57 protein-coding genes and 1 pseudogene (2 of these 58 only partly in view) are annotated in these 55,479 nt (G+C 67.4%); 30 read left to right on the plus strand and 28 right to left on the minus strand.

Translation table 11 applies throughout. The features are described from left to right. Both D3H54_RS06660 and lpqV read right to left on the minus strand, forming a co-directional pair. Positions 1-461, minus strand: partial view of a zinc-binding alcohol dehydrogenase family protein gene (locus D3H54_RS06660; RefSeq protein ID WP_168214799.1) — the start only. The gene continues 538 nt to the left of window position 1, outside the view; only the first 461 of its 999 coding nucleotides appear in the window; the start codon lies at positions 459-461; its stop codon lies off the left edge, out of view. Between the two features lie 111 nt (positions 462-572). Beyond that, the gene (gene lpqV / locus D3H54_RS06665; RefSeq protein ID WP_149378374.1) at positions 573-1,016 is read right to left on the minus strand and encodes a lipoprotein LpqV; all 444 of its coding nucleotides are present in this window, start codon (positions 1,014-1,016) and stop codon (positions 573-575) included. Positions 1,017-1,131: 115 nt separating this feature from the next. Here lpqV and D3H54_RS06670 point away from each other — a divergent pair, with 115 nt between their 5' ends. Next, entirely contained in the window at positions 1,132-1,692 is a 561-nt protein-coding gene (locus tag D3H54_RS06670; RefSeq protein WP_149378375.1) for a cysteine dioxygenase, read from the plus strand. Between the two features lie 4 nt (positions 1,693-1,696). Continuing rightward, positions 1,697-2,098 (plus strand): rhodanese-like domain-containing protein, encoded by a 402-nt coding sequence (locus tag D3H54_RS06675; protein WP_149378376.1) that lies wholly within the window; start codon positions 1,697-1,699, stop codon positions 2,096-2,098. On the opposite strand, the pseudogene D3H54_RS06680 reads toward D3H54_RS06675, so the two are convergent. From D3H54_RS06680 to D3H54_RS06690, 3 genes and pseudogenes are all read right to left on the minus strand, one after another. Further along, positions 2,082-3,775: pseudogene (locus tag D3H54_RS06680) on the minus strand (alpha/beta hydrolase). The gene D3H54_RS06675 and the pseudogene D3H54_RS06680 overlap by 17 nt on opposite strands. Positions 3,776-3,784: 9 nt before the next feature. Further along, positions 3,785-4,570, minus strand: coding sequence for an enoyl-CoA hydratase (locus tag D3H54_RS06685; protein ID WP_149378377.1), 786 nt, complete (start codon positions 4,568-4,570; stop codon positions 3,785-3,787). Further along, complete coding sequence (locus D3H54_RS06690) at positions 4,567-5,616, minus strand: enoyl-CoA hydratase/isomerase family protein (protein WP_149378378.1); 1,050 nt, start codon at positions 5,614-5,616, stop codon at positions 4,567-4,569. Before D3H54_RS06690 ends, D3H54_RS06685 begins: the two co-directional genes overlap by 4 nt. A 227-nt stretch (positions 5,617-5,843) precedes the next feature. Here D3H54_RS06690 and D3H54_RS06695 point away from each other — a divergent pair, with 227 nt between their 5' ends. Then, the gene (locus tag D3H54_RS06695; protein ID WP_149378379.1) at positions 5,844-6,692 is read left to right on the plus strand and encodes a Bax inhibitor-1/YccA family protein; all 849 of its coding nucleotides are present in this window, start codon (positions 5,844-5,846) and stop codon (positions 6,690-6,692) included. 174 nt (positions 6,693-6,866) lie between these two features. Further along, on the plus strand, positions 6,867-7,718 hold the full coding sequence (locus D3H54_RS06700; RefSeq protein WP_149378380.1) for a hypothetical protein: 852 nt from the start codon (positions 6,867-6,869) through the stop codon (positions 7,716-7,718). A 42-nt stretch (positions 7,719-7,760) separates the two neighbouring features. Here D3H54_RS06700 and D3H54_RS06705 read toward each other — a convergent pair whose 3' ends face one another. Then, complete coding sequence (locus D3H54_RS06705; RefSeq protein WP_149378381.1) at positions 7,761-8,978, minus strand: acetyl-CoA C-acetyltransferase; 1,218 nt, start codon at positions 8,976-8,978, stop codon at positions 7,761-7,763. 48 nt (positions 8,979-9,026) lie between these two features. Continuing rightward, on the minus strand, positions 9,027-9,992 hold the full coding sequence (locus D3H54_RS06710) for an SGNH/GDSL hydrolase family protein (RefSeq protein WP_149378382.1): 966 nt from the start codon (positions 9,990-9,992) through the stop codon (positions 9,027-9,029). Positions 9,993-10,183: 191 nt separating this feature from the next. Between D3H54_RS06710 and D3H54_RS06715 the strand changes: the two genes are divergently transcribed. The 5 genes from D3H54_RS06715 to D3H54_RS06735 all read left to right on the plus strand — a co-directional run bounded on the left by D3H54_RS06715 (position 10,184) and on the right by D3H54_RS06735 (position 15,272). Beyond that, the gene (locus D3H54_RS06715) at positions 10,184-11,233 is read left to right on the plus strand and encodes an alpha/beta hydrolase (RefSeq protein WP_149378383.1); all 1,050 of its coding nucleotides are present in this window, start codon (positions 10,184-10,186) and stop codon (positions 11,231-11,233) included. A 33-nt stretch (positions 11,234-11,266) separates the two neighbouring features. Continuing rightward, entirely contained in the window at positions 11,267-12,661 is a 1,395-nt protein-coding gene (locus D3H54_RS06720) for a cystathionine beta-synthase (RefSeq protein WP_149378384.1), read from the plus strand. A gap of 136 nt (positions 12,662-12,797) precedes the next feature. Then, on the plus strand, positions 12,798-13,469 hold the full coding sequence (locus tag D3H54_RS06725) for an RDD family protein (RefSeq protein ID WP_149378385.1): 672 nt from the start codon (positions 12,798-12,800) through the stop codon (positions 13,467-13,469). Positions 13,470-13,484: 15 nt separating this feature from the next. Continuing rightward, on the plus strand, positions 13,485-14,072 hold the full coding sequence (locus D3H54_RS06730; protein WP_149378386.1) for an RDD family protein: 588 nt from the start codon (positions 13,485-13,487) through the stop codon (positions 14,070-14,072). Positions 14,073-14,099: 27 nt separating this feature from the next. Further along, positions 14,100-15,272 (plus strand): cystathionine gamma-synthase, encoded by a 1,173-nt coding sequence (locus D3H54_RS06735; RefSeq protein ID WP_149378387.1) that lies wholly within the window; start codon positions 14,100-14,102, stop codon positions 15,270-15,272. On the opposite strand, the gene D3H54_RS06740 is transcribed toward D3H54_RS06735, so the two are convergent. The 3 genes from D3H54_RS06740 to D3H54_RS06750 form a co-directional block, all read right to left on the minus strand. Next, positions 15,264-15,923, minus strand: coding sequence for a GPP34 family phosphoprotein (locus D3H54_RS06740; protein WP_149378388.1), 660 nt, complete (start codon positions 15,921-15,923; stop codon positions 15,264-15,266). The genes D3H54_RS06735 and D3H54_RS06740 overlap by 9 nt on opposite strands. A 12-nt stretch (positions 15,924-15,935) precedes the next feature. After that, on the minus strand, positions 15,936-16,430 hold the full coding sequence (gene greA / locus D3H54_RS06745; RefSeq protein WP_071950063.1) for a transcription elongation factor GreA: 495 nt from the start codon (positions 16,428-16,430) through the stop codon (positions 15,936-15,938). 231 nt (positions 16,431-16,661) lie between these two features. Further along, positions 16,662-17,096, minus strand: coding sequence for a DUF4307 domain-containing protein (locus tag D3H54_RS06750; protein WP_149378389.1), 435 nt, complete (start codon positions 17,094-17,096; stop codon positions 16,662-16,664). Positions 17,097-17,237: 141 nt separating this feature from the next. Between D3H54_RS06750 and mca the strand changes: the two genes are divergently transcribed. The 4 genes from mca to D3H54_RS06770 are packed head-to-tail and all read left to right on the plus strand — an operon-like array spanning position 17,238 to position 20,749. Continuing rightward, complete coding sequence (gene mca, locus D3H54_RS06755) at positions 17,238-18,110, plus strand: mycothiol conjugate amidase Mca (RefSeq protein WP_149378390.1); 873 nt, start codon at positions 17,238-17,240, stop codon at positions 18,108-18,110. Then, positions 18,107-18,388 (plus strand): hypothetical protein, encoded by a 282-nt coding sequence (locus tag D3H54_RS06760; protein WP_149378391.1) that lies wholly within the window; start codon positions 18,107-18,109, stop codon positions 18,386-18,388. Before mca ends, D3H54_RS06760 begins: the two co-directional genes overlap by 4 nt. Next, positions 18,372-20,372 (plus strand): thioredoxin domain-containing protein, encoded by a 2,001-nt coding sequence (locus D3H54_RS06765; RefSeq protein WP_149378392.1) that lies wholly within the window; start codon positions 18,372-18,374, stop codon positions 20,370-20,372. Before D3H54_RS06760 ends, D3H54_RS06765 begins: the two co-directional genes overlap by 17 nt. An 11-nt stretch (positions 20,373-20,383) precedes the next feature. Beyond that, positions 20,384-20,749 carry a nuclear transport factor 2 family protein gene (locus D3H54_RS06770; RefSeq protein WP_149378393.1) on the plus strand — a complete coding sequence of 122 codons (366 nt, stop codon included), beginning with the start codon at positions 20,384-20,386 and terminating at the stop codon, positions 20,747-20,749. Positions 20,750-20,759: 10 nt separating this feature from the next. On the opposite strand, the gene trhA is transcribed toward D3H54_RS06770, so the two are convergent. Further along, a complete protein-coding gene (trhA, locus tag D3H54_RS06775; protein ID WP_149378394.1) occupies positions 20,760-21,494 on the minus strand; it encodes a PAQR family membrane homeostasis protein TrhA in 735 nt (244 codons plus the stop codon). A 52-nt stretch (positions 21,495-21,546) separates the two neighbouring features. On the opposite strand from trhA, the gene D3H54_RS06780 reads away from it, so the two are divergent. The 5 genes from D3H54_RS06780 (at position 21,547) to D3H54_RS06800 (ending at position 25,065) form a co-directional block, all read left to right on the plus strand. Continuing rightward, positions 21,547-22,344, plus strand: coding sequence for a (2Z,6E)-farnesyl diphosphate synthase (locus tag D3H54_RS06780; protein ID WP_149378395.1), 798 nt, complete (start codon positions 21,547-21,549; stop codon positions 22,342-22,344). Then, positions 22,344-23,714: a hypothetical protein gene (locus D3H54_RS06785; RefSeq protein ID WP_149378396.1), complete on the plus strand. Its 1,371-nt coding sequence runs from the start codon at positions 22,344-22,346 to the stop codon at positions 23,712-23,714. Before D3H54_RS06780 ends, D3H54_RS06785 begins: the two co-directional genes overlap by 1 nt. Positions 23,715-23,783: 69 nt before the next feature. Beyond that, positions 23,784-24,206, plus strand: coding sequence for a hypothetical protein (locus tag D3H54_RS06790; RefSeq protein WP_149378397.1), 423 nt, complete (start codon positions 23,784-23,786; stop codon positions 24,204-24,206). Next, the gene (locus D3H54_RS06795) at positions 24,203-24,601 is read left to right on the plus strand and encodes a hypothetical protein (protein ID WP_149378398.1); all 399 of its coding nucleotides are present in this window, start codon (positions 24,203-24,205) and stop codon (positions 24,599-24,601) included. Before D3H54_RS06790 ends, D3H54_RS06795 begins: the two co-directional genes overlap by 4 nt. Positions 24,602-24,642: 41 nt before the next feature. Beyond that, positions 24,643-25,065 carry a hypothetical protein gene (locus D3H54_RS06800; protein ID WP_149378399.1) on the plus strand — a complete coding sequence of 141 codons (423 nt, stop codon included), beginning with the start codon at positions 24,643-24,645 and terminating at the stop codon, positions 25,063-25,065. Positions 25,066-25,073: 8 nt separating this feature from the next. Here D3H54_RS06800 and coaA read toward each other — a convergent pair whose 3' ends face one another. Next, positions 25,074-26,012 carry a type I pantothenate kinase gene (coaA, locus tag D3H54_RS06805; protein ID WP_149378400.1) on the minus strand — a complete coding sequence of 313 codons (939 nt, stop codon included), beginning with the start codon at positions 26,010-26,012 and terminating at the stop codon, positions 25,074-25,076. A 30-nt stretch (positions 26,013-26,042) separates the two neighbouring features. Here coaA and D3H54_RS06810 point away from each other — a divergent pair, with 30 nt between their 5' ends. From D3H54_RS06810 to D3H54_RS06835, 6 genes are all read left to right on the plus strand, one after another. Continuing rightward, entirely contained in the window at positions 26,043-27,260 is a 1,218-nt protein-coding gene (locus D3H54_RS06810; RefSeq protein WP_149378401.1) for a DUF885 domain-containing protein, read from the plus strand. Positions 27,261-27,283: 23 nt separating this feature from the next. Continuing rightward, entirely contained in the window at positions 27,284-28,750 is a 1,467-nt protein-coding gene (locus tag D3H54_RS06815; protein WP_149378402.1) for a glycine hydroxymethyltransferase, read from the plus strand. Between the two features lie 69 nt (positions 28,751-28,819). After that, positions 28,820-29,647 carry an acyl-ACP desaturase gene (locus tag D3H54_RS06820; RefSeq protein ID WP_149378403.1) on the plus strand — a complete coding sequence of 276 codons (828 nt, stop codon included), beginning with the start codon at positions 28,820-28,822 and terminating at the stop codon, positions 29,645-29,647. A gap of 185 nt (positions 29,648-29,832) precedes the next feature. After that, positions 29,833-31,152: an RNA 5'-3' helicase PhoH2 gene (gene phoH2 / locus D3H54_RS06825; protein WP_149378404.1), complete on the plus strand. Its 1,320-nt coding sequence runs from the start codon at positions 29,833-29,835 to the stop codon at positions 31,150-31,152. 21 nt (positions 31,153-31,173) lie between these two features. Then, on the plus strand, positions 31,174-32,055 hold the full coding sequence (locus D3H54_RS06830; protein ID WP_149378405.1) for a polysaccharide deacetylase family protein: 882 nt from the start codon (positions 31,174-31,176) through the stop codon (positions 32,053-32,055). An 11-nt stretch (positions 32,056-32,066) separates the two neighbouring features. Continuing rightward, a complete protein-coding gene (locus tag D3H54_RS06835; protein ID WP_149378406.1) occupies positions 32,067-33,260 on the plus strand; it encodes a cation:proton antiporter in 1,194 nt (397 codons plus the stop codon). Between the two features lies 1 nt (position 33,261). Here D3H54_RS06835 and D3H54_RS06840 read toward each other — a convergent pair whose 3' ends face one another. The 3 genes from D3H54_RS06840 to glpX form a co-directional block, all read right to left on the minus strand. Beyond that, the gene (locus D3H54_RS06840; RefSeq protein WP_149378407.1) at positions 33,262-34,656 is read right to left on the minus strand and encodes a hypothetical protein; all 1,395 of its coding nucleotides are present in this window, start codon (positions 34,654-34,656) and stop codon (positions 33,262-33,264) included. A gap of 406 nt (positions 34,657-35,062) precedes the next feature. After that, the gene (locus D3H54_RS06845) at positions 35,063-36,475 is read right to left on the minus strand and encodes a class II fumarate hydratase (protein WP_083120736.1); all 1,413 of its coding nucleotides are present in this window, start codon (positions 36,473-36,475) and stop codon (positions 35,063-35,065) included. Between the two features lie 12 nt (positions 36,476-36,487). Further along, complete coding sequence (gene glpX, locus D3H54_RS06850) at positions 36,488-37,519, minus strand: class II fructose-bisphosphatase (RefSeq protein WP_149378408.1); 1,032 nt, start codon at positions 37,517-37,519, stop codon at positions 36,488-36,490. Here glpX and D3H54_RS06855 point away from each other — a divergent pair. Further along, positions 37,518-38,213: a DUF4245 domain-containing protein gene (locus D3H54_RS06855; protein WP_149378409.1), complete on the plus strand. Its 696-nt coding sequence runs from the start codon at positions 37,518-37,520 to the stop codon at positions 38,211-38,213. The genes glpX and D3H54_RS06855 overlap by 2 nt on opposite strands. Positions 38,214-38,226: 13 nt before the next feature. Continuing rightward, complete coding sequence (locus tag D3H54_RS06860) at positions 38,227-39,024, plus strand: dienelactone hydrolase family protein (protein ID WP_149378410.1); 798 nt, start codon at positions 38,227-38,229, stop codon at positions 39,022-39,024. A 3-nt stretch (positions 39,025-39,027) separates the two neighbouring features. On the opposite strand, the gene D3H54_RS06865 is transcribed toward D3H54_RS06860, so the two are convergent. Both D3H54_RS06865 and D3H54_RS06870 read right to left on the minus strand, forming a co-directional pair. After that, complete coding sequence (locus D3H54_RS06865) at positions 39,028-39,483, minus strand: pyridoxamine 5'-phosphate oxidase family protein (protein WP_149378411.1); 456 nt, start codon at positions 39,481-39,483, stop codon at positions 39,028-39,030. 56 nt (positions 39,484-39,539) lie between these two features. Further along, positions 39,540-40,757 carry an IS110 family RNA-guided transposase gene (locus tag D3H54_RS06870; RefSeq protein WP_149378412.1) on the minus strand — a complete coding sequence of 406 codons (1,218 nt, stop codon included), beginning with the start codon at positions 40,755-40,757 and terminating at the stop codon, positions 39,540-39,542. 291 nt (positions 40,758-41,048) lie between these two features. On the opposite strand from D3H54_RS06870, the gene D3H54_RS06875 reads away from it, so the two are divergent. Next, positions 41,049-42,509 carry an HNH endonuclease signature motif containing protein gene (locus tag D3H54_RS06875; RefSeq protein ID WP_149378413.1) on the plus strand — a complete coding sequence of 487 codons (1,461 nt, stop codon included), beginning with the start codon at positions 41,049-41,051 and terminating at the stop codon, positions 42,507-42,509. A 136-nt stretch (positions 42,510-42,645) separates the two neighbouring features. After that, positions 42,646-43,467 carry a DUF4436 domain-containing protein gene (locus D3H54_RS06880; protein WP_286199151.1) on the plus strand — a complete coding sequence of 274 codons (822 nt, stop codon included), beginning with the start codon at positions 42,646-42,648 and terminating at the stop codon, positions 43,465-43,467. On the opposite strand, the gene D3H54_RS06885 is transcribed toward D3H54_RS06880, so the two are convergent. From D3H54_RS06885 to D3H54_RS06910, 6 genes are read right to left on the minus strand one after another with little or no spacing between them, the layout of a single operon-like run. Further along, positions 43,464-44,627 (minus strand): AI-2E family transporter, encoded by a 1,164-nt coding sequence (locus tag D3H54_RS06885; RefSeq protein ID WP_149378414.1) that lies wholly within the window; start codon positions 44,625-44,627, stop codon positions 43,464-43,466. The genes D3H54_RS06880 and D3H54_RS06885 overlap by 4 nt on opposite strands. 4 nt (positions 44,628-44,631) lie before the next feature. Further along, a complete protein-coding gene (locus D3H54_RS06890; RefSeq protein ID WP_149378415.1) occupies positions 44,632-45,405 on the minus strand; it encodes an SDR family NAD(P)-dependent oxidoreductase in 774 nt (257 codons plus the stop codon). Then, on the minus strand, positions 45,402-46,469 hold the full coding sequence (locus D3H54_RS06895; RefSeq protein ID WP_149378416.1) for an NAD-dependent epimerase/dehydratase family protein: 1,068 nt from the start codon (positions 46,467-46,469) through the stop codon (positions 45,402-45,404). Before D3H54_RS06895 ends, D3H54_RS06890 begins: the two co-directional genes overlap by 4 nt. 57 nt (positions 46,470-46,526) lie before the next feature. After that, positions 46,527-47,345 (minus strand): formylglycine-generating enzyme family protein, encoded by an 819-nt coding sequence (locus D3H54_RS06900; RefSeq protein ID WP_502707758.1) that lies wholly within the window; start codon positions 47,343-47,345, stop codon positions 46,527-46,529. Positions 47,346-47,379: 34 nt separating this feature from the next. Next, entirely contained in the window at positions 47,380-48,288 is a 909-nt protein-coding gene (locus D3H54_RS06905) for an HAD family hydrolase (RefSeq protein WP_149383389.1), read from the minus strand. Beyond that, complete coding sequence (locus tag D3H54_RS06910) at positions 48,285-49,829, minus strand: arylsulfatase (protein ID WP_149378418.1); 1,545 nt, start codon at positions 49,827-49,829, stop codon at positions 48,285-48,287. The genes D3H54_RS06905 and D3H54_RS06910 overlap by 4 nt, the downstream gene beginning before the upstream one ends. A gap of 84 nt (positions 49,830-49,913) precedes the next feature. Here D3H54_RS06910 and D3H54_RS06915 point away from each other — a divergent pair, with 84 nt between their 5' ends. Further along, the gene (locus D3H54_RS06915; protein ID WP_149378419.1) at positions 49,914-50,315 is read left to right on the plus strand and encodes a hypothetical protein; all 402 of its coding nucleotides are present in this window, start codon (positions 49,914-49,916) and stop codon (positions 50,313-50,315) included. Here the strand turns inward: D3H54_RS06915 and D3H54_RS06920 are convergent, their stop codons facing one another. Genes D3H54_RS06920 through D3H54_RS06935 form a run of 4 tightly spaced genes read right to left on the minus strand, consistent with a single transcriptional unit; the run spans position 50,316 to position 53,473 of the window. Continuing rightward, the gene (locus D3H54_RS06920) at positions 50,316-51,389 is read right to left on the minus strand and encodes a 3-beta-hydroxysteroid dehydrogenase (RefSeq protein ID WP_168215043.1); all 1,074 of its coding nucleotides are present in this window, start codon (positions 51,387-51,389) and stop codon (positions 50,316-50,318) included. 52 nt (positions 51,390-51,441) lie between these two features. Beyond that, entirely contained in the window at positions 51,442-51,672 is a 231-nt protein-coding gene (locus tag D3H54_RS06925; RefSeq protein WP_149378421.1) for an exodeoxyribonuclease VII small subunit, read from the minus strand. After that, a complete protein-coding gene (gene xseA, locus D3H54_RS06930; protein ID WP_149378422.1) occupies positions 51,669-52,907 on the minus strand; it encodes an exodeoxyribonuclease VII large subunit in 1,239 nt (412 codons plus the stop codon). The genes D3H54_RS06925 and xseA overlap by 4 nt, the downstream gene beginning before the upstream one ends. Further along, positions 52,904-53,473 (minus strand): lipid droplet-associated protein, encoded by a 570-nt coding sequence (locus D3H54_RS06935; protein WP_149378423.1) that lies wholly within the window; start codon positions 53,471-53,473, stop codon positions 52,904-52,906. The genes xseA and D3H54_RS06935 overlap by 4 nt, the downstream gene beginning before the upstream one ends. Before the next feature lie 54 nt (positions 53,474-53,527). Here D3H54_RS06935 and D3H54_RS06940 point away from each other — a divergent pair, with 54 nt between their 5' ends. Then, positions 53,528-54,529, plus strand: coding sequence for a 4-hydroxy-3-methylbut-2-enyl diphosphate reductase (locus D3H54_RS06940; protein WP_102809372.1), 1,002 nt, complete (start codon positions 53,528-53,530; stop codon positions 54,527-54,529). A 10-nt stretch (positions 54,530-54,539) separates the two neighbouring features. On the opposite strand, the gene D3H54_RS06945 is transcribed toward D3H54_RS06940, so the two are convergent. Further along, positions 54,540-55,479 carry the 3' portion of a DUF6542 domain-containing protein gene (locus D3H54_RS06945; protein ID WP_286199152.1) on the minus strand. Its footprint extends 173 nt past the window's final position, so 940 of the gene's 1,113 nt are visible here — the last part of the coding sequence; the start codon falls outside the window, past its right edge; it ends in the stop codon at positions 54,540-54,542.

The raw sequence follows: 55,479 nt of genomic DNA on the forward strand, positions 1-55,479 counted from the left end.
AGCACCAGCAGGTCGCCTGTCGACTGCGGCGTGAGGCCGAATCGGTCGAACAGCGATTCCCATGCGGTGATCGCCGTCAGCGGCAGGGCGGCGGCGTCGGCGAAGGACAGCGAGGACGGCTTGCGTGCGACGATGCGCTCGTCGACGGCCTGCAGCTCGGCGTTGCTGCCCGCGCGGGTGATGTCGCCTGCGTACCAGACCTCGTCGCCGACGGCGAGTGTCTCGACCGCCGGGCCGACCGCCTCGACGACGCCCGCCGCGTCGTACCCGAGGATCGCAGGTTCCGCCGACGGCGTCAGCCCGCGGCGCTGCTTCGTGTCGACTGGGTTGACCGACACGGCCTGCATGCGCACCAGCAGATCGCGGGGCCGCAGCTGCGGTACGGGGACGGTGACATCGCGCAGGCTGTCGTTCAGGTCGTCGGCGGCGAACGCGCCCACGGCGGCCATCGTTGCGGTCATGCCTTCTCCCAACTTCGCGGCACGATGGTTTCATCCCCGGCGTTGCATGGACCCGGACTGTGCTCAGCCCCGCCGACGACGCCTGAGTTTTGCTACCCGTGATCGAAAGGGTCAGCAGCCGCCCTCGGCGGCCGCCTTCACCGCGATGATGACCGCGGCCTGCTGCGCCGTCGACAACTGCCCCCAGGTGCTGTTGAACGTCGCCGGGCCCGGGGCCGCGTTGCTCTGCAATTCCTTCAGGAACGGTTCGACCAACGTCGACGGCTCACCGCCCTTGGCTTGCATCCACGTCTTCGTCGCCATGCAGGCCTGCGCATATTGTTCTTCGGTCGATTCGGCAGGCGCGTCAATGCGAGTGGTGACCCCACCCGGCGACGTGCCGACCGTGCCCGACGGCGCGGTCGCTTCCGTCGACTGCGCTCCGCCGTTCGACGGCGCCGGAGTCGTGGACGGGGACTTCCCGCCGCCGCCCGATGAGCATGCCGTCAGCACGGCGGCCACGCCCACGACACACGCCGCGGCGGCGGACAGGGAGCGACATCGGTAGGGGCGCATCGTTTCAATCTATGCAACACTGGCGGCCATGACGGAGCGGACCAGGTCCAGGGAGTGTTGTCGGTACTAGCCGACCCCCCGATCTGACCCTGCAACGTGCGGAAAGTTTCTCGTCATGCCGTATTCGGGCGCTGCCCTTTCGCTTGCCACATTCCCGTCCATCGCACCAGCCGTCTCCGCGCCCACCCGGCTGCGGTTGCCCGACCTGATGCACGCCACCGATCAGTACGCCGACGGCGTGCTGCGCGGCCAGTTCGACGCGCTGCTGCCCGCCGGTGGCCCACCCAGCGACGAACGCTGGTTCACCCGGCTGCACGCCGACGACGAGCTCGACGTCTGGCTGATCAGCTGGGTCGCCGGCCACACCACCGAGTTGCACGACCACGGCGGATCGCTGGGTGCGTTGACCGTACTCTCCGGCGCTCTGCACGAATATCGTTGGAACGGTGAGCGATTGCACCGCCGCCGGCTCGACGCCGGAGACCAGGCGGCCTTCCCGCTCGGGTGGGTGCACGACGTGGTCGGCGCACCGGCCGTATCCGCACCCGCCTCTGCCACACTGAGTGTGCACGCCTATTCGCCGCCGTTGACGGCGATGTCGTATTACGAAGTCACCGAGCGTAATACGTTGCGGCGCACACGCACCGAGCTGACCGACGCACCTGAGGGGAGCTGATCCGATGAGCAGCCGAATCGACCGCGTCCTGGCCGACGCCCGAGCGCGACTGCACCGGCTGACGGCGCAGGAGATCCCGGCGGCACTGCGACGAGGCGCCATCCTGGTCGACATTCGACCGGCCGCCCAACGCGCCGCCGAGGGCGAGACCCCGGCCGCGCTGGTGATCGAACGCAATGTGCTGGAGTGGCGCGCCGACCCGACCAGCGAGGCCCGGTTGCCCCAGGCCACCGACGATGACGTCGAGTGGGTGATCCTGTGCTCGCAGGGCTACACCTCGAGCCTGGCCGCGGCCGCGTTACAGGATCTCGGGCTGCACCGCGCCACCGATGTCGTCGGCGGCTATCAGGCGCTGGCCGCAGCCGACGTACTCGCCGAACTGAGCGAGCTCACTCCGGCGCAGTGACCATTCCGCGCAGGCGCTCGGTCTTCTCCGGTGTCCACCCCGGCGGCTGCAGGATCGCCGCCCACGCGTTGACGACGTCGCGCACATAACGGTGACCGTGCCCGTCGGGAACGTCGACGGCCACCGCCATGTCAGCCGACACCTGCAGGAACGTCACGATCGGAATCCAGTACATATCCGGCGATACGTCGTACCCGCGCGCCTCCCGTAACCAATCCGGTTCGGCGAACAGCAGATTCGGGTTCCACCAGCTGATCGGATCGGATGCGTGCTGGAGATAGACGATCCGCGGGTAGCCCCACGGCTTGTCGGGCCGGCCCAGATTGTCGGGACGTGCCGAGAACCGGATGTTCTGGCCTTCGTCGAAGATCGGCAGCCACATCGGGGATCCGGCGTCACGATTGACGGTGACGTCGTCCCACATCGTGTTGTTGAACGTCGGGCCGGAGAACAGTGCCCCATCGGTGCGGGCGATGATGTTGTTCGGGCTCAGGAACGGCGCCTCGCCGCCGAAGGATCCCAAGCTCTCGCCGAACACCACGATCTTGGGTCGCTGCGCCTCGGGCATCTCACGCAGCCGTGCGTCGACCGCCTCGAACAACGCCTGGCCTGCCTGCCGGGCGTTCTCCTTGTCCACCAGGAACGACAGCCAACTCGGCAGGAACGAGTACTGCATGCTGACGATCGCGGTGTCGCCGTTGTACATGTATTCCAGAGCGGAGGCTTCGGCCTCGTTGATCCAGCCCGTCCCCGTCGTGGTCGCGACGGCGATGACCTTGCGCTTGAATCCGCCGGCGCGCTCCAACTCTCGCGCCGCAAGCTCGGCGGACGCCTTGATTCCGTTGGCGGAGTTCTTGCCCGCGTAGGCCCGGATCGGTTCGACCGCGGGGTGCCGTTGAATTTGGTCAGCTCCTCGACCGACGGTCCACCGGCGACGAACGTACGGCCCTGATGGCCGACGGTGTCCCACGCGACCAGCGAGCCGGGGCCACCGGAGCGCAGTGGCGTCTTCGGGGCCGGGTTGTCCGGATCCATCTCGTCGTTCACTGAGGCGAAAGTGCTGTTCAGGAAGCTCATTCCGCCCCTGATCACCACGCCGTTGAGCACGGCGATCGTCAGGCTCAGCAGCAGCACCACCACAACCACGGCCGAAACACGCGGTGGCGCATACCGATTCAACAGGCGGACGAGATATCGGACGAGTCTGCCTACCAGCTGGCCGATTTCGACGAACAGGAACAGCACGACCACGCCGATGATCGCGGCTTGCGGGTAGTTGTACCACTGCAGTCGCGGCACACCCATCAGGTCACGAACGTGGTCCTGCCAGACGTGGAACCAGTAGATCGTCAGGACCAGCCAGACGACTCCGACGGCGACCAGCACCGGCCAGGACCACCGCGGCGGGCGCGGGCTGGCGGGCCGCGACAACATGAACCGCACCAGCCAGACGGCGAACACACCCAGCCCGTAGCCGACCGAGCCGGCCGCGCCGCTGACCAGGCCCTGGAACAGCGGTCCGCGCGGCAGCAGCGACGGGCTCAGGGACAGGCCCAGGAAGACCAGTCCGACGGCCGTCCCGGTGAACGTATAGCGGCGTTGCCACCAGTCCGGCTTGCTCTCCGGGGCAGGCGCCGCTTCGGCGGCCTCAGTCGGTTCCGACTCGGCGACGGTCACGTCAGCACCTTAGCGGTGCGTGAAGTTGGCAGGGCGCTTCTCGGTGAAGGCGGCCATCCCCTCGGTCTGGTCGTCGGTGGCGAACGCGGAGTGGAACAGCCGGCGCTCGTAGAGCAGGCCTTCGGTCAGTGTGGATTCGAAGGCCCGGTTGACTGCTTCCTTGGCCATCCGGGCGGCCGAGCGCGACATCTGCGAGATCGTCGTCGCGACGGCTTTGGCCTCGGTGAGCAGGTCGTCGGCCGGGACCACCCGCGACACCAGGCCGCTGCGCTCGGCCTCGGCGGCGTCGATCGTGCGGCCGGTCAGGATGAGGTCCATCGCCTTGGCCTTGCCGATGGCGCGGGTCAGCCGCTGCGAGCCGCCCATGCCGGGCAGGACGCCCAGTTTGATCTCGGGTTGGCCGAACTTGGCTGTGTCGGCGGCGATCAGCACGTCGCACATCATCGCCAGCTCGCAGCCGCCGCCCAGGGCGTAACCGGCGACCGCCGCGATGGTCGGGGTGCGGACGGCGGCCAGCTTGCCCCACGCCGCGAAGAAGTCCGCGTCGAAAACCTCGGAGAAGGAGAGTTCGGCCATCTCCTTGATGTCGGCACCGGCGGCGAACGCCTTCTCGTTGCCGGTGATGACGATGGCGCCGATACCCGGATCGTTGTCGAATTCGGCGGCGGCCGTGGTGACCTCGACCATCACCTGGCTGTTGAGGGCGTTGAGCGCCTTGGGCCGGTTGAGGGTGATGGTGCCGACCCGCTCATCGCGGTCGACCAGGATGGTCTCGAAGCTCGTTGTGGGGCTCACATGTCCTCCTCGAAGGTCAGGTCCGGGTCTGCCGGCGCGAAGTACTGTTCCACATCCTGCTCGGTCACCGCGGCCAGTGTCGGCGGGTTCCACGTCGGATTGCGGTCTTTGTCGATGATCTGCGCGCGGATCCCCTCGACGAAGTCATGGGAATCCAGCGACGCCGACGACACCCGGTATTCCTGCACCAGAACGTCTTCCAGGGTGTCGAGCTCGGCGGCACGCCGCACCGAGGCGAGCGCGACGGATGCCGCGATGGGGGAGCGGGACGCGATGAGGTCGCCGGCTTTCCTGGCGTCCTCGTCGTCGTGGCCGCGCAGGGCGGCGACGATGTCGGCGACGGTCTCGCCGGCATAGCATTCGTCAATCCAATGCTGTTGGGACAGAAGGTGACTGGCTGGCGGCTCGATGGCGAACGCCTGGACGGCGGCGTCCACACCGTCGGCGACGATCGCTTCGACGAACCCCTGCAGCTGTACATGCGGGACGTAGTGGTCGGCGAATCCGAGCGCGATGGCGTCGGCCCCGGAGAACGGAGCGCCGGACAGTGCGGCGTGCAGGCCGAGTTCACCGGGAGCCCGGGACAACAGATAGGTGCCGCCGACGTCGGGGACGAAGCCGATCCCGACCTCGGGCATGGCGACCTTGGAGGTGTCGGTCACCACGCGGACGCTGCCGTGCGCGGCGACGCCGACACCGCCGCCCATCACGATGCCGTCCATGATCGCCACGAAGGGCTTGGGGTAGCTGCCGATCCGGGCGTTGAGGCGGTACTCGTCGAGCCAGAACCGGCGAGCTTCGGAACCGTCGCCGCGGGCGCTGTGATAGATCGCCACCACGTCACCTCCGGCGCACAGGCCGCGTTCCCCCGCGCCGGCGAGGACCACCGCGCGCACGTCGTCGTCGTGCTCCCACTCGGTCAGCGCCCTGGCGATGATCTCGACCATGGTGTGGGTCAGCGAGTTGATGGCCTTCGGGCGGTTGAGTGTCAGGAAGCCGACACCCCCATCGACCCGGGTCAAGACTTCGTCGGATTCAGCCGTCACGGCGGTGCGGTCCTTCCGTCCCATCAAATTGGTTGGATGTCCTAGTATTTGGAAGGCAAAAGTACCAGTTGGCAAAAGATCGTCACCCGCCGGATGCCGCTCACAGGTAAGGTCAGGCTTTGTAGCGCCGGACACGCCGGGAAGAACGTTGTGGACTTCCTGGGAACTGGTTCCGGCAGCCGTTCGTTGACGGTGTGTTACGCGACTTCCAGGAGAGGATTCCGACGGTGCGGGAGACCAGCAACCCGGTATTTCGTTCACTGCCCAAGCAGCAGGGCGGATACGCACAATTTGGTACCGGTGTCGCCGGTGCCCAGCAGGTGGCTTACCAGACCGATCCCTACGCGGGTGCCTACCAGCCGCAGACCGGCGTCTCGCGGCCCATGACGATCGACGACGTCGTCACCAAGACCGGCATCACCCTCGGTGTGCTTTCCGTCGTCGCGGTCATCTCCTACTTCCTGGTCTCGGCCAACCTGGCCCTGGCCACGCCGTTCACCCTGATCGGTGGGCTCGGCGGGCTGGTCCTGGTGCTGATCGCGACCTTCGGCCGTAAGCAGGACAACCCGGCCATCGTTCTGAGCTACGCCGCACTCGAGGGCCTGTTCGTCGGCGCGGTGTCGTTCATCTTCGCCAACGTGGTGGTGTCCGGTGCCAACGCCGGTGTGCTGATCAGCCAGGCGGTGCTCGGCACCATCGGCGTGTTCTTCGGCATGCTCGTCGTCTACAAGACCGGCGCCATCCGGGTCACCCCGAAGTTCACCCGCATGATCGTCGCCGCGATGGTCGGCGTGCTGGTGCTGATGCTCGGCAACTTCGTGCTGGCGATGTTCGGTGTCGGCGGCGGCGAGGGCCTCGGCCTTCGCAGCGGTGGTCCGATCGCGATCATCTTCTCGCTGTTCGTGATCGCGCTGGCGGCCTTCAGCTTCCTGATCGACTTCGACGCCGCGGACCAGATGATCCGCGCCGGTGCGCCGGAGAAGGCGGCCTGGGGCGTGGCCCTCGGCCTGACCGTGACGCTCGTCTGGCTGTACATCGAGATCCTGCGGCTGTTGAGCTACTTCCAACAGCGCTAGCTGCTTCACCGTGCAAAGCCCCGGCCTGACGGCCGGGGCTTTGTCGTATGTGTGGTCGACCATCGAGGCAGACCTCACGGCTCTTCGCAGGGCCTTTTCGACGCACTCAGTTCTGACTCGATGGGCTGTGGATGGGTGCACACAGCAATGGCGGTTCACCGCAATCCTGTTCGAGTGCAGCGGGTGTTCATCGGAAGCGACGCGATAGCTGCGGGCGAGCTGACTCGGTACCAACTTCGGGCCCACTGCCGACGCATCTTTCCGGACGTGTACGCGTATGGGATTGGTGAGCTCTCGGTTCGTGACCGCGCGGCCGCGGCTGTCCTGTGGTCTCGGGGCCGGGCGGTCGTGACCGGTTTGGCGGCATCCGCAGTGCACGGAGCGAAGTGGATCGATCCATCGATACCGATCGAGCTCGCCTGTCCGAACAACAAGGCGCCGGCCGGGATCATCAGCCGCGCCGAGACGCTGTTCGATGACGAAGTGCACTCCATACCGGGTCTTCCGGTTACCACTTTGGCGCGCACCGCGTTCGACCTCGCGCGGCGCGGGACGGTGAGACAGGCGGTTACGCACGTCGATGCGCTCGCCAACGTCACCCGGCTGAACGTCGAGGACGTACTGGCACTGCTGCCACGTCATCGCAATGTGCGAGGGGTGCGCCGAGTGCCCGCCGTCCTCGACCTCGCCGACGCCGGATCGCAATCGCCGCGAGAGACCTGGTTGCGGCTGCTGCTGATGGCGGCTGGGTTTCCACGCCCCGAGACCCAGATCCCAGTGCTCAGAGATGACGGCCGTTCGCGCTACTTCCTGGATATGGGGTGGCGCGACGTGATGGTGGCTGTCGAGTACGACGGCGAGCAGCATCGCTTGGACCGCGGTATCTATCGCAACGATCGAACCCGATCGGAATTCATCGCCGACATGGGGTGGCGCCGGATTCGAGTGGTCGCCGGCGATCGAACTGCCGACATCATCGAACGGACCAGGCGCGCATGGACATCGAGTCAGACCCCAGGGCGATGAAGCGGCACCGATCGTCGCCCTGAGGTCTGACTCGATGACGAACTAGCTGAGGCGCTCGATCACCATGGCCATGCCCTGGCCACCGCCGACGCACATCGTCTCGATGCCGAACGTCTTGTCGTAGGTCTGCAGGTTGTTCAGCAAGGTGGCGGTGATCCGCGCGCCGGTCATGCCGAACGGATGCCCCAGCGCGATCGCGCCGCCGGAGACGTTCAGCTTGTCCTCGTCCATGCCGAGCGCGCGCGCCGAGCCGAGCACCTGGACCGCGAACGCCTCGTTGATCTCGTAGAGATCGACGTCGCCGATCGTCATGTTCGCCTGTGCGAGAGCCTTTTTCACGGCCTCGATCGGGCCGAGGCCCATGATCTCGGGCGACAGGCCGGACACGCCCGTCGACACGATGCGCGCCAGCGGGGTCAGCCCCAGCTCCTTGGCCTTGGTGTCGGACATGATGACCAGCGCGGCCGCGCCGTCGTTCAGCGGACACGCGTTACCGGCAGTGATCGTGCCGTTGGGCCGGAACACCGGCTTGAGCTGGCTGATCTTCTCGTAGGTGGTGCCGGCGCGCGGCCCGTCGTCCTTGGACACGACCGTGCCGTCCGGCAGCGTGACCGGCACGATCTCGCGCTCGAAGAAGCCGCTGTTGATGGCTTCCTCGGCCTTGTTCTGCGAGCGCACCCCCCAGTGGTCCTGGTCTTCGCGGCTGACCCCGGTGAACAGCGCGACGTTCTCGGCGGTCTGACCCATCGCGATGTACACGTCGGGCAGCAGGCCGTCCTCGCGCGGATCGTGCCACTCGTCGGCACCGGCGGTGGCCGCCTCCGAGCGCGCCATCGCATCCGCGAACAGCGCGTTCTTGGTGTCCGGCCAGCCGTCGGCGTTGCCCTTGCCGAAGCGCGACACCGTCTCGACGCCGGCCGAGATGAACGCATGGCCTTCGCCGGCCTTGATCGCGTGGAACGCCATCCGGGTGGTCTGCAGCGACGACGAGCAGTACCGGTTGACCGTGGTGCCCGGCATGAAGTCGTAACCCAGCTCGACGGCGACCGCCCGGCCGATGTTGAAGCCCGACTCACCGCCGGGCTGGCCGCAGCCCATGATCAGGTCGTCGATGTCGTGGGGGTCCAGTGCGGGCACCTTGTCCAGCGCGGCGCGCACCATCTGCGCGGCCAGATCGTCGGGTCGGATGTCGACCAGCGACCCCTTCATCGCGCGCCCGATCGGCGAGCGGGCGGTGGAAACGATGACGGCTTCGGGCATGACGGCTCCTTGGTGTGCAGCTTGGGTGCAGCGAGACTGCACACGAACCTAGCTCGCGGTCACCACGATCGGTGCGGGGACCCCGGTTGTTCTGCGGCGCAGCAGCTGCGCCAGCGGTCCGAGCCGGTCGGTCAGCGCCCGTACCTCCGACTTGGTCGCCCACGGCAGATCGGGCACGGTGACACCGGTCCACTCACCGAGCGCATGGCACAGCGCGGGCATCAATTGGTTGGCGGCCAACGCATATCCCGCCGCCGACGGGTGGTAGCGGTCCTCGGAGAACATCACCTCGGGCGCCTGCCGGAAGTTCGGCGCGAGCAGATCAGCCAATGGCACCGGGAGTCCACCCGCGGCGCGCACCGCGGCCGCCTGCACACGGGCCAGTCGCAGGCCGCGGTTGCGGGCCGTCCATCTCAGCGGTTGGGGGATGTCTTTGATGACACCGAAATCCGGGCACGTCCCCACCACCACCACCGCACCGGAGGCGCGCAGGCGCTGCACGGCCGCACCGAGCCGGCGGGCCGACGGGCTGATGCCGTTGAGGGCGGTGATGTCGTTGGCGCCGATCATGATCACCGCCGCATCGGGTGGCGGGCCGGCCACGAACATCGCGTCGACCTGACCGGACAGGCCCTTGGACGTCGCACCGACGATCGCCTTGGTCGACAGGCGGATGAGCTTGCCGGACTCCTCGGCGAGGCCGCGGGCGAGCAGCACACCGGGCACCTCGTCGGCGCTGCGACAGCCGTAGCCGGTGGCCGTCGAGTCGCCGAACACCATCAGATGAAGGTCGAACTCCATCCCGCGTTCCCAGCGCTGGACGGGGCCGCCGCCCGGGGCGTAGATGCCGTCGGCCCGCGGTGGGACGTCCCAGGACTTCGGAATCACATTGCGGACCTGGTCCGCCTGACCGGTGAGCAAACTGCGCGCACCGAGGACGGCGGTTCCGGTCGAGGCCAGAATCCCCGCCGCTGCCAGCGCGGCCGTTGACTTCCGCGGAGCGCGTATCCCCACGCGTCCAGTTTAGGTGCTGCTCGGGCGTCAATTCGGGGCGCAACAGTGGCCCCGCGATTACAGACAGGTATCAGATCCGGTAAGAAATCAGATCGTTAGTTGTTATAGGTAAGGCAGATGGCAAGCTAAGTTACCGGGATTCGCTCGATTGCCCGGGACACGTATCTACATTGGCGTAGGGAGTGTTGACGATGACCGCACCCAGCAAGGTCCGGGCTTCTGCCCCCCATCATGTTCACGCTGGTAGCGGTCGCCCGCGCCGGTACCCGGTCAGCGACGGCGCGCCGGTCGAAGTCGTCGAGAGCGGCCCGAGCGTCGCCGCGCGGCTGGTCTCGATGGGCACCCGCGCCACCATGTGGCCCACATTGGCCGTGCTCAGCCATGTGCCGCACTGGCCATGGCCCTTCGGCCTGGTCGACTTCGTCGCCCGCGCGCTGCTGCCCACCCCCGGCACCGTGCGCGCCACAGTCGGTTTGCCGAACGCCTCGGCGCAACTGGTCCGCGCACCCGGCGTCCTGCCTGCCGACGGCAACCGCCGCATCGTGCTCTACATGCACGGCGGCGCTTTCCTCACCTGCGGGGTGAACTCGCACAGCCGGATCTCGGTCGCGTTGTCGAAGTTCGCCGACTCGCCGGTGCTGGTGGTCGACTACCGGCTCATCCCTAAGCACACCATCGGAAACGCCGTCGACGACTGCTACGACGCCTACCAATGGCTGCGAACTCGCGGCTACGAGCCCGACCAGATCGTGCTGGCCGGCGACTCCGCCGGCGGCTATCTGGCCCTGACCCTGGCGCAGCGGCTGCAGGCCCTCGGTGAGGAGCCCGCCGCGCTGGTGGCCATCTCGCCGCTGCTGCAGCTCGACCACGAGCAGAAGGTGGCCCACCCGAACATGCGCACCGACGCGATGTTCCCGCCCAAGGCGTTCGACGCGCTGGTCGCCCTGGTCGCCCGTGCCGCGGCCAAGAACATCGTCGACGGCGAGCCCGAGGGCGTCTACGAGCCGCTCGACCACATCGAGCCCGGCCTTCCGCGCACGCTGATTCACGTGTCCGGATCCGAGGTCTTGCTGCACGACGCCCGGCTGGCGGCCCGGCGGCTCGCTTCCGCCGGTGTGCCCACTGAGGTGCGGGTGTGGCCCGGCCAGATCCACGACTTCCAGCTCGCCGCGCCGCTCATCCCCGAAGCCAAACGCTCACTGCGTCAGATCGGCGAGTACATCCGCGAAGCCACCGGCTAGCCGCGCGGATTCGCCGCCTGACACGATGTAGGCATGCGAATCGCGTCGCACATCAGCGAGCTGATCGGGCACACCCCACTGGTCCAACTGAACTCCGTCGTGCCGGAAGGCTCGGGGCTGGTCGCGGCCAAGATCGAGTACCTCAACCCGGGCGGCAGCGCCAAGGACCGCATCGCCGTGAAGATGATCGACGCCGCCGAGGCCAGCGGTCAGTTGAAGCCCGGCGGGACGATCGTCGAACCCACCTCCGGCAACACCGGCGTCGGGCTGGCGCTGGTCGCGCAGCGCCGCGGCTACAAGTGCATCTTCGTCTGCCCGGACAAGGTCAGCGAGGACAAGCGCAATGTCTTGCGCGCCTACGGGGCCGAGGTCGTCGTGTGCCCGACGGCCGTCGCTCCCGACGACCCGGACAGCTACTACAGCGTGTCCAACCGACTGGTCACCGAGATCGACGGTGCCTGGAAGCCCGACCAGTACTCCAACCCGATGGGCCCGGCCAGCCATTACGAGACGACCGGCCCGGAGATCTGGGCGGACACCGACGGCAAGGTCACGCATTTCGTCGCCGGCGTCGGCACCGGCGGAACGATCACCGGCGCCGGGCGCTACCTCAAGGAGGTGTCCGGCGGCAAGGTGAAGGTGATCGGTGCCGACCCGGAGGGCTCGGTGTACTCCGGTGGCACCGGGCGGCCTTACCTGGTCGAGGGCGTCGGCGAAGACTTCTGGCCCGCCGCCTACGACCCGGCCGTGCCCGACGAGATCATCGCGGTCTCGGACGCCGATTCGTTCGACATGACCCGACGGCTGGCCCGCGAGGAAGCGCTGCTGGTCGGCGGCTCCTGCGGGATGGCGGTCGTCGCCGCGATCAAGGTGGCCCAGCAGGCCGGCCCCGATTCGGTGGTCGTCGTGCTGCTGCCCGACGGGGGCCGTGGCTACCTGTCCAAGATCTTCAACGACGGGTGGATGTCGTCGTACGGATTCCTGCGGACCCGCCTGGACGGGTCGGTGGTCGAGCCGACAGTCGGCGATGTGCTGCGCGGCAAGTCCGGGGCGCTGCCCGACCTGGTGCACACCCACCCGTCGGAGACCGTCCGCGACGCCATCGGCATCCTGCGCGAGTACGGCGTCTCCCAGATGCCCGTCGTCGGCGCCGAACCCCCCGTGATGGCGGGCGAAGTGGCGGGCAGCGTCTCGGAGCGGGAACTGCTGTCCGCGGTGTTCGAGGGACGGGCCAAGCTCGCCGACGCGGTGGCGGTGCACATGAGCCCACCTCTGCCGTTGATCGGGGCGGGAGAACTGGTCAGCGCAGCGGCAAAGGCGTTGGGGGAGCGGGACGCATTGATGGTGGTCGAGGAAGGCAAGCCGGTCGGCGTCATCACTCGCCACGATCTGCTCGGTTTCCTGTCCGACGGGCCGCGCCGACGCTGAAGTAGTTGCTCACGCAAATTCATTGAGCGGCGGATTGCGCTCAGATGAAGATTGCGCTTTGCCGCGATACGCAGGTACTTCTCAGGTACATTTAGGCCGCTTTACCCCAGGTGATCACTCTCGAGTGGAAGGCGCCATGACCGAACAACCGCCAGGTCCCCCGCCGGGGAGCTACCCGCCGCCGCCCCCAGGGAACTACCCGCCGCCGCCTGCCGGTAACTATCCGCCGCCACCACCGCCCCAGGGCGGTTACGCACCGCCGCCGCCGGGCGCCGCATTCGGCGGACCGCCCGCACCCGGTCAGCCGGTTCCCCAGCTGCCGCAGAGCGCCTACACGTCGTGGTTCACCCGCGTCGTCGCGTGGCTGATCGACTACATCCCGGCCTACATCATCTTGGGCATCGGATACGGCGTCGTGATCGCCACCACGGACACCGAATGTGTGACCGACACGTCGCAGTACGAGACCGCGGACTACTGCGCGACGGGAACCTCGACCATCGGCACGCTGGCCCTGATCGTCGCCGGCCTGATCGCGGTCGCGTTCGTGGTCTGGAACCTCGGTTACCGCCAGGGCACCACCGGGTCGAGCATCGGCAAATCCGTGATGAAATTCAAGGTGGTCAGCGAAAAGACCGGACTGCCAATCGGTTTCGGACTGTCGTTCGTTCGCGAGATCCTGTACCTGGTGGCTTCCTACATCTGCCTCGGCATCGTGTGGTTGATCGCCGTGCTGTTCCCGCTGTGGGACAGCAAGCGCCAGACCCTGGCCGACAAAATCATGACGACCGTCTGCCTCCCCCTGTAGAGACAAGGACTTTCGATGACGCAACCGCCCCCTCCGCCCGGTAACTACCCGCCCCCTCCGCCGGGGAATTACCCGCCCCCGCCGCCGGGGAACTATCCGCCGCCGCCCCCACCCGGCGCCGGCGTGCTGTCGAAAGAGGCGTACACCCCGTGGATCAAACGGGTCGGCGCCTTCATCATCGACGCCCTCCCGATCGCGATCCTGTCCGGCGTCGGGCAGGGCCTGATGGTGGCCACCGGCGAGAACAACTGCACCTCGAGCAGCGTCGACAACAGTTACGGCGTCTACTGCACCTCGCAGCCGTCCACGCTGGGACTGATCCTGTCGTTCGTGTTCGGGCTCGCCAGCCTGGCGTTCTGGGTCTGGAACTACGGTTACCGCCAGGGCACCACCGGGTCGAGCATCGGCAAGTCGGTGCTGAAGTTCAAGGTGATCAGCGAAAAGACCGGCCAGCCGATCGGTTTCGGGCTGTCGATCGTGCGCCAGATCGCCCACTTCGTCGACGCGATCATCTGCTACATCGGTTACCTGTTCCCGTTGTGGGACGCCAAGCGGCAGACGCTCGCCGATAAAATCATGACGACGGTGTGCGTGCCGCTCTGACGTCTCGAGCCGTTAGGCTCGAAACCGATGAGTGAGCAGCGCAGCGCAGCCGACCGGCACCGGGCACAGGGGTTCGCGACCAGGGCCATCCACGCCGGATACCGTCCCGATCCCGCGACCGGTGCGGTCAACGCGCCGATCTATGCCAGCAGCACCTTCGCGCAGGACGGCGTCGGCGGCCTGCGTGGTGGCTACGAGTACGCCCGCACGGGCAATCCGACGCGCGCCGCGCTGGAGGCGGTGCTCGCCGCAGTCGAGGACGGCACCTTCGGGCGCGCATTCAGTTCGGGCATGGCCGCCACCGACTGTGCACTGCGGGCGGTGTTGCGTCCCGGCGACCACGTGGTCATCCCCGACGACGCCTACGGCGGCACCTTCCGGCTCATCGACAAGGTGTTCACCCAGTGGGGGGTTGCACACACGCCGGTGGCGCTGTCCGACCTCGACGCGGTGCGCGCGGCGATCACCGCCACCACCAAGCTGATCTGGGTGGAGACGCCGACCAATCCGCTGCTCTCGATCGCCGACGTCGCCGCCATCTCCGAGATCGCCGCGGTCGGCGGTCAGAAGGTGTTGGTGGACAACACCTTCGCCTCGCCGGCATTGCAGCAGCCGCTGAACCTCGGTGCCGACATAGTGCTGCACTCGACGACGAAGTACATCGGCGGGCACTCCGACGTGGTCGGTGGCGCGCTGGTCACCAATGACGAGGAACTGGACACCAAGTTCGCGTTCCTGCAGAACGGCGCGGGCGCGGTGCCCGGTCCGTTCGACGCGTATCTGACGATGCGCGGCCTGAAGACACTGGAGCTGCGGATGCAGCGGCACAGCGCGAATGCCGCGAAGGTGGCGGAATTCCTGGCGGAGCACGCCGCGGTGAGCCAGGTGCTCTACCCCGGCCTGCCCTCGCATCCCGGGCATGAGGTGGCAGCGCGACAGATGAGCGGATTCGGCGGCATGGTGTCGGTTCGGATGCGCGACGGCATTGAAGCGGCACGCCGGTTGTGTTCGCGCACCGAGGTTTTCATCCTTGCTGAGTCGCTGGGCGGGGTCGAGTCGCTTATCGAGCATCCTGGCGCCATGACGCACGCGTCGACCGCCGGATCGCAGCTCGAGGTGCCCGACGACCTGGTTCGCCTCTCGGTGGGGATCGAAGACCCGGCGGATCTGCTCGGCGACCTCGAGCAAGCCCTAAACTAGCGCCGGCCGCACCGCGGCGGTGGTCACCGCCAGATTGACCTCGGCCATCTCGGCGTCGTTAACCCATGTGCCGCTGGCGATCTCGCTGGCCCGATCGCAGACCCAGTGCCAGCCGCGGTCATTGAGGCTCAGTACCGCGCCCAGTGCGCCGACGGTATGCAGCAGCGTGATGATCGTCGCCGTGGCCGGGTCGGGACGGTTGCCGTCGAACAACGTGGACAGCAGGGCGGACCGGGCCCGGTCCACCCGCGTCCGGCTGGCCAGCGGCCAGGCATAGGTGCTTCGGCGGAACCGGTTCTGCGACAACGTAATCTGATGAATCTGGCCGGTGCGCAGCAACTGGTCGATCACGCGGTCTTCAATCTGCTTGCGCAGCTTGCCGATCGCCTCACTCGCGCTGACCGGCGCCTCCTCGAGCATGGCCAGTGCCGGACGCACAACGGGATCCAGTGGTGGAGGCCCGGCCAGTGCGACCAGTCGATCAGCCGGGACGGGTTCACCTGGTATCGCAGGCCGGACCCGGCAGTCGTAGGCGAGGTCCAGCAGTACGGCGGCGGCCAGCAGCCGCTGCAGCCGCGCCGGCTCCACAGCGGGCTGTGCTGCCGCATTGTCGAGTAGCAGCAGAAGAAGGTCTTCGGCGATGCGCGCCACGCGCGAGTGAAGCTACGAGTGGTAGGGCTCGGCGCTGACCAGCGTGACCTTCACGGTCTTGCCGCTCGGCACCGCGTACTCGCGGGTGTCACCGACCTTGGCGTTGAGCAGCGCGCCGCCCAGCGGGGAGTTCGGCGAGTAGACCTCGAGCTTGTCGTGGTCGATGCCCTCCTGGCGGGTGGCGATCAGGAAGGTCTCGGTGTCGGACTCGTCGCCGTCGTAGTAGACCTTGACCACCGAACCGGGCAGCGCGACGCCGGACTGCTTGGGAGCCTCGCCCACCTTGGCGGTGTTCAGCAGCTCCTGCAGCTGGCGGATGCGGGCCTCCTGCTGGCCCTGCTCTTCGCGCGCGGCGTGGTAGCCGCCGTTCTCGCGCAGGTCGCCCTCTTCGCGACGGTCGTTGATCTCGGCGGCGATGACCGGACGGTTGGCGATCAACTGATCCAGCTCGGTCTTGAGGCGGTCGTACGACTCCTGGGTCAGCCAGGTCACCTGGGTATCGGTCATCTCGCTGCGCTCCTCATTCGTTGGTTACGCGATGTTCGCGTTGCAGTCTGTCGTCGCTGCTGGGAACGTGCGGATGGTTCCGCGTGTATTGCCATCGAAGAGCTGCGATCAAACGCGCTAATGAAGCAATACACGGCTCCCAGCAGGAACCGTGTATCGGATTAGTCTACCACCGCGACGACAGGCAACCTTCATGCTTTCGCAGTTCGCTGTTGGTCGTTCCGTCGCCGGTCAGGGCGCGACGAGGTATCCGGGAACGTCAGTTCCGCAACCGTAAATATCGCCGACGAATGGTCGTTTGTACGACTTCACAAATGTGGTGACCTGCACCGTTGCCGCGTCTGATGGGGGCACCAGAATTTCACGCCGACCGGTTTCGTCGCCGTCGTGGGAACGAACTCGGACAATGCAATGGACGGGCCGGGAAGGGTCCTTTCGGGTCACGCTGATCGTCACCGAGACAGTGTGATCGTCGGTGACCTGATACGCCGCGATCGTGCCCTCGACATCGTTGCCTTCGAAGCGCTGGTAGGCGATCAGAGCGAGCACCAGGCCGGCGGCCAAGACCAGCACACCCAGCGCGAACGCCACCCGTCGCCGGGTGGTCGCCGGCAGGCGGGTACGCCCGTAACGCTCCTGCGGGAGCGGCGGGGGACTGTCGGTCATGGGTCTGCGTCGCGTCTCTCGTCAGCGGGCTTCGATTACGGGTATCCACGCCCCGAATGGAACTATTGGACTATAGGGCGTGCTGTCGCTGTTACATCAGCACGTAAGGCCCGATGACAAGACTGTGAGTACAGGGGAGACGTGACCGAACTGCGGCTGATGGCTGTGCACGCCCATCCGGACGACGAGTCCAGTAAGGGCGCAGCAACCGTTGCCCGGTACGCCGCCGAAGGCCACCGGGTCATGGTGGTGACTCTGACCGGCGGCGAACGTGGCGACATTCTGAACCCGGCGATGGACCTGCCCGAAGTGCGCGGCCGGATCGCCGACATCCGGCGCGACGAGATGGCCCGGGCCGCGGAGATCCTCGGGGTCGAACACCACTGGCTGGGGTTCGAGGACTCCGGGCTGCCCGAAGGCGATCCGCCGCCGCCGCTGCCCGACGGCTGCTTTGCGTTGGTGCCGCTGGAGCAGCCCGTCGGCGAATTGGTGAAGCTGATCCGTGAGTTCCGTCCGCACGTGATGACCACCTACGACGAGAACGGTGGCTATCCGCATCCGGATCACATTCGCTGCCATGAGGTTTCGGTGGCGGCCTATGAAGCCGCGGCCGACTACCGGCTGTATCCCGACGCCGGCGAACCCTGGGCGGTCAGCAAGCTCTACTACAACCACGGCTTTCTGCGGGCGCGCCTGCAGCTGCTGCAGGACGAGTTCGCCAAGCACGGCCAGGAAGGCCCGTTCGCCAGCTGGCTGGCCAAGTGGGACCCGGAGATCGACATCTTCGCCGGGCGGGTGACCACCCGGGTGTTGTGCTCGGAGTACTTCAACCAGCGCGATGAAGCCCTCAAGGCGCACGCCACCCAGATCGACCCGGACGGATTCTTTTTCGCGACGCCCATAGAGTGGCAGCAGCGGTTGTGGCCCACCGAGGAGTTCGAACTGGCTCGTTCGCGGGTGCCCGCCAAGTTGCCTGAAGACGACCTGTTCACCGGAATCGAGATCTTCGAGTGAGAGACCTGTTCACGACGGCCGTGTGGGTGCTGGCTGATCCGCCCAAGAACACCGGCCCGGATTTCGGCAAGGCCAGCCCGTTCGGCCTGCTGATCGTCGTCATCCTGCTGATCTCCGTCTTCATTCTGGTGTGGTCGATGAACCGGCACCTCAAGAAGCTGCCCAAGAGCTTCGATGAGGAGCCGGTCGAGGGCGAAGCGATCGGTGCAGCGACAACCGACGACGCCGCCGGCACCGAGCGCGAGACCAAGACGCCCCCGCATGAGCCCGGCGGCTAACACCCTCGGCAGCGCGACCAGCCCCTATCTGCGTCAGCACGCCGACAACCCGGTCCACTGGCAGCAGTGGACCCCCGAGGCGCTGGCCGAGGCGGCGCGCCGGGACGTGCCGATCCTGTTGTCCGTCGGGTATGCGGCCTGCCACTGGTGCCATGTGATGGCCCACGAGTCCTTCGAGTCCGAGGACGTCGCAGCCGTGGCGAATGAACATTTCGTCTGCATCAAGGTCGATCGCGAGGAGCGGCCGGACCTGGATGCGGTGTACATGAACGCGACAGTGGCGATGACCGGCCAGGGCGGCTGGCCGATGACCTGCTTCCTGACCCCCGACGGCCGGCCGTTCTTCTGCGGCACCTACTACCCGAAGCCGCAGTTTCTGCAGCTGTTGGACGCGGTGTCCGAGACCTGGCAGACCCGCCGCGACGAGGTCGAAGAGGCATCCGATCAGGTGGCCGGGGAGCTGCGCCGAATGACAACCGGCCTGCCTGACGGCGGGCCGGAGATCGAGCCCGCGCTGTGCGACCACGCCGTCCTGGCGATCCTGCGCGACGAGGACGTCGAGCGTGGTGGCTTCGGGCGGGCCCCCAAGTTCCCGCCGTCGGCGTTGCTCGAGGCGCTGCTGCGGTCCTACGAACGCACGGGCTCGCCGCTGCCGTTGGACGCCGTCGTTCGGGCCGGCACGGCGATGGGTCGCGGCGGCATCTACGACCAGCTGGCCGGCGGGTTCGCGCGCTACAGCGTCGACGCGGACTGGGTGGTGCCGCACTTCGAGAAGATGCTCTACGACAACGCCCTGCTGCTGCGGGCGTACGCGCACTGGGGCAGACGCACGGGTGACCCGCTGGCCTTCCGGATCGCGGCCGAGACCGCCGGCTTTCTGCTGAACGATCTCGCCGACGGCGGCATGTTCATCTCGGCGTTGGACGCCGACGCCGCGGGTGTCGAAGGCTCGACGTATGTGTGGACGCCGGCGCAGTTGAACGAGGTGCTCGGTGAGGACGACGGCGCATGGGCGGCAAGCCTTTTCGCGGTCACCGAGGGTGGCACCTTCGAGCACGGGTCGTCGGTGCTGCAGTTGCCTGCCGGTCCCGACGACGCCGAGCGCTTCGAGCGGGTCCGTGCGGCGCTGCTCGCCGCCCGCTCGACGCGGGTGCAGCCGGCCCGCGACGACAAGATCGTCACGGCGTGGAACGGCTTGGCCATCACCGCACTCGCCGAAGCCAGTGTGGCCCTTGATGTTCCACCCCTGCTGACGGCGGCGTCGCGGTGCGCGCGGGCCCTGCTGGATCTACACATCGTCGACGGCAGGCTGCGGCGGGCGAGCCTTGGCGGGGTAGTGGGCGACAGTGCGGGCATCCTCGAGGACCACGCCGCGCTGGCCACCGGGTTGCTGACGCTCCACCAGCTCACCGGTGAGGCGGCGTGGCTGGCGAGCGCCACCGATCTGCTCGACATCGCGCTGCGGCACTTCGCCGACCCGGATCGTCCGGGCCGCTGGTTCGACACCGCGGACGATGCCGAGCAGCTGATGGTCCGTCCCGCCGACGCGTTGGACAACGCCACGCCGGCGGGCGCCTCGCTGATCGCCGAAGCGCTGCTGACCGCCGCCCACCTGGTCGACGCCGACCGCGCGGCTCGCTATGGACAGGCCGCCGAGGCCGCCTTGTCGGCGCATTCGGCTCTGCTGGCCCGTGCGCCGAGGTCGGCCGGTCACTGGCTGGCGGTCGCCGAGGCGGCAGTGCGCGGTCCGCTGCAGGTGGCTGTCGCCTGCGACGGACCTGACTCTGAATTGCTTTCCGCCGCGCGGCGATTGGCGCCCGGCGGCGCCATCGTCGTCGGTGGGGCCGTCAACTCCTCGCCGCTGCTGGAAGGCCGCGACCGGATCGGTGGAAGCGACGCGGCCTACGTGTGTCGCGGCCGGACCTGTGACTTGCCGGTGACGGGAGCCAGGGAACTCGCCGACGCGCTGGGTGTGTCCGTGTAGCGTTTGCGGCCATGAGTGATGCCCTCGATCTCGAAGCCCTGGTCAACCGTTACCTGAGCACCGTCGCCGCGGGCAAAGCGGCCGATGTCGCGGCGCTGTACGCCGAGGACGCCACGCTGGAGGATCCGGTCGGCTGCGGCGAAGTCCACATCGGCCGGCAGGCGATCGAGGGCTTCTACAAGAACGTCGAAGGCGCCGAGGTGAAGTCGGAGCTGCTGTCGTTCCGCGCAGGTGGTACCGAGGCGGCGTTCATGTTCGCCCTCACGGTCGCGGGCGCGATGCGGATCGAGGTCATCGAGGTGATGGCGTTCAACAACGACGGCGAGATCACGTCGATGAAGGCCTACTGGGGCCCGGAGAACGTCACCCAGCTCTGAGCAGTCCCAGTCAGAAGACCGCGAACCACATCGCGATGTAGTGGCAGGTGGCCGCCACTGCGGTGCAGGCATGGAAGAACTCGTGGTGGCCGAACGTGGTCGGCCACGGGTTGGGCCACTTCAGTCCGTAAAGGACCCCGCCGACGCTGTACAACGCGCCGCCGACGATCAGCAGCACCATGGCGGCGACCCCGGCGCCGTTCATGATCGGGACGATGAACCACACCGCGACCCAGCCCAGCAGCAGATAGAGCGGAACGCCCACCCACCGCGGCGCCGACGGCCAGAAACACTTCAGGACCACGCCGGCCAGCGCGCCGCTCCACACGATCGTCAGTAGGACGGCGCCGCTCTTCTCGGGCAGCGCCAACATCGCGAACGGCGTGTAGCTGCCCGCGATGAAGATGAAGATCATCGAGTGGTCGAGCCGCTTCATCCACTTGCGGGCGTTCGGCGACGTCCAGTTCACCCGGTGGTAGGTGGCGCTGACGGTGAACATCGCCACGATCGTCAGCGTGTAGATCAGGGTGGAGACGCCGGCCCTCGTCGATTCCACCGACCACGACACCGACACCAGCGCGGCACCGGCGATCGCCGCGATGACGGCGGCATAGACGTGAATCCAGCCTCGCAGCCGTGGTTTTCCGAAGAACTCGACAGCGGCGTCGACGACGGCCTCGGGGAAGTCCTCCGCGTCGGATGACTTGGATCGGCGGGGATCGGTGGTGTCGACTCCTGCGGTCATCTCACCTCCATTGCCCAGGGGCTACCTATCGCTCACAGTAGTCTGGATTGTCGTGGAGATCATTCCCCCGCGTCTCAAGGACCCGGCCTACCGGCTCTACGAGATGCGGCTGCGCCAGGAGCTGGCGCGCTCCAAGTCGCAGCTACCCCGCCATATCGCCGTCCTGTGCGACGGCAACCGGCGCTGGGCTCGTGATGCTGGTCACGACGACGTCGCCTACGGCTATCGGATGGGTGCGGCCAAGATCGCCGAAATGCTGCGCTGGTGCGCCGAATCCGGCATCGAGATGGCCACGGTGTACCTGTTGTCGACGGAGAACCTGCAGCGCGATCCGGAGGAATTGTCGGAGCTGATCGAGATCATCACCGACGTCGTGGAACAGATATGTGCACCGGCCAACCGCTGGAGTGTGCGGACCGTCGGCGATCTGGAACTTCTCGGCGAGGAGCCGGCGCGACGGCTGCGCGACGCCGTGGACAGCACCGCGCCGCTGGCGTCGACGGCGGCATTTCACGTCAACGTCGCCGTCGGTTACGGCGGTCGCCAGGAGATCGTCGACGCCGTGCGTGCGCTGCTGAGCAAGCAGCTGGCCAACGGTGCCAGCCCCGAACAGCTGATCGAAGCCGTCACGATCGACGGCATCTCGGAGAACCTGTACACCTCGGGGCAGCCCGATCCCGATCTGGTGATCCGGACGTCGGGGGAGCAGCGGCTGTCCGGCTTCCTGTTGTGGCAGAGCGCCTATTCGGAGATGTGGTTCACCGAGGCGCACTGGCCGGCGTTCCGCCGGGTGGACTTCCTGCGCGCGTTGCGCGCCTATAGCCGCAGACATCGTCGATTCGGCATGTGATGGCTGCGCTGTCAGCAGTGGTGTTCACGCTGAGCTGGTGGCTCGGCTTGTATCTGTTGGCGCGTGATCCGCGTAAACCGGTGCTGGCACTGGCCGCGGTGGGGCTGTGCGGTTTCGCCGCCGTGGTGGCGTTGGATGCGGTGCGGGTAGTCAGCGTCGCGCACGCCCACCTGCTCGGCCAGATCGAGATCTACCTTGTCGCGGTGCCCGGGGTGGCCTGGTTCGCCGTCGTCCTGGAACTGGCCCGACCGACCGACACCTGGCGCGGGCGCGCCACCGAACTGACGCTCGTCGGCGTGGTCGCCGCACTGACAGTCGTGGGCGCGGTGCTGGCCGGCTCGGTCGAGGGCCCGCTGCGCACCGGCCACTGGGTGATGTTCGCGGTGATCTCGGTGTCGACGCTGGGCGCCACGGTGGCCGCCGTACGCCGGGCCGCGCAGCCCGGCCGGGTCGCCGGTGTGGTGGTCATCGCCACGCTGTTCTTCGCGCTGGGCAACGCGATCCTGGTGATCCCGCTGGGCTTGGTGCCGAGCTGGCTGGCGTTGGCGTCCACCGGTTTTGACGTGCTGCTGCTGGGTCTGGCGGTCGCGCTGTGGGATGCGTTCGACGAAGGCCAGGCACTGCGCGCCGACATGCTGCGGTCGTTCATCGCATCGGCGGTGGTGGCGGTGTTGTTCGGTGGGCAGGCGCTGATCGGGATGGCGGTCACCGGCGCCGACGGCCCGGGGCGCACCGCGCTGACCGCGTTGCTGTTCACCAGTCTCGCGGTTGCCATCGCCATCAACGTGCTGGCCGACCCGCTGGCCGGGCTGCTGGACCGGCTGGCCTTCTCGCGGTCGCCGCGTCTGCGCGCCGACCGCGCCGCCCTGCGCGGGGCGGAAGCCGCGCTGCCGCTGGTCGCCGAGAACCCGTTGGACGCCCTCGACGACGAGGCCTTCGCGCGGCTGACCCGCCGCGCCCTGGGCCACTACGGCGATCTGTCCAAACTCGTCGCCAGCCCACTCACGCAGTTGCCTGTCATCGACCAGCGGCTGGCCGCCCGCGGAGCGGCCGACCAGCCGGTGGAGCGCGCCAACGAACTCAAGGCACTGCTGGCCGATCACATCGCCCGGCTCAAGCCCCGCGACGGCGGCGAGTTCGGCACGACAGAGCACTGGCGCTACTACAACTCGCTGTATTTCCCGTACGTCGTCGGGGTGCGCGCCTACGCCCAGAACGCCACCGCCGCCGGCCTGGATCCGGTCGCCCGGCAGGCCTGGCAGTGGTTCGTCACCGAGGTGCCGCAGCGTTCGCTGCACAACTGGCAGAACGCCGCGGCCCGGTTGATCGCCGCGGACCTGCGCGCCCGGATGGCCGTCTCACAGCCCTGAGCTGCACTTGGCAGTGCTTGGCAGTGCCAGGCGTCGATCTGGCAGTGCTCGGCGAGCACCGTGATGACCATGACCGCCATAACCACCGGGAACCATCCGTTCTCCGATTCACAAGATTCGCTACTGCGTTTCGCGATGCGCATCGACGCCACCCTCACCGGCGTGCTCGGGCTGGCCATCGCGGCGACCGCCGACCCGTTGGGCCGGCTGACGGGTCTGACCGCGGCGCAGGGCTATATCGCCGGCGCCGCGTTCGTCCTCTGCGGGCTCGTCGTCTACGCGCTGGCCGCGTCACCCGACCTTCGCCGCGTCGGCGCGGGACTGGTCGCGTTCAACGTCGCGGGCACCGTCGGCTTCATCGCACTCGCCGAGACCGCGGTGTTGCCGCTGACCACCTTGGGATCCATCACCGCGCTGGCCGCCGGCCTCTACACCGCCACCTTCGCTGTCCTGCAATACCTCGGAATTCGCCGTCTGGAGGCACACTCATGACCACCACCCTGTCCACCACCACCTCGTCGGATTCGTTGCTGCGCATGGCGATGCGGGTCGACGCCATCCTGTCCGGCCTGTGCGGCATCACCCTGATGGCCGCCGCCGGCCCGATCTCCGGGCTCACCGGCTTCCCGAAAGCCGCCGAGTTCACCACCGGGGCGGTCTTCGTCGTCTACGCCGTGGTGGTGTTCCTCGCCGCGAGACTGCGCCACGTGCGCACCGCAGGCATCGCCACCGCGATCGCGAATCTGGTCTTCACCGTCGCCGCCGTCGTGGTCGTGATCGCGCTCGATATGACAACGGCGGGCGTGGTCGCGATGCTGGCAAGTGGCGTCTACACCCTGGTGTTCGCTGACCTGCAGTACCTCGGGGTTCGCCGCATCAAGGCGTGACCGGTCCTGCCCGGACGCGCGGCGGGGCTAGGGTTGGGCCCATGCATGTAGTAGCGTTCGCCGCCGCGCGCAAGGCGGTCCTGGAAGAAGCCGGCGGGGTCACCGCAGAAGGCTTCCCGATGACGAGCTGCTACGTGGAGAGCCTGCCAGCGCAGATCACCGTGCCGCTGGTCCTGGCTGTGCACGCCCAGGGCGGCACCGACTACGAGCCGCGCCGCTTCATCGTCGCGAAATCGCCTGAGGGCGAGCGGGTCGGGCTGCTGGAGTTCGCCTGGCAGTGGCCGGACAACCCCGGGGTGCCGGTGAAGTTCCGGGTCTTCGCCCACCACCTGCCGATCACCGTGTATTCCGCGGGGGTCTACAGCGTGGGCCTCTACGAGGATCCCGACGGCGCCGAGGCGGAGTTCGAGTTCCCGCTGCCGGTGCTGCGGCTCAACCCGCTCACCGGAGCGCCGACCAACTAGGTCTCCCGCTAGAGCTTGCGCAGCCGCAGCCGGTTGATCGAGTGATCGGCGTCCTTGCGCAGCACCAGCGTTGCCCGCGGGCGGGTCGGCAGGATGTTCTCGATCAGGTTGGGCCGGTTGATCGAACTCCAGATCTCCCGGGCGGCCGCGACGGCCTGGGTGTCGGTCAGGCCCGCGTAGTGGTGGAAGTGCGACGCCGGGTCGGCGAACGCGCCCGCCCGCATGGCCAGGAACCGGTCGACGTACCACTTCTCGATGTCCTCGATGCGGGCGTCGACGTAGACGGAGAAGTCGAACAGGTCCGACACCATCAGGGTCGGACCTGTCTGCAGGACGTTGAGTCCCTCGAGGATGAGGATGTCCGGGTGGGTCACGACGTGTTTCTCGCCCGGGACGATGTCGTAGATCAGGTGTGAGTACACCGGGGCGCACACCTGATCGGCGCCGGACTTCACCGTCGTCACGAACCGCATCAGCGCGCGGCGGTTGTAGCTTTCCGGGAAACCCTTGCGATGCATCAGGTTTCGACGGTCCAGTTCGGCGTTGGGATACAGGAAGCCGTCGGTGGTGACCAGGTCGACGCGGGGGTGGTGCTCCCAGCGGGCCAGCAGCGCCTGCAGGACACGGGCGGTGGTGGACTTGCCGACGGCCACGCTGCCCGCCACACCGATGACGAACGGCACCGGCCGGTCCGGGTTCTGCTGCGGCTCGCCGAGGAACTCGGAGGTGGCGGCGAACAGCCGCTGACGCGCAGCCACCTGCAGGTGGATGAGCCGGGCCAGCGGAAGGTAGACCTCTTCGACCTCGAGCAGGTCGATCTGCTCGCCCAGGCCGCGCAGCCCGATCAGTTCGTCCTCCGTGAGCTTCAACGGGGTCGACATGCGCAGTGAACGCCATTGACTCCGGTCGAACTCGACGTAAGGGCTGGGTTCGCTCAGCCGCGCCATGGTGCCAGTCTTGCAGTTAGCTTGGTTGACATGCAGCCCGGCACCCTTATCCGCGATTACTTAACCCTCGGTTTGCGGTTCGACCGTATCGAGGACGGCTACGTCGATTCCTTCACCGGCGATCCCGAGTTGCGCCGCGCCGTGGCCGACGAGCCCGCTCCCGAGCCGGCCGAACTGGTCCGGCAGGCCGACCGGTTGCTGGCCGAACTGCCCGGCGTCGCCCGCACGGGTGGCTTCACCGACCAGCGCGCCGACTTCATCGGTGCACATCTGCGGGCCCTGCAGTTCTCCGCGCGCAAGTTCGCCGGCGAGGACGTGGGTTTCGTCGACGAGGTGCGTAATTACTTCGACGTCGAGATCAGCCGCGGTGACCCCGAGCGCTACCGCGCCGCCCACGCCCGCATCGACGAGGTCCTCGGCGGCAGCGGGCCGCTGGCCGACCGGATGGAGGCGCACCGCCGCTCCGACGAGATCCCGCCTGAACGGCTCGAGGAGTGCATTCACGCGTTCTCCAGCGCGCTGCGCGACACGGTGCGGGCCACCTACCCGCTGCCCGACGCCGAGACCATCGTCTACGAGGTGGTCACCGACAAGCCGTGGTCCGGCTTCAACTACTACAACGGCGACTACCGCTCGACGGTCGCGGTCAATGCCGACCTCAAGCAGCAGATGGCCAACCTGCCCCGGCTGGTGGCCCACGAGGCCTACCCCGGTCACCACACCGAGCACTGCCGCAAGGAGGCCGGGCTGGTGGCCGGCCAGGACCAGCAGGAGCAGACCATCTTCCTGGTGAACACCCCGCAGTGCCTGATGGCCGAAGGGCTCGCCGACCTGGCGTTGTATGCCGCGGTCGGGCCGCGGTGGGGGAGTTGGGCCGGAGACATCTACGCCGACCTCGGGCTGCGGTTCGACGGCGAGCGGGCCGAGGCGCTGTCGGAGGCGACGGCGGCGCTCGCCGACGTCCGCCAGGACGCGGCGCTGATGCTGCATGACGAGCATCGTGACGTCGACGAGGTCGTCGCCTTCCTGCAGCGCTGGCTGCTGGTCGACGACACCCGAGCCCGGCAGATGCTGCGGTTCCTGTCCTCGCCGCTGTGGCGCGCCTACACCAGTACCTACGTCGAGGGGTACCGCCTGCTGCGGGGCTGGCTCGACGACCGGCCGGCCGGGGTGAGCCTGACCGAACGGTTCGGCCGGCTGCTCGACGAGCCGCTGATTCCGTCTGCGTTGCGGGTCGACGCGGCCTGAACAGGGCCGGATAGGCTTGGGTCATGACCGCAGACTCGACGATTTCGACTCACGCCCCCGCTCAGGGCGCCGACTACGCCGCCACCGCCAGCGAGGCGTACCGGGCGGCGTTAAAGGTCATCGAGTCCGTCGAGCCGCGGATTGCCGATGCGACCCGCAAAGAGCTTGCCGATCAACGGGATTCGTTGAAACTGATCGCGAGCGAGAACTACGCCTCACCCGCGGTGCTGCTGACCATGGGCACCTGGTTCTCGGACAAGTACGCCGAGGGCACGGTCGGCCACCGGTTCTACGCTGCCTGCCAGAACGTCGACACCGTCGAGTCGCTGGCCGCCGAGCACGCGCGCGAACTCTTCGGCGCCCCCTACGCCTATGCCCAGCCGCACTCGGGCATCGACGCCAACCTGGTCGCGTTCTGGGCCATCCTGGCGACCCGGATCGAGGCGCCCGCCCTGACCGATTCCGGGGTCAAGCACATCAACGACCTCTCCGAGGCCGAGTGGGAACGGCTGCGTGCCCGGCTGGGTAGCCAGCGGTTGCTGGGCATGTCGCTCGACGCGGGCGGTCACCTCACCCACGGCTTCCGGCCCAACATCTCCGGCAAGATGTTCCACCAGCGCAGCTACGGCACCGATCCTCAGACCGGCCTGATCGACTACGACGCCATCCGTGCCGCCGCCAAGGAGTTCAAGCCGCTGATCCTGGTCGCGGGCTATTCGGCCTACCCGCGGCGGATCAACTTCGCCACGATGCGCGAGATCGCCGACGAGGTCGGCGCCACCCTGATGGTCGACATGGCGCACTTCGCCGGGCTGGTCGCAGGCAAGGTGTTCACCGGCGATGAGGATCCGGTGCCGCACGCCCACGTCACCACCACGACCACGCACAAGTCGCTGCGCGGCCCGCGCGGTGGTCTGGTGCTGGCCACCGAGGAGTTCGCCCCCGCCGTCGACAAGGGGTGCCCGATGGTGCTGGGTGGGCCGCTGTCACATGTCATGGCCGCCAAGGCCGTTGCGCTGGCCGAGGCGCGCCAGCCGTCGTTCCAGGCGTACGCCCAGCGGATCGCCGACAATGCCAAGGCCTTCGCCGAGGGTCTGCTCAAGCGGGGCGCGACCCTGGTCACCGGCGGTACCGACAACCATCTGGTGCTGCTCGACGTCCAGTCCTACGGGCTGACCGGCCGTCAGGCCGAGTCCGCGCTGCTGGATTCCGGTGTGGTCACCAACCGCAACGCGATCCCGTCCGACCCGAACGGCGCCTGGTACACCAGCGGCATCCGGTTCGGCACGCCGGCGCTGACCACCCGTGGGTTCGGTCCCGAGGAGTTCGACCGGGTCGCCGAGCTGGTGGTCGAGGTGCTGACCAACACCCAGGCGGAGGGTTCGTCCAAGGCCAAGTACACGCTGGCCGATGGCACGGCGGATCGGGTGCACGCCGCCGCCGCCGAAATGCTGGCGGCCAACCCGCTGTATCCCGGGCTGACCCTGTAGGAAGTCGGGCCGGCGAAACGCCGGTGGCCGGGTTTTTAAACACCCGTGTCTTTGAGTTACAGTTACTTCATGGCACAGAAACCTGTCGCGAATGCGCTGACGCTCGAACTTGAGCCGGTTGTCGCTGACAATCTGGTTCGCTATTTGGCCACCGCCGATGAGTGGTACGGCCACGACTACGTCCCGTTCGACCAGGGCGAGAACTTCGCCTTTCTGGGCGGCAAGGACTGGGAGCCCGCCCAGGTCACCTTGCCCTCCGAGGTCGTCGACGCCCTGGAGATCCTGCTGATCACCAAGGACAACCTCGCCGGGTACCACCGCGAGCTGGTCGAACATTTCATCCTCCAGGACAAGTGGGGCCGCTGGTTGGGCCGCTGGACCGCCGAGGAGAACCTGCACGCCATCGCGCTGCGGAACTACCTCGTCGTCACCCGCAACTTCGATCCGACCGCCAATGAGGACGTTCGCGTCAACCACGTCATGCGCGGCTACCGGGCCAAGAGCTTCACCCAGATCGAGACGCTGGTGTTCATGGCGCTCTACGAGCGTGCCCACGCCGTGTTCACCCGCAACCTCGAGGCCAGGATCGACGAGCCGGTGCTCAAGGGACTGGTTGGCCGAATCGCCGCCGACGAAGAGCGGCACGAAGAGTTCTTCGCCAACCTGGTTGCGCACTGCCTGCAAACCCACCGGGAGTCGACGATCAACTCGATCGCCCGGCGCGCGGGCGGCTTCGGTCTGGTCGGCGGCGACATCTGGGAGTACCAGGACAAGCTGAACAACGTCGCTCAGGCCGGCATCTTCGGCTACGAAACCTCGCGCAAGGTGGTCACCGATCGCATCGCGGCCTGGGGTCTGACCGACGAGGCGACGCTGAAGAAAATCGTTCGCTCGTAACACGCCCGCGCGCCTGATCGGCGCGCACCGCGCTACCGGAGTAGCGTCACTTTCGATGGCTAGCGACATGCTCTGCTGTCCGGGCGGTACCTATCGTTTCGACTACGACAGGACCGGTCCCGGTCCTGGTGCCGCAGTGTCCGCCGAGGGGTTCGCGGGGACCGCGTGAACCTGAGGAGCGCCCAGTGACCGATTCGCAGTCGCCCGTTCGGACGTATGTGCTCGACACCTCAGTTCTGTTGTCCGACCCGTGGGCGTGCACCCGGTTCGCCGAACACGAAGTGGTGGTACCGCTCGTGGTCATCAGTGAACTGGAAGCCAAACGCCACCACCACGAGTTGGGTTGGTTCGCCCGACAGGCGCTGCGGTTGTTCGACGATCTCCGTCTGGAACACGGTCGCTTGGATCAGCCGATACCCATTGGCACACAAGGCGGAACGCTCAACGTCGAACTCAACCACAGCGACCAGTCGGTGCTGCCGTCCGGGTTCCGCACCGAGAACAACGACACGCGGATCCTGACGGTGGCCGCCAACCTGGCTGCCGAGGGCAAGCGAGTCACGTTGGTCAGCAAGGACATTCCGCTGCGGGTCAAGGCGGGCGCGGTCGGTTTGCTGGCCGACGAATACCACGCCCAGGACGTGATCACCTCGGGCTGGACCGGGATGACCGAGCTCGATGTGGCCCCCGAGGATGTCGACACGATCTTCGCCGACGGCGAGATCGATCTCGAAGAGGCGCGTAACCTGCCGTGCCACACCGGCGTTCGTCTGCTCGGCGCCAACTCCAGCGCGCTGGGCCGGGTGAACGCCGACAAGAAGGTTCAGCTGGTGCGGGGTGATCGCGAAGTGTTCGGCCTCCGGGGAAGGTCCGCCGAACAACGCGTCGCCCTCGATCTGCTGCAGGACGAATCGGTGGGCATCGTGTCGCTGGGCGGCAAGGCCGGCACCGGCAAGTCGGCGCTGGCGCTGTGCGCCGGTCTCGAGGCGGTGCTCGAGCGCCGCACCCAGCGCAAGGTCGTGGTGTTCCGGCCGCTGTACGCCGTCGGCGGCCAGGAACTGGGCTACCTGCCGGGCAGCGAGAGCGACAAGATGGGCCCGTGGGCGCAGGCCGTCTTCGACACCCTCGAGGGACTGGCGTCACCGGCCGTGCTGGAAGAAGTGCTCTCTCGCGGGATGCTGGAGGTGCTGCCCCTGACGCACATCCGCGGCCGTTCGCTGCACGACTCGTTCGTGATCGTCGACGAAGCGCAGTCCCTGGAGCGCAACGTGCTGCTGACCGTGCTGTCGCGGCTGGGCAGCGGGTCGCGGGTGGTGCTGACCCATGATGTCGCGCAGCGCGACAACCTTCGGGTCGGGCGTCACGACGGTGTCGCCGCGGTCATCGAGAAGCTCAAGGGCCACCCGCTGTTCGCCCACATCACGCTGATGCGCAGCGAACGTTCGCCGATCGCCGCACTGGTCACCGAGATGCTCGAGGAGATCAGCCCCGGAGCCCTGCCATGATGCGCCGGTAAACTCTTGGGCGTGCCGCGCCGTCCCGACAGCCTGTCCTGGTCCTACCTGCGGACCGTGATCGGTGTCGTCGCGGGTGTGGCCGTCGTCGTGATCGGGGGCTTCACCGGGCACGTCAAGGTGGCCAAGGCCGATTCCGTCGACTGCTCGGTGGTCAGATGTGTGGCGCTGACCTTCGACGACGGGCCTTCGCCGTACACCGACCGGCTGCTGGGCATCCTCAACGACAACGGTGCGAAGGCCACCTTCTTCGAGATCGGCAACAAGGTGGCCGCAAACCCGGCCGGCGCGAAGCGAGTGGTCGATGCCGGCATGGAACTCGGCAGCCACACCTGGGAGCACCCGAACATGACGGCGATCCCCCCGGAGGATGTGCCGGCCCAGTTCAGCAAGGCCAACGATGCGATCAAGGCGGCCACCGGGCAGACCCCGGTGCTGTGGCGGCCCGCCGGTGGGCTCACCAACGACGCGGTCAACAAGGTGGCAGCCCAGTACGGCCTCGCCGCGATCCTCTGGGACGTGATCCCGTTCGACTGGATGAACGACTCCAACACCGCCGCCACCCGCTACATGCTGATGACCCAGATCAAGCCCAACTCGGTGGTGCTGTTCCACGACACCTATTCGTCGACGGTCGACTTGGTCGAGCAGTTCATCCCGGTCCTCAAGGCCAACGGCTACCACCTGGTGACCGTGACCCAGATGCTGGGCCCGCGCGCGCCGGGCAGCGTGTACGGCGGCCGCGACAACGGGCCGCCGGCCAATGAGCTGCAGGACATCCCGGCCAGCGACATCCCCACCCTGCCTGCGACCCCGTCGCCGAAGCCGATGCCGAACATTCCGATCACCGATATCCCGGGGGCCAATTCCGGCGGCTCCAACAACGGCGCGTAGTCCGGCCGTAGGTGCACACCGCCACCTCGTTCGTCCTGACCCTCCTGGTCCTCGGCTACGCCGTGGTGTCGGGCTTGGTCGGCCGGTGGTACGTCGCGCCGGCGCTGATCTTCGTTGGGCTGGGAATGTTGTTCGGGCCCTTCGGTTTCAACGTGCTGCAAGCCGGCCCGGGTACCGAGGGATTCACCGTCCTGGCGCAGCTCGCGCTGACTGTAATCCTGTTCAACCAGGCCGCCAAGCTGGACCCGGCCAAGGTGTTCCGGCGCGGGCACGTCACATTCCGGCTGCTGGTGATCGGGATACCTCTGACTCTGGTGCTGGGCACGCTGACCGCGGCGGCGCTGCTGCCGGTGCTGCCGTGGTGGGAGGCGGTATGCCTGGCCGCGATCGTGGCGCCCACCGAGGTGGCGCTCATCGAGGCGCTGACCGAGGACGGCCGGATTCCGGAGCGGGTGCGCAACGCGTTGTCGGTGGAAAGCGGCTTCTACGACGGTTTTGCGCTGGCCGTGTTGTTGGCCGCGCTCGCCCTGGCCTCGGCGCACACCGACGAACGCCCCCGGGACTGGACCTGGTTTGTCGTACGCACCGAGGTGGTGTCGCTGGCCATCGGCGCGGCCGTCGGACTGCTGGGCGCGGCGGTGATCGCGTGGTCGCGGCGTCGGGAGTGGATGAATGACACCTGGGCTCAGCTGGCCACGCTGGCCGTCGCGCTGATCTGTTTCGAGTTCGGCGAGAGGGTGCATGCCAGCGGATTCGTGGCCGCCTTCACCGGCGGTCTTGCGTTCGCGGTCGTAGCGCGGCGCAGCAACACCCAAGTGTCGAACCAGGTAACGGATGCCACCGCACAGCTCCTCGAGTTGTTGGTGTTCGCGATGTTCGGCGCATTCGCGGTGATCGACGCCTGGCAGCACACCAGCTGGCGAGTGGTGCTGTTCTGCATCGTGGCGGTGTTCGGCGTGCGCCTGGTCGCGGTGCTGGTCGCATTGATCCGCACCGATCTACCCGCCTACAACCGGGTGTTCATCGGCTGGTTCGGGCCCAGGGGCATCGGCACCGTGGTGCTGGGGCTGCTGGTGATCGAGCGTGGCGAGATCCAACATCCCGATGTGCTCACCCAGGCCGGGGTGATCGCGGTGACGCTGAGCCTGGTATTGCACAGCGTCACTGCGCCCCTTGGGATTTCACGCTATCGGCAGGGCGCCTAGCCTAGGCTGCGCCGGCTCCGTCGCCTCCGCTGCCACCGGCACCACCCGTGCCGCCGTTGGCGCCGTTGTGGTTGTTGCCCGGGTTCGTGCCGTTTCCGCCGTTACCGGGCGTCGCGCCACTGCTGCCGGCGCCACCACCGCCACCGGCGCCTCCGGTTCCGCCGTTGGCACCGGTCCCTCCCGCTCCGGTCGAGCCGCCGGTACCGCCGGTGCCGCCCTTGCCGCCCTTCCCGCCTGCTCCGGTAGAGCTCGTTCCGCCCTGGCCACCCTGTCCGGCGGTGCCTGCGCCGCCTCCCGCAGCGCCCGAGCCGGTGCCGCCCTGGCCGCCGGTACCGCCCTGGCCGCCTTGGCCACCAGTGCCGCCGGCCGTGCTGCCGGTGCCGCCTTTACCGCCCTTGCCGCCGCTGCCACCGGTTCCGCCGGTGCCGTTCGCGCCAAGGTTCGCGCCGCCGGTACCACCTTGACCGCCTTGGCCGCCCGTGCCGCCGACCACGCCCGCGCCGCCGTTGCCGCCGTCGGCGCCACTGCCGGCCGGCTCGGTGGAATCGTCGCTGTTGACGCCATTTCCGCCGGTGCCACCGTCGCCGCCGTTGCCGGTCGCGCCGGTGCCGCCGAAGATCCCGCCGCTGCCGCCTGCCCCGGCGTCGCCGCCGTCACCACCGGCACCAGGCGGCACCACGCCCGACGGGTTGCCGTAACCGGCCCCGCCGGTGCCGCCCTTGCCACCGATGCCACCCGAGCCGCCGAAGAATCCGCCGCTTCCGCCCTGGCCGCCGTTTCCGGCCTTGCCTCCGGTCACCGACGAGGCGGTGCCCGCAGTGCCGGTGCCGCCCTGGCCGCCGGCGCCGCCCGCGCCGAAGAAGAGTCCGCCGTTTCCGCCGCGGCCACCGACTTGGCCGGCCAGCCCGGTGCCGCCGGTCCCGCCGGCGCCGAAGAAGAGTCCGCCGTTGCCGCCGTTGCCTCCGTTCAGGCCGTCGCCACCGCGTCCGAACAAGATGCCGGCGTTGCCGCCATTGCATTCAGTACCCGTGCAGCCGGCTTGGGCGTCGAGTCCGTCACCGATCAGCCAACCACCACGGCCGATCGGCCGAAAGACGTCGAAACCGTTGACGGTGACGGCGGAGGCGAGCGCGGTGGGTGTGAATGCACCGCCGATCAACGAGTTGTGGTTGTCGAGGAACCACAGGTCCGTGCCGGGGCTTAAGGGCGAGGGCGCCAACGGCGATCCGAACGACGCCAGTTGGACGGCGGGTGAACTGGCCACCGGGGGCGGTGTGTCGGGGGAGGACGCGAGCAGCACGCCGACACTCAGCATCGCCGTTCCGCCGACCCCGGCGGTGATGCATCGCCGTGCTGACATGCCAGCGGGACGGCCGACCTTGCGGTGTTTGGACATGCGAACCCCCTTGATTCAACGCCACCGGGCAAACTTGATTGTTTGCTGTGAGCGGATGGCTCAATGTAGGCATTTGCTGAATCAGCGGTCAAGGATTTCGGCAAAATTGTCACAGATCGGCGAAGGTGGGTGGTCCCGCGCGACAGAAGTTCACGAAATTGACGTTGCCACAGCTAAATTCGGCCGTGTTCCGAGCGGTCGGGCGCGTCCCCCGTCGGCTGAACCCCGAGGGTAGGCGTGTGTCCATGTATTTGCCATCGCGAGCAATGCTGAAATTCGGGTTAGCTGTCCCGTTGGTGATACGGCATTGTCAGCCGTGGGACTCCATGCCGAGTTTTCGCGCATAACGCCATCGAGGGGCCGGGTTGTGAACCCGGCCCCTCGATAGTGAGCGTCGCGCAAGCGCTCAGTCGCCGTCCTTGACCTTCGCCATGGCCAGCACGTCCAAGCGCTTGTCGAGTTCTTCCTCGGAGAGCTTGTCGCCGATCAGGCCGCGGTCGATGACCGTCTGCCGGATCGTCTTCTTCTCCTTGAGCGCCTGCTTGGCGACCTTCGCGGCCTCCTCGTAGCCGATCGCCGAGTTCAGCGGCGTCACGATCGACGGGGAGGACTCGGCCAGCTCGCGCAGATGCTCCTCGTTGGCGATCAGGCCGTCAATGCACTTGGTGGCGAACAACTTCGAGACGTTGGACAGCAGGGTGAACGACTCCAGCAGGTTGCGCGCCATCATCGGGATGTACACGTTCAGCTCGAACGCGCCCGACAACCCGCCGACGGTGATCGCGGCGTCGTTGCCGATGACCTGCGCGGCCACCTGGGTGACCGCTTCGGGGATCACCGGGTTGACCTTGCCCGGCATGATCGAGCTGCCCGGCTGCAGGTCGGGGAGTTGGAGCTCGCCCAGGCCGGTCAGCGGGCCCGAGCCCATCCAGCGGATGTCGTTGGCGATCTTGGTGAACGACGCGGCGATGGTCTTCAGCGCACCGGATGCCTCCACCAGCCCGTCCCGGGCGGCCTGGGCCTCGAAAGAGTCCTTCGCCGTGCGCAATTCGGCCAGACCGGTCTGCTCGACGAGCACGTCGACGACCTTGGCGCCGAAGCCGTCCGGAGCATTGAGTCCGGTGCCGACCGCGGTGCCGCCGATGGCCAGCTCACCAAGGCGGGGCAGGGTGGCCTTGACTCGTTCGATGCCGGCCTCGACCTGGCGGGCATAGCCGCCGAATTCCTGGCCGAGGGTCACCGGGACGGCGTCCATCAGGTGGGTGCGCCCGGACTTCACCACGGTGCGCCACTGGCGGGCCTTACCGGCAAGTGACTCGTGCAGCACCTCGAGTGCCGGAATCAGATGGCGCACAGCGGCTTCCGTCGCTGCGATGTGGGTGGCGGTGGGGAAGGTGTCGTTGGAGCTCTGCGACATGTTCACGTCGTCGTTCGGATGCACCGTCACGCCGTTGCGCTCACAGATCGAGGCGATCACCTCGTTGGCGTTCATGTTGGAGCTGGTGCCCGAACCGGTCTGGAAGACGTCGATGGGGAACTGGTCGTCATGCAGCCCGTCGGCGATCTCACCGGCAGCGGCGATGATGGCGTCCGCCTTCTCCGCCGAGAGCTTGCCGAGGTCCTTGTTCACCTGTGCGCACGCGGCTTTCAGCAACCCGAGCGCGCGGATCTGGGTGCGCTCGAGACCGCGGAAGGAGATCGGGAAATTCTCGACGGCCCGCTGGGTCTGGGCGCGCCACAGGGCGTCCTTCGGTACCCGGACCTCGCCCATCGTGTCGTGCTCGATGCGGTATTCGCCCTCGACAGCACTGTCGGTCATCAAACGCCTTTCTTAGGGGAGTGGATATGCGGCGGTCTTGTCCCCGGTGAAATCCACCGCGGAGTATTCGTTGAGCTTGGAGAGCCGGTGATAGGCGTCGATCATCCGGACGGTGCCGGACTTCGAACGCATGACGATCGACTGGGTGGTGCACCCGCCGCCGAAGTAGCGGACACCCTTGAGCAGGTCACCGTCGGTGACGCCGGTGGCGCAGAAGAAGACGTTCTCCCCGGCGACCAGGTCGCGGGTCGTCAGGACCCGGTCCAGATCGTGGCCGCGATCCAGAGCCTTCTGGCGTTCCTCGTCATCGGTGGGCGCGAGCTGAGCCTGGATCTCGCCGCCCATGCACCGGATCGCGGCGGCCGTGATGATGCCCTCGGGTGTGCCGCCGATACCGGCGAGCAGATCGGTGCCGGACTCCGGCCGGCAGGCCGAGATGGCGCCCGCGACGTCGCCGTCGGAGATCAGCCGGATGCGGGCGCCGGCGTCGCGGACCTCGGCCATCAGCTTGGTGTGCCGGGGCCGATCCAGGATGCAGACGGTGATGTCGGAGACCGAGGCCTTGCGGACCTTGGCGATGCGCTGGATGTTGGCGGCGATCGGCGAGGTGATGTCGATGAAGTCGGCGACGTCGGGGCCGCCGGCGATCTTGTTCATGTAGAACACCGCCGACGGGTCGAACATCGCGCCGCGCTCGGCGACCGCGAGCACCGAGATCGCGTTCGGCATGCCCTTGCTCATCAGGGTGGTGCCGTCCACCGGATCGACGGCGAAGTCGCAGTCCGGCCCGTCGCCATTGCCGACCTCTTCACCGTTGTAGAGCATCGGGGCGTTGTCTTTTTCGCCCTCACCGATCACCACGACGCCGCGCATCGACACCGAGTTGACCAGCTCACGCATGGCGTCGACGGCGGCGCCGTCACCACCTTCCTTGTCGCCTCGGCCGACCCACCGGCCGGCGGCCATGGCGCCTGCTTCGGTTACCCGAACCAATTCGAGGGCGAGGTTGCGATCGGGCGCTTCACGGCGGCGGGCGTCTGGCATGGCTGAGATTGTCCCAGAAGCCGGCCAGCCGTCCAGACCTGGGATACTGGCAGGCGTGAGTACCTCGTCCGAGACCGGCATACCGCCCCGGGAGCCCAAGCCCAGGCTGCTCCAGGACGGTCGCGACATGTTCTGGTCGCTGGCGCCCTTGATCGTGGCCTGCATCGTGCTGGCCGGGCTGGTGGGGATGTGTTCGGTACGGCCCAACAGCCCTCGAGACGGGACACCACCGCCGTACGACGCGGCCGCGGCGCTGAAGGCCGACGCTGAGACATTGGCCATCCCGATCCGGTTGCCGCAGGTCCCCGCCGGCTGGCGGGCCAACTCCGGCAGCCGCGGCGGAATCGACGCCGGGCGTACCGACGCCACCGGGCAGCGCCAGCGCGCCGTCACCGCGACCGTCGGCTACCTCGCCGCGTCCAAGATGTATGTGAGCCTCACCCAGAGCAATGCCGACGAGCAGGCGCTGGTGGGCTCGATCCACCGGTCGATGTATCCCACCGGCGCCCAGGACGTCGACGGCGTGAAGTGGATCGTCTACGAGGGCGGTGAGGGTACCGAGCCGGTGTGGACCACTCGCCTCGACAGCCAGGCCGGCCCCGCTCAAATCGCCATAACCGGGGCCGGGAGCAGCGACGACTTCCGTACGCTGGCCGTTGCCACACAGACGCAGAAGCCCCTGCCGCCCGGCTGATGAGGAGACGTCAATGCCCGGACCTGAAGCCGATCTGACCGGATGGGTCGGCGCGCCGTTCACGGCAGCCGGTATCACCCATGACGTCTACCGCAAGGGCGAGGGGCCCGGGGTGGTGCTGATCCCGGAGATTCCCGGCGTGCACCCCGGTGTCCTGGCATTGGGAAACTATTTGGTGGACAACGGGTTTACCGTGGCGATCCCCTCGTTGTTCGGCACTCCGGAGGCGCCGTCGATGACGCCGGCGATGGTGCCGGTGCTGGCGCGCGCATGCGTGGCCCGGGAGTTCGCCGCGTTCGCGACGAACAAGGATCGGCCCGTGACGCAGTATCTGCGTGCGCTGGCGCGGGATCTGAAGGCGAAGGCCGGCGGCAAGGGTGTCGGGGTGATCGGGCAGTGCTTCTCCGGTGGTTTCGCGCTGGCGGCCGCCGTCGACGACAGTGTGCTTGCCTCGGTGCTCAGTCAGCCGTCGGTGCCGATCGCCTTGACGCCCAAGCAGAAACGCGACCCCGGGATGAGTGAGGGCGAGCTGAAGGTGATCGAGAAGCGGGCCGCCGAAGAGGGCTTGTGCGCGATGGGTCTGCGCTTCAGTGAGGATCCGATGGCGCCGGCCGAGCGGTTCAAGACGCTCAAGGACAGGCTCGGTGACTCGTTCGAGGTCATCGAGATCGACTCGTCGAAGGGCAACGCCGGCGGCTTCGGCCGGATGGCGCACTCGGTGCTCGCTCTCGAGGTGCGCGAGGTCGAGGGGCACCCGGCCTTCGAGGCGCGCAAGCGGGTTGTCCAGTTCCTCAAGGACCGGCTGACCTGAGGGCTATTCGCGCTCGACGGCTTTCAGACCATGGGTGGGTGTCCACCACTCGATGACGAGAAGTGTGGCGGCGTCGTTGAGGTGGGTGAGCACGACCTCGGTGATGTCGGCGCGGAAGAGGTCGCCGTCGGGACCGTCGGGGATGGGACCGCAGGGAACGGCCCGTCCGGCGATCTTCGCCTCGCCGGGCCATTCCGCTTCGTTGCCTTCGACCGGGTCGACGGTCGCGGTGTGCAGCGCGAAGCGGGGATCGCGGCTTAGGTCGGAACCCTTGCGTGCGTTGGGCATTGAGCCGAACGTCAGCTCGCCGTGGGCGAAGGTGCATTCGATGCCGGAGATTCGCGGTGACCCGTCGGCACGCAGGGTCGCAATGGTCTTGTGCTTGTGCGCGTCGAACAGTGCCTGAACGCGGTCCGCGAACTCAGGCTCCGCGGTCCGGATGTCTCGCCACGTCGTCATGTGGTCAATGCTGACATCAGGCTCGTCAAACGTGATGCTCCTATCTGTGTTAGGAGTCAAGCGGCGTCAATGTGGTGGGTGTTGAGCCAGTGGCGGTAGGTGGTGGCCAGGGTGTCGTGGCGTTGGAGTCCGCGTTCGAGTCGTGAGATGACGGTGGGCCAGACGCCGAGGTGTTGTGCGGCGCTGGTCAGGGTGATGTTTCGGGCTTGTCGGGTGGGTCTGAGGTCGCTGTAGTCATCGATTGGGCAGGGTGCGGTGAGGTGTTTGAACATCTCGCGGGCGATGGCGCGTTTGAGTAGGCGCAGGACGTCTTTTTTGGATCTGCCGGCGGCGAGTTGGCGGGCGGCGTAGGTGCGGGTGTGTTCGTCGTGAGACCAGCGGACCAGCGCGATGCGGTGCAGGGCGTTGTTGGCGGCTCGGTCTCCGCCGCGGGAGAGCCGGTGGCGGGTGGTTTTGCCGGAGGAGGCCGGGATAGGGGCCACCCCGGCGAGGCGGGCGAAGGCGGCCTCGGAGCGCAGTCGGTCGGTGTTGGCGCCGGCGGTGATCAGCAACTGGGCGGCGGTGTCGGGACCTACCCCGAAGGCGGCGCGTAGCGCGGGGTTCAGGGCGCGGGTCATGGTGTCGAGTTGGGTGGTCAGCTCGCCGATTTGGCGCTCGAGGAACTCGATGCGCTGGGCCAGGGCTTTGCAGGCGGTGAGGACCGCGTTAGTGGTCGGGTCGTGGTGGGCGGTGGGCCGGCAGCGCGCTAACGCCTGCACCAGCCGCAAGGTTGTCGGGTAGCGGCGGTAGCGCTCGCGCAGGTCAGCCGGTGCGGTGACGAGCAGGTCTTTGATCTGCTGGATGGCTGCGCTGCGGGCTTTGATGCCGCCACGGCGGGCGATCAGGAGGGCTTTGAGCGCACCGGTGGTGCGGTCTTTGGGAACTGCTAGACCGTGACCGGATAGCACCGCGCGGGCGGCACTGTAGGCATCCAACGGGTCGGACTTGCCGTGACGGCGCCGAGCGCCGCGGTCGGGCCGATTGACTTCGACGACGTGAATATCGTTGTCCTGCAACGCTTGGGTGAACCCGGCGCCGTAGCTGCTGGTGCCCTCCACCCCGGCAATGAACACCTCCCCGAAGCTTCGGGCCCAGGTGATCGCGACGTAGTAGCCGGTCGGGTTGGTCCTGAATTCGGCATCGCCGAGGGGTTGACCGCTATCGGTCAGTGCTGCGAGGTGAATGGTGTCGAGATGGGTATCGACGCCGATGACGACGCGGCGTGGGGATGTCACGATGGTGGGTGTCCTCTCCGTTTTGCGGCGGTGGGTGACAACCCGGCGGGACGGGCAGACAAGACATTGACGAGGGAACTGTCCAGGCTCCTGATTAAGTCATGTCCGCCCCGCCGGGCTCTCGTTTGCGGTGCCTGACCGCACGGCGCTGGTGAGACAAATCAATTGGAAGACAACCCAACAGGGCATCAGTCGGACCACGAGTCATCACCAACGGCGAACGGCCAAGACCATCTCACCCGAACCCGTTTAACAGAATCAATGTCGGACCGCCATGGCACTATCGAACGTATGTTCGGAACCAGCCGGCTGCACGACTACTTCGAGCCGTCGGAGACGGCTGAGTCGCGTGCCCTGCTGACCAGCATCGTCGCCTCCGCGCGGGCGGAGAATCAGACGGCTGCCCGGCGGTTGGCGGCGATCGCCGAACTCTTCGAACTGCGTCGCCGCGAACGCGGAGAACGAGAAGACTGGGCCGTCGACACCTGGGCGGCGGTCGGCGCCGAAGTCTCTGCCGCGCTGCGGATCAGCTCGGCCAAGGCGGGCAGCTACATGAACTACGGCTTGGCGATGAAGCAGTTGCCCTCGGTCGCGGCCATCTTCATCGCCGGCGATATCGATGTGCAGATGTTCCAGACGGTCGTTTATCGCACCGCCTTGATCACCGATGACGCCGTCCTCGCCGAGGTGGACCGGCGGCTGGCGCAGCGGGCGGCGCGGTGGCCGTCGATGACGCGCGGTCGGTTGGCATCCGAGATCGACCGCATCGTGGCCAAGCACGACCCCGACGCGGTGCGCAGGGTTCGCGAGAAGGTCCGCGACCGCGAGGTGGTGTTCGGCGACGAGGACCACGGATGCGTCGAGGTGATTGCACGGTTGGCGACAACCGACGCCGAGATGTTCCGGCAGCGGCTCGACGCGCTGGCCAACTCGGTGTGTGAGGCCGACCCGCGCACAGCAGACCAGAGACATGCCGATGCCTACGGCGCCATGGCGGTCAGCGCGGACCGGCTGGCCTGCCGGTGCGGCGACCCGGACTGCCCGGCCGCGTGCCGGCCCGCGCCGGGGCCGGTGGTGATTCACATCGTCGCCGAGCAAGCCACCGTCGACGGGCGCTCCGATGATCCCGGCTACCTGATGGGTGCCGATTCGGTGATCCCGGCGGAGGTGGTGGCCGAACTGGCCAAGGGGGCCACGCTCAGTCCGCTGACGCACCCCGCCGATCTTGCGGCCGAGCGGGGATACCGCCCATCACGCGCACTCGCCGACTTCGTGCGCGCTCGCGATCTCACCTGCCGCGCACCGGGCTGCGACCGGCCGGCCTCGCACTGCGATCTGGACCATACGGTTCCGTATCCGTACGGCCCCACGCATGCCGGCAACCTCAAATGCCTATGTCGTCGTTGTCATATCTTGAAGACGTTCTGGGGTTGGCGTGACACGCAATTGGCTGATGGCACGGTCATCTGGGAGCTGCCCGGGGATCAGACGTATGTGACCACGCCTGGCAGTGCGGTGTTGTTCCCGAGTTTGATGACGCCGACGCTGCCGCCGCTGCACCGACTCGCCGACATCGACGCACCGGGTGATCGCACGCTGTTCATGCCGCGTCGCAAGACCACGCGAGGGCAGAACCGTGCGAAGTACATCGCCGCCGAGCGTCGGCACAACCACCGACAGCGAAGATCCCGACACAGTGCACTGTTCGGACCCGCACCGCCGTTGAACAGCGATGATCCGCCTCCGTTCTAAAGGAGGAAAGGCCAGCGCGGTCGCGTGCGTCAATATACGATTCCCGCGTGACCACCGCCGCCCCCCCGCCGAGCCGCAGACTCCGGCTCCCACCGCGAAACCCGCGTCACGTGGCAAGACTGTCGCCATCCTCACCGTGCTGGTCGTCGTGCTGGCCTACATCGTCACGTTGTTCGGCTACTGGTGGCTGTCCGGCTCCGCCAAGGAGCTGGAGGCGTCGGGCGAAGGCAATGGATCAGAGACAACAGTGCTGATCACGTTGCAGGCATTGCGCACCGTCGACTACAAAGTGGACGCCAAAGTGCTTGTCATCCCGGCTGATTCGCTGGTGGATGAGAAGTTGGACACCCTCAAGGAAGACATCGCGGTGCGGTTGCATCCGTGGAACTCTTTGGGCGACTTGAAGTTCCCGGCCGGTGCCGCACCCGCGGAGGTGACGACGACCATCGACGTCGACGGCGACGTGAACACCTGGCCGTTCGATCGCTACCAAACCCAAGGCATCAGCGCCGACCTGCTGGTGGGTGAGGGCGACGATCGCAAGATCATCCCGGCCAAGGTTCAGATTGCCGGCGCATTGCAGGGTTGGGACCTGTCCAGCGAGCAGGTCGCCCCGTCGCCCGCGGCCAAGGGTGACGGCGACGCCACGCAGGTGACCTTCAGCCGAGCCCTCGGCCCGCTGGCATTCGACCTCGGCATCGTCATCGTGCTGCTCACCCTGCCGACCATCGCGATCTTCACCTCGGTGCTCGTGATCACCAGGCGCAAGCAGTTCCAGATGCCGTTCGCAACGTGGTACGCCGCAATGCTGTTCGCGATCGTCCCGCTGCGCAACATCCTGCCGGGCGCACCGCCGCCGGGCGCGTGGATCGACATGGCCCTGGTGCTGTGGGTGATCGTCGCCCTGGTCGCCGCCATGGTGATGGTCGTCATCTCCTGGTTCAAGCAGGTCGACTAGCTTTCGGCCGGCTCGCCGTCCGCGGCGACCGCCGTCGTCTCGGCCTGGATGCGCCGCCGGAACAACCGGCGGCGTTTCTCGGGCGGCTCGTGCGACGTCATCTCCACGCCCTTGTACACGGCCAGGTACACCGCGATCGTCGTGACGATGATGATCATCAGGACCGGGCCCAGCACGATGCCCCAGAAGCCGAACATGGCGATCCCGGAGAACACCGCGAGCAGCATCAGCGCGGGATCCAGCCGGGCCTCGCGCGGCACCAGGATGGGGCGCAGGAAGTTGTCGACGTTGGTGACGCCGATGATGTGGAACAGCACCACGAACAGGCCGCCGGCGATGTTGCCGAACAACATCATCCCGATGCCGAACGGGATGGTGATGATGCCGCTGCCCAGCGGAATGACCGACAGCGCGGTGAGGAAGATCGCGAAGATGAAAAACCCGTTGTGGAACCCGCCGATGTAGATCGACGCCGCACCCAGCAAGCCCTGAACCAGCGCAATGATGAACTGTCCCTTGACCGTTCCCTTCACCATCGCGCCCATCTTGGCCAGGTAGAGGTCGGTGACCTCTTCGCCCAGCGGGTTGAGGCGGCGGATCAGCGTCAGCAGCTGCTCCTGATTGGTCAGCAGCGAGACCAACACGTACAAGAAGATGATCGCCGATGTGACGACGCCGATCGCCCCGCCCGCGGCGCCCTGCAATGCGTGCAGCAGCCAGCGGCCGACGCCCTGAGAGACGCTGACCAGGTTGCCCCGGACCGACTCGGTGGTGACCGAGAAGTGGCCGAACGGCAGTTTGGCCAGCGCATGATTGATGTAGGTGAGCGCGTGGTCGCCGACGGTCGACATGTCGGCGTTCTGCACCCACTCCGCCACATGCACCACCATGTGCGAAACCTGAAGCACCGCAAGCGTTAACAGCGCGCCCACCGGAATGATGACAGTGGCCAGCGCGGCCAGCACCGTCATCGTCGCCGACAACCCGGTCCCGAACCGGCGCCGGCACCGGTTGTACAGCGGGGTGAACAGATAGGCGACGATCGCCGCGATCACCACCAGGATGAAGTAGTGCCGCAGGAAGTAGGCACCCAGCAGCACGGCGATCAGCGTGACGATCGCCAGAGCGCGCTTCTGGGTGGCGGTGAACTCGGTGTTCACCGAACTACTGGTTCATCAGCCGGGTCAGGTGCTCCGCAATGTTGGGGTAGCGCTTGAGGTGTGCGCCGCCGTTGAGGTCGAGGATCTCGCCGGTGAGCCAGGACGACTGAGGCGAACACAGGAAGGCGACCGCGTCGGCGATGTCCTGCGGCGTTCCCGCCCGGCCCAGCGCCGTGTTCTCGACGTACTCGTCGACGACACCGGGGACCATGGCCGCGCCTTCGGTCAGCGGCGTGTGCACGAAGCCGGGAGCGACGGCATTGACACGGATCCCGCGCGGACCCATTTCCAGCGCCGCCACCTGGGTAAGCATCGACAAGCCGGCCTTCGCCGCGCAGTACGCGCTCATCCCCACTGCCGGCTGCCGGGCGTTGAGCGACGTCAGCGACACCAGCGCACCGCCCTCGCCGAGATGGCGGCCGGCATGCTTCATCACCAGGAACGCACCGTTGAGGCAGACATCGACGACCGAGCGGAACTGCTCGGCGTCGAGCTCGGTGATGACACCGAAGCCGCTGAACCCCGCACAGTTCACCACCACGTGCAGGCCGCCTTCGCGGGCCGCGACGCCGTCGAAAAGCGTTGCCACCGAGGCTTCGTCGGTGACTTCGACCTCCGCCCACGTGTGCGGATCACCCAGTGTCGCCGCGCGTTCGCGGGCCAGATCGGTGTTGCGGTCGGCGATCGTCACGCGCATGCCCTGGGCCGCCAGCGTCTGGGCCGTCGCCCAGCCGATCCCGGAAGCGCCTCCGACAATCACGGCTACCTGCTCGGTCATGACACCTTCCCGTCGTTCTCCGGAGCTCCCCACTTGCGCCGCACGGCCTCCCACGGGTTGCCGTACCCGGGCGGCTGACCGTAGTACGGCGACTGGCGTTTGAGGTACTCCCGCGCCAACGGTGCGATCATCCGGAAGGCGTAGCGCTTCCAGCCGACCTTGTCCGCGGTCTCGGCCAGCATGTCGGGCCAGGAGTAGTGCTGGTGTTTGAGCACCTGCTGCGCGGATGCCGAGTCCATCCAGTCGGTGGCGAACCAGCCGCCGTCATCGTTCGGGTCGCCCTTGCGTCCCGGGGGCAGCGCGCCGACCAAGCCCATCGCCGCCGTCGTCGCCGACCCGATATCGCCCTGCCGCAGCCGGTGGGTGTCGTCGCCGCCGATCAGCAGGGTCTGGCCCAGGACGTCGGCCGTGGTGGCCGCCGCGAATGCGAACGCCACATCGCGGACGTCGACGGTCTGCAGGCGCCCGTCGGCGGGCAGCACGCCTTCGAAGAAGATCAGGTTGGGGTCCATCCCGAGGTTGGGTTCGGTGGTCAGCACCCCGCCGAGTCGCAGGATCACCCAGTCCAGACTCGACGCGCGCACCAGAGCCTCGGCTTCGACCTTGTGCTTGCCGTAGTTGTCGTACGGGTTGACCGGCGTCTGTGCGGTCAGCACATCGGTGATGTGATGCGGGTTGCGCGGCCCGTAGACGGCGATACTGGAGGCCTGCACCAGACGCGCCGGATGGGGATGCGCCTCAAGGGCTTTCACCAGATTCGCGGTCGCCCCGACGTTGACTTTGTAAGCCAGTTGCGGTTTGGCGTAACACAGCGGGGGGATCACCGCGGCCAGGTGGATTACGGCGGCGGGGGAGACCTCGGCCAGCAGCTTCTCGACCGCGGCCGGGTCGGTGAGGTCCGCCCACCGCACCTGGACTCCGGCGGGGAGACCGGCGGCGGCCTTCTGCGTTGCCGGGGTTTCGAGGTCGGTGGCGACCACCTGGCGGCCGGTGGCCGCCAGCTGCTTGACGGTGGCACTTCCCACCAACCCGAACGCGCCGGTTACCAGCACAGCGTCGGACATCGAACTCCCTCCCGGTCTGAGAACGCGTTCTAGTGAAGCACGGGCGAGGTACCGGTCCTATCGCTTCACGCAGCGGAAGCCGATATGGCTCATCCCGGTGTCGACCATCTGCGGCCGGCGCGCGGCGGGACGGTAGCGCATGCAGTAGCTGTCGGCGCATAGGAACGATCCGCCCTTGACGACCTTGCGTGGAACCGTGAACTGCGGTTGCGCGGGGTCATGGCTGGCTGCCTCGCTGCCCGCCCACCAATCGGTGGTCCACTCCCAGACGTTGCCTGCCATGTCGAAGAGTCCGTATCCGTTGGGCGGGAAGGAGCCGACGTCGGTGGTGCGTCCGTAGCCGGGTTCCGGACGCCAGGGGAAATCGCCGTGCCAATAGTTCGCCAGCCGCTCGCCGGGCCCTTCCGGTTGATCACCCCACGTGTAGTCGGCCTGCTCGTGCCCGCCGCGGGCGGCGGTCTCCCATTCGGCCTCGGTCGGCAAGACCAGTCCGGCCCAGGTTGCGTACGCAGTGGCGTCGTCGAACGCGACGTGGACGACCGGGTGCTCGGCGCGCTTGGCGATCGAGGAACCGGGGCCCAACGGGTGCCGCCACGAGGCGCCCGGCGTCCAGGTCCACCACTGGCTGAGGTGACGCAAGTCAACGGGCCCGCTGGTGCGGCGGAACACCATCGAGCCCGGTTGCAGGTTCGCGGCGGGTGCGCCGGGATAGTCCGCGGGGTTCAGCGGACGCTCGGCGACGGTGAGATAACCGGTGGCCGAGACGAATTCGGTGAACTCTGCATTGGTGACCTGACGGGGCTGGATCCTGAAGCCGTCAACGGTCACCGGTCGAGCGGGAGCTTCTTCGGGGTAGTGCCGATCGGATCCCAGCATGACGGTCTGCCCCGGGATCGCAACCAGCTCGGGTTCAGTCACTGAAGACGGTTTTCCAGTCGTCGCGCATGCTGGCCCGGCTCCAGCCGGATTTCTCGGCGTGGTCCATCGCCTTCTCCGCGCCTGCGGTGTAGGCGAATTCACGCTCGGCGTCGTCGTGGTGGACCATCATCGCCAGCGACGGGCCTCGGCCTGCCGTGGCGTATTGCAGCATCTCGATATCGCCGTTGGAGTTGCCCGCGGCGAAGATCGGCCGCCGGCCCACCCGGCCCCAGATGCGCACCGGCTTGACCGGACCGTCGTTGAGGAACTCCGGTTGGGCGGTGGTCAGCAGTTCGCCGTTCTGGAAGATCAGACCGACCGAACTACCGATCACCCGTTCCGGCGGGACGCCGTACATCGGGGTGGTGACGGGGCGCATGAAGTCGCGGCCTCCGCCGGAGACGATGTAGTTGGTGAAGCCGAATGACTCGAGGTAGCGCAGCAATTCGACCATCGGCGCATAACCGCAGGCGGTGTACGGCCGACCCAGCGTCGGGTGCTTGGCATCGGCGAAAAACGCGTTGACACGCGCCGCGTGTTCCTCGGTGGTGACGGTGGCATTGGCCGAAAGGACAGCCTTGGCAAGCAGTTTCAGGTCCGAGTCGTCGCCGTTGTAGTGCTTGGTGACAGCCTCGCCGAACCACCCCAGGTCGCCGGCCGCCGCCGCGGTGTACGGCTGTTCGGCGGCCAGCGCGGGATCAGCCGCCACCTGTTCGGCGATCCGGCGCACCAGGAAGTCGAGCTGGATGTACGCCGGTTTCTCGCACCACAGTGTGCCGTCGTTGTCGAACACGGCGATACGTTCCTCCGGCGCAACCGTATCGGCCGCGCGTGCCGCGAAGTCGACGATCGCCGACTTCGCGGCTCCGTCGTGCCAGGAGTCCAGGTCAGCCAACGTCAGGCGCCCACCGACTCCAGAGACTTCTTCAGCTTCTCCACCGCGGCGGTGATGGTGAACGACGCCGGCTCGGCTCGCGGTGGGAATTCCTTGAACGTGTCGAGGAATCGCAGGACGAGTGCGTTGGCGTACAGGCAGATGAAGATTCGCTCCAATACCCAGTCCCAGTACGTGTTCGACGTGACGTCGGCGTGTTCGAACGGATCCGTGCGCAGGTTGAACAGCTTGGGTGCCCGCAGTTCGGTGAACGGTTCGAACCAGATCTGCAATGTGCCCTGGCAACGCTGCTCCAGAAAGACGACTTTCCAGTTCTCGTAGCGGACCCCGAGCACGTCGCAGTCGTCGGAGAAGTAGATCAACCCGCGACGCGGGCACTCGTCGGCCTCACCGGTCAGATACGGCAGCAGGTTGTAGCCGTCGATGTGAACGTGATAGGTCTTGTCCCCGATCGTGTGACCTTGCTTGAGCTTGTCGATGATGTTCGGCTCACCGGCGGCCGCCAAGAACGTCGGCAGCCAATCATGATGTTGGACAATCTCATTGGACACCTCCCCGGAGGGGATCTTTCCTGGCCAGCGGATCATCTCCGGAATCCGGAAGGCGCCCTCCCAGCCGGTGTTCTTTTCGCTGCGGAACGGTGTGGTAGCGCCGTCGGGCCAGCTGTTTGCGTGCGGACCGTTGTCGGTGGAATACATCACGATGGTGTCCTCGGCGATGCCGAGTTCGTCGAGGCAGTCCAGCACCTGACCGACATTGCGGTCATGGTCGATCATCGTGTCGTGGTAAGGCGACTGCCAACGGCCGGCCTGCCCGAGGCTTTCCGGTTTGGTATGGGTGCGGAAGTGCATGTGCGTCATGTTCATCCACACGAAGAACGGGGTGTATGACTCGGCTTGGCGCTTGATGAAGTCGACGCACGCCTCGGTGGTCTCGTCGTCGATGGTTTCCATCCGCTTTTTGGTCAGCGGCCCGGTGTCCTCGATGCGCTGTCTGCCCAGCGGACCGAACCGCTCGTCCACCTCGTCGGAGGCCTCCTCGGTCGCCCAGGAGTGGATGACGCCGCGGGGGAGCAGCATCTTGCGCAGCAGCGGCGCCTCTTCCTCGGTCGGGTAGTCCGGGTTCTCCGGCTCCTCCTCGGCGTTGAGGTGATAAAGGTTGCCAAAGAATTCGTCGAAGCCGTGCGCGGTGGGCAGGTGCTTGTTCAGGTCGCCCAGGTGGTTCTTGCCGAACTGTCCGGTGGCGTACCCGAGCGGCTTGAGCAGCTCGGCGATGGTCGGGTCCTCGGCGGACAGGCCCATGTCGACGCCCGGCATGCCGACCTTGCTCAGCCCGGTGCGGTAGACGCTCTGCCCGGTGATGAACGAGGATCGGCCGGCTGTGCAACTCTGCTCGCCGTAAGAGTCGGTGAACCGCATTCCCTCTTTGGCCACGCGGTCGATGTTCGGGGTGCGGTAGCCCATCAGCCCGTCGCTGTAGCAGCTCAGGTTGGTGATGCCGATGTCATCGCCCCAGATGACCAAGATGTTGGGTTTTCCGTCAGGCATGTTCAGAAGCTAGGCCAACCGGATGGAGCGCATGCCGCTTCTCACCAACAATTCACGAATCGCCGAGATCGCTAGGCTCGAGGTATGTGGAGGCAGAGCGGCCTGGTGGTGGCGGCCCTGTTGACCGCGGTATCGGCGGGCTGCGGAGCACGGGACTCGCACCCGGCGCCGACGACGGCAGGCGCGGTACTGCTCAACAATGTCTCCGTCGCCGAGGTGCTGAACGCCATCACGAAGGCCAAGCTGCCCGCGGTCAACGCACGCGACGAGACGGCGTCGACCTGCCCGACGGCCGGCTGCCTGGAGGCGACCGACACCGACACGGTGTCCATCCTGAAGTTTCCGAGCACCGGCCGCGCGGAGCTCTACGCCGCCGCGGTGCCCGACATGCTCCAGGTCGAAGACATCGTGGTGGTGTTCGCCCCGACACTGACGAGCGAGCAGAAGACCGCCTACGGGCAAGCCGTCAAGAACGCAATGCGCTAGCTAGCCCTTCATCTCGGCGTAGAGGTCGGTGTAGTACGGCAGGCAGTGCTCGAGCGCCTCACCGGTGGTGTAGAGCGGCTGGTAGCCCAGGTCACGGTGAGCCTTGGCGATCGAGAAGTAGTTGTCGATCGACACCCGTTCCACCGCAAGCGGTTCCAGCGGCGGCTGGGGGAACTTGAACTTGAAGTGCAGCCACTGCCAGCCGGTCAGGATGGCATGGACGAAGCCGCCGGGAATCCAGACCGTCGGCCACTTCTCGCCGCAGGCCTCCACCACCGGCCGGGAGAAGTCGAACATGTTGATCGGCTCACCGTCGTTGATGAAGTAGGCCTGCCCGGGTGCGGTGCCACCGGGCACCAAATGTTCTGCGGCCAGGATGAATCCGTGCACGAGGTTGTGCACGTAGGAGTTGTCGAGCTTGGCGTCCTTGTTGCCGACGAGAACCTTGACGTGCCCGGCGATCACTCGCTCGAAGAGCTTGCGGAACATGGTCTGATCACCTCGGCCCCAGATGCCGCTGGGCCGGATCGAACAGGTCAGCAGCCCGTTCACGCCGTTCTGGCTCAGCACGAACTTCTCGGCCACCACCTTGGTCTCGGTGTAGAGGTCGTTGAAACGTGCTGTGTACGGCAGTGTTTCGTCGCCGTTGACGATCCGCTGGCCACCCATGACCACGCTGTTGGAGGCGGTGTAGACGAACCGCTTGACGCCGGCCGCCTGGGCCGCGTGCACCAGGTTCTTGGTCCCTTCGACATTCACGTCGAAGCTGCGCTTGCGGTACTCCTCGGTGACCGACGCCCCGCCCATCAAGTCGATGATCGCCGCGGTGTGGATGATCGTGTCGATCCCGTCGACGGCGGCGGCCACGGTGGCGGTGTCACAGATGTCGCCCTGGACCACCTCGAGGCGCTCGTGGGAGGGCAACGCTGACGGTGCCCGGTCGAAGGCGCGAACGAAATGTCCACGGTCCAGCAGCTCGGTCACGAGGTTGGCGCCGACGAATCCGGCGCCGCCAGTCACCAGGACGCGGCCCAGCTCGGTTGTCAGGGTGGCATCACTCATGGCGGGGAGAATAACTGAAACACGTTCCAGTTTTCCAATGTTGCAGGTTAGCGCGCTGGCCGGATCACTCCTCGTCGGCGTCGCGGGCGGCCAGCGCATCTTCGATGCGTTTGCGCGCTCCGGCTAAGTGCTCCTCGCAGCGTCGTGCCAGTTCCTCGCCTCGTTCCCACAGTTTCAGCGACGAATCAAGATCGAGCCCGCCTTGCTCGAGCACCCGAACGACCTCGATCAGCTGATCCCGGCAATCTTCGTAGCCAAGCTGACTAATGGGCGTCGTCTCGTCTGGCGTGCTCATGGGGATCCGTCCGTCGGGCCTGTGCTGTTTGCGCCGATCGCACCGTCGCCGACGCGGATACGCAGCCGGGTGCCGGCCGGTGCGTCGGCCGTGGTGCGAAGAATCGCGGCTTCTCCGTGTTGGTCCAGTACCTGGACCACCGCGTAACCGCGCGCCAAGGTGGCCGCCGGACCCAGGGTGGCCAGCCGCGCCGCCAGGTGGCCGATCCGGTCGGATTCGCCTGCGACCAGCCGTTTGACATCGCGGCGGACGCAGGCCCGGGCCCGCTCGATCTCCTCGGTGCGGTGTGTCAGCGCGCCCAATGGATCGGCCAGCACGGGCCGGCTACGCAGATGGGTGACGGTGCGCTGCTCGCGGCCGACCCAATTGCGCAGAGCCTGCGCACTGCGGTGCCGAAGTTCGGACACCAGCGCCAGCTCGGCCGCCGTGTCGGGCACCACCCTCTTGGCGGCGTCGGTCGGGGTGGCCGCCCGCATATCGGCGACCAGGTCGCACAGCGGGTTGTCCGGCTCATGGCCGACGGCGCTGACCACCGGTGTGGTGCACGCGGCGATCTCACGGCACAGCGTCTCGTCGGAGAACGGCAGCAGGTCTTCCACGCTGCCACCGCCGCGGGCGATCACGATCACGTCGACCTCGGGGTCGGCGTCGAGTTCGCGCAACGCCTCGACGATCTGTGCCACCGCGTTGACGCCCTGCACAGCGGTGTTGCGGATCGCAAAGCGCACCGCGGGCCAGCGGGCGGCGGCCACCGTCGTCACATCGTGCTCGGCCGCACTGGCCCGTCCCGTGATCAGGCCGACGGTCGATGGCAGGAACGGCAGCGGGCGCTTGAGCCGAGGGTCGAACAGTCCCTCGGCCTCCAGCAGCCTGCGCAGCCGTTCGATACGGGCCAGCAGCTCACCCACGCCGACGGCGCGAATGTCGCTGACGCGCAAGGAAAACGAGCCGCGCACGGTGTAGAAGCTCGGCTTGCCGCACACCACCACCTGGGTGCCCTCGGTGAGCTTCACCGGCGCCGAGAGCAGCAGGTCACGCGAGCAGCTGACATCGAGCGACATGTTGGCCGCCGGATCGCGCAGCACCATGTAGGCGGTGGAATTGCGCACGTTGATCTGGGTCAGCTGACCCTCGACCCACACCGTGCCGAGCTTGTCGATCCAGCCGGCCACGCGGATGGCCACCGCGCGGACGGGATACGGGTTCTCCGCAGAGTTGCTTTGAGCGCTGGTCACTTGGCGGACGCGCGGGTGATCCTGTTGGCCAGCAGCGTCTGGAACGGCGCGCGCGACTTGGAGGCTTCCTCGTACGCCAACAGCGCTTCGAGGTCGGCCACGCTCAGCGACTGCAGCCGGGCGCGCAGCTGAGCCAGCGTCAGCGACTCGTAATCGAGTTCCTCGGCGATCGGCGGCGCGCTCGTGGGGGCCGTTGCCCGCGACGACGGCTGGGCCGAGGTTTGCGACTTCACCTCGACGCCGTCGGTGGTGCTGTACAGCGCGAACCGGCCCTCGGTGAGGCGCTCGCCGTCCTGTATAGGCGCGTCGTCGTCTGCGGCGGAGTCCTCGTCGAAGGTCGCCCACTCGGGCTGCTCGTCCTTCGGCGGGAAGATGTTCTCCAGGGCGCTGTCGCCCTTGATCACCAGGTCGGCCAGGTCCTGCTGAACCTTCATGACGATGTGCGCGATGTTGCTCGCCACCGTCATCGGATACATCAGGATCGTGGAGGGCAGCTTGCGGGTTTCCTCGATGGCGGTCACGGCGGCGCCGACCAGCAGACGAACCCCATATGGTGCTGTTGCCATGGCAGACAGCCTACGGCTGGCCCCGCCGCGTTGCGGGAACGTACCCTGGAAACCATGCCGCCTACCGTCAACATGGGGATTCCCGGTGCCGCCAGTACGGCTGCCGGGCCCGTTACCGGCAAGCGGGTGCTGCTGGCCGAGCCGCGCGGTTACTGCGCGGGCGTGGACCGCGCGGTGGAGACCGTCGAACGCGCCCTGGAGAAGCACGGCGCGCCGGTCTACGTACGACACGAGATCGTGCACAACCGCTACGTGGTGGACACCCTGGCCAAGGCCGGTGCGGTGTTCGTCGAGCAGACCGACGAGGTGCCCGAAGGCGCCATCGTCGTGTTCTCCGCCCACGGTGTGGCGCCGACCGTGCACGAGGAGGCGGCCGCCCGCAATCTGCAGACCATCGACGCGACTTGCCCGCTGGTCACCAAGGTGCACAACGAGGCCAAGCGGTTCGCCCGCGACGACTACGACATCCTGCTCGTCGGCCACGAGGGCCACGAAGAGGTCGTCGGCACCGCCGGTGAGGCGCCCGACCACGTTCAGGTGGTCGACAACCCGGACGCCGTGGACAAGGTGACGGTGCGCGACCCGAACAAGGTGATCTGGCTGTCCCAGACCACGCTGAGCGTCGACGAGACCATGGAGACGGTGCGACGGCTGCGGGAGAAGTTCCCGACGCTGCAGGACCCGCCCAGCGATGACATCTGCTACGCCACCCAGAACCGGCAGGGCGCGGTCAAGGCGATGGCGCCGGAGTGCGACCTGGTGATCGTCGTCGGCTCGCGGAATTCGTCCAACTCGGTGCGGCTGGTCGAGGTGGCGCTGGGCGCCGGCTCGAAAGCGGCCAAGCTCGTCGACTACGCCGACGACATCGACCCGGCCTGGTTGTCGGGTGTGACGACGGTCGGCGTGACGTCGGGTGCCTCGGTTCCCGAGGTCCTGGTGCGCGGGGTGCTGGACCGGCTGGCCGAATACGGCTACGGAACCGTGCAGACGGTGACGACGGCCAACGAGACGCTGGTGTTCGCGCTACCGCGCGAGATCCGGCCCGCCCGCACCTGAGTTCGGCGGCTCAGCGGTCGGAACGCCAGGATTCGGCGTCCCAGTCGTTCGCACTGGGGCGACGTGACCTCGGCTGGCGGCCCGGCTCCGGGTCGATGTCACCGCGATAACGCACCCTCGACACCGGGTGATGGGTGTCGCTGTCGCCGTTTGTCCGCCCGGGCGGACGTTGCCGGGTCGGCGGTTCGTAGGGCGGATAAGGCTCGTAGGACGGGTAGGCCTCGCGCGGCTCGAAGCGGCTGCTGCGCCGCGGAGGTGAGCCGTATGGATCCCTGCGTTCGCGCGCTTCGCGAGCTTCGCGGGGCTCACGCGGCTCGCGCCGTGACGACGTGCGGCTATTCGGGTCACGCGGCTGGCGGCGGCGCCGCGGAGTCTCGGGGTAGTCGAGCGCGTCGGGCTCGGCATCGGCCGGACGACGAGCCGACTGGCGTCGGGGCCGCTCCGGCCCCTCGGTGATGTCCTCGAGCGGCGGACGGGCATGCCGCGAGCGGGTCGGTGGCGGACGCTTGGCGGGCCGCTCCGAGCGGGGGCGCCGTTGCGCGGTCGCGGGTCGGTCGATGCTGTGCTTGCGCTTGGGTGCATCGTCGGCGTCGTCATCGTCCTCGACGTCACCGCGCTGGATCACCGACGAGAACTTGGCCGCCAGCCCGGCGAAAAGGCCGGGGCCCGCGGCGGTTTCATCGTCGCCATCGGGGCGGACGGCCGCCGACGATTTGGCCGACATTCCGAAATACCAGCGCACCAACCCGATCAGCAGGACGCCGGCCGAGGTGAACAGCATCAGCGGGAAGCGCTCGATCAGCGGGTAGCCGAAGTTGATCAGGGTGTCCTTGACGCCGGTGAAGGCTGCGCCGTGAAACAGGAAGTAGGAGCCGGGCACCATGACGAACAGGATCAGCGGAGGCTGAATGACGGCGGTGAAAATACTGGAGTGGCGCACTGCGAGAACG

This window comes from Mycobacterium sp. ELW1, from assembly GCF_008329905.1.
In the GTDB taxonomy this organism is placed as follows: domain Bacteria; phylum Actinomycetota; class Actinomycetes; order Mycobacteriales; family Mycobacteriaceae; genus Mycobacterium.

Excerpts from the sequence above, each read along its gene's own strand:
- lpqV (WP_149378374.1), bottom strand. The coding sequence starts at position 1,016 with ATGCGCCCCTACCGATGTCGCTCCCTGTCCGCCGCCGCGGCGTGTGTC.
- D3H54_RS06670 (WP_149378375.1), top strand. The coding sequence starts at position 1,132 with ATGCCGTATTCGGGCGCTGCCCTTTCGCTTGCCACATTCCCGTCCATC.
- D3H54_RS06675 (WP_149378376.1), top strand. The coding sequence starts at position 1,697 with ATGAGCAGCCGAATCGACCGCGTCCTGGCCGACGCCCGAGCGCGACTG.
- D3H54_RS06705 (WP_149378381.1), bottom strand. The coding sequence starts at position 8,978 with ATGCCCGAAGCCGTCATCGTTTCCACCGCCCGCTCGCCGATCGGGCGC.
- D3H54_RS06715 (WP_149378383.1), top strand. The coding sequence starts at position 10,184 with ATGACCGCACCCAGCAAGGTCCGGGCTTCTGCCCCCCATCATGTTCAC.
- D3H54_RS06720 (WP_149378384.1), top strand. The coding sequence starts at position 11,267 with ATGCGAATCGCGTCGCACATCAGCGAGCTGATCGGGCACACCCCACTG.
- D3H54_RS06725 (WP_149378385.1), top strand. The coding sequence starts at position 12,798 with ATGACCGAACAACCGCCAGGTCCCCCGCCGGGGAGCTACCCGCCGCCG.
- D3H54_RS06730 (WP_149378386.1), top strand. The coding sequence starts at position 13,485 with ATGACGCAACCGCCCCCTCCGCCCGGTAACTACCCGCCCCCTCCGCCG.
- D3H54_RS06735 (WP_149378387.1), top strand. The coding sequence starts at position 14,100 with ATGAGTGAGCAGCGCAGCGCAGCCGACCGGCACCGGGCACAGGGGTTC.
- greA (WP_071950063.1), bottom strand. The coding sequence starts at position 16,430 with ATGACCGATACCCAGGTGACCTGGCTGACCCAGGAGTCGTACGACCGC.
- D3H54_RS06750 (WP_149378389.1), bottom strand. The coding sequence starts at position 17,096 with ATGACCGACAGTCCCCCGCCGCTCCCGCAGGAGCGTTACGGGCGTACC.
- D3H54_RS06765 (WP_149378392.1), top strand. The coding sequence starts at position 18,372 with ATGAGCCCGGCGGCTAACACCCTCGGCAGCGCGACCAGCCCCTATCTG.
- D3H54_RS06770 (WP_149378393.1), top strand. The coding sequence starts at position 20,384 with ATGAGTGATGCCCTCGATCTCGAAGCCCTGGTCAACCGTTACCTGAGC.
- trhA (WP_149378394.1), bottom strand. The coding sequence starts at position 21,494 with ATGACCGCAGGAGTCGACACCACCGATCCCCGCCGATCCAAGTCATCC.
- D3H54_RS06785 (WP_149378396.1), top strand. The coding sequence starts at position 22,344 with ATGGCTGCGCTGTCAGCAGTGGTGTTCACGCTGAGCTGGTGGCTCGGC.
- D3H54_RS06790 (WP_149378397.1), top strand. The coding sequence starts at position 23,784 with ATGACCGCCATAACCACCGGGAACCATCCGTTCTCCGATTCACAAGAT.
- D3H54_RS06795 (WP_149378398.1), top strand. The coding sequence starts at position 24,203 with ATGACCACCACCCTGTCCACCACCACCTCGTCGGATTCGTTGCTGCGC.
- D3H54_RS06800 (WP_149378399.1), top strand. The coding sequence starts at position 24,643 with ATGCATGTAGTAGCGTTCGCCGCCGCGCGCAAGGCGGTCCTGGAAGAA.
- coaA (WP_149378400.1), bottom strand. The coding sequence starts at position 26,012 with ATGGCGCGGCTGAGCGAACCCAGCCCTTACGTCGAGTTCGACCGGAGT.
- D3H54_RS06810 (WP_149378401.1), top strand. The coding sequence starts at position 26,043 with ATGCAGCCCGGCACCCTTATCCGCGATTACTTAACCCTCGGTTTGCGG.
- D3H54_RS06815 (WP_149378402.1), top strand. The coding sequence starts at position 27,284 with ATGACCGCAGACTCGACGATTTCGACTCACGCCCCCGCTCAGGGCGCC.
- D3H54_RS06820 (WP_149378403.1), top strand. The coding sequence starts at position 28,820 with ATGGCACAGAAACCTGTCGCGAATGCGCTGACGCTCGAACTTGAGCCG.
- D3H54_RS06840 (WP_149378407.1), bottom strand. The coding sequence starts at position 34,656 with ATGTCCAAACACCGCAAGGTCGGCCGTCCCGCTGGCATGTCAGCACGG.
- D3H54_RS06845 (WP_083120736.1), bottom strand. The coding sequence starts at position 36,475 with ATGACCGACAGTGCTGTCGAGGGCGAATACCGCATCGAGCACGACACG.
- D3H54_RS06855 (WP_149378409.1), top strand. The coding sequence starts at position 37,518 with ATGGCTGAGATTGTCCCAGAAGCCGGCCAGCCGTCCAGACCTGGGATA.
- glpX (WP_149378408.1), bottom strand. The coding sequence starts at position 37,519 with ATGCCAGACGCCCGCCGCCGTGAAGCGCCCGATCGCAACCTCGCCCTC.
- D3H54_RS06860 (WP_149378410.1), top strand. The coding sequence starts at position 38,227 with ATGCCCGGACCTGAAGCCGATCTGACCGGATGGGTCGGCGCGCCGTTC.
- D3H54_RS06865 (WP_149378411.1), bottom strand. The coding sequence starts at position 39,483 with ATGACGACGTGGCGAGACATCCGGACCGCGGAGCCTGAGTTCGCGGAC.
- D3H54_RS06875 (WP_149378413.1), top strand. The coding sequence starts at position 41,049 with ATGTTCGGAACCAGCCGGCTGCACGACTACTTCGAGCCGTCGGAGACG.
- D3H54_RS06890 (WP_149378415.1), bottom strand. The coding sequence starts at position 45,405 with ATGACCGAGCAGGTAGCCGTGATTGTCGGAGGCGCTTCCGGGATCGGC.
- D3H54_RS06895 (WP_149378416.1), bottom strand. The coding sequence starts at position 46,469 with ATGTCCGACGCTGTGCTGGTAACCGGCGCGTTCGGGTTGGTGGGAAGT.
- D3H54_RS06900 (WP_502707758.1), bottom strand. The coding sequence starts at position 47,345 with ATGCTGGGATCCGATCGGCACTACCCCGAAGAAGCTCCCGCTCGACCG.
- D3H54_RS06910 (WP_149378418.1), bottom strand. The coding sequence starts at position 49,829 with ATGCCTGACGGAAAACCCAACATCTTGGTCATCTGGGGCGATGACATC.
- D3H54_RS06915 (WP_149378419.1), top strand. The coding sequence starts at position 49,914 with ATGTGGAGGCAGAGCGGCCTGGTGGTGGCGGCCCTGTTGACCGCGGTA.
- D3H54_RS06925 (WP_149378421.1), bottom strand. The coding sequence starts at position 51,672 with ATGAGCACGCCAGACGAGACGACGCCCATTAGTCAGCTTGGCTACGAA.
- D3H54_RS06935 (WP_149378423.1), bottom strand. The coding sequence starts at position 53,473 with ATGGCAACAGCACCATATGGGGTTCGTCTGCTGGTCGGCGCCGCCGTG.
- D3H54_RS06940 (WP_102809372.1), top strand. The coding sequence starts at position 53,528 with ATGCCGCCTACCGTCAACATGGGGATTCCCGGTGCCGCCAGTACGGCT.